We start from the raw sequence: 57671 nt of genomic DNA, 5'->3' as shown, positions 1-57671 counted from the left end.
AGGGCCGGCGAGTATACGCTGTTCGTAACCGATGCGTCCGGCAATTCCTGCAACCAGGACAGGCACACATTCGTACTTGCCGACCAGCTGGACGGGCTGCCCGCGCCAACAGTGCCCGACGTGACCGTATGCGCCCCCGGCAGAGTGCTCATCCACGTGCTTAACCCGGTGGCCGCCACCTATTACCTGTACAAAGAAGCTGGCGGCGTTCCCGTCGCGCAAAGCAATACCGGCGTATTTGAGGTGAATATTGCCGCCGACGGGTTCTATTACGTCGACTATGCGACCGGTCCCTGCAAAAGCGATCCTTCGGCGCTCGAGGTGCACGTTACCGACAAGGAGTTTAAGATCTCGGCCTCTTTTACGCCAAACGGCGATGGCATTAATGATACCTGGCAGATCTCCAATATCCAAAATTATACGAATGCCAACATCCGTGTGTTCAACCGGATGGGCGAACTGGTATTTCACTCCATCAATTACTCCCAGCCTTTTAATGGGAAAAGCCGTGGAACTGATCTCCCCCAGGGTACGTATTACTACCTGGTCGACCTGCAAAAAGGGTGCAAAACGTTTGCCGGAAGCCTGACCCTGGTCAGGTAAATAATAATCTTTTTCGCTGCGATTCGCCAAATCGGTTATATTTGAATAGGGTCTCACCATCCCTCGCTAACCTATGCCTATTAAAGCCCGCGGCTGCCTGCTGTTCCTGTATTTTGTGCTCTTTTTCCTGGTACAAGCAAGTTACGCACAACAGTCTATTAAGTTTAAGCATCTTTCTACGCGCAACGGGCTGTCGCAGAGCAATGTCACCAGCATCGTTAAGGACCGGCAGGGCTTTATGTGGTTCGCTACGCGCGATGGGCTGAACCGGTATGACGGCTACCAGTTTGTTGTTTACCAGTATGACCAGGCAGATAAAAACAGCCTCAGCAGCAGCTACATCAATAAATTATATGTAGACAGGCTGGGGAACCTTTGGGTAGGTACAGCCATCGGCCTCGATCGTTTTGACCGTGCGAAAAACAGCTTTGTACATTACCCGGGTTCGCGGTCCATGTATGTAAAGGCGATCTTCAGGGACTCCAAAGGTAACCTGTGGGTGGGCGCCAAGGACGGTTTGTACCTGCTGGATGAGCGCAGTAAAAAGTTCCGCGCATTTTTTAACAAGCCGGATGTATCGTCGAGCATCAGCAACAACGATGTGAATGTGATCGAAGAAGTGAATCCGGAGCAGCTGTGGATAGGAACCGCCCACGGCCTTAACGTCCTGACTACCGGTACCGACCATTTTAAACGTTACCTGCATGATAATGAGAATGTAAACTCCCCCGCCGGGGATGCGGTAAAGGGCATCGTGAAAGACCGGGAAGGCAACGTGTGGCTGGCGCAGGACGGCGCGGGTCTTTCGCGTATCGACCATGAAACAGGCTTGTTTACACACTACAGGCATAAAGCGGGCGATCCGGCATCGCCGGGAACAGACAACCTGATCGCCATGGAGATGGGCCCCGGCAACAAACTATGGATAGGTACCGAGGCAGGCGGGTTAATGATCTACGATTACCGCAACGATGCACTGCAATCGTACCGGAATGATGTTTTTGATAACACCACCATCAGTCACAACAATGTGCGCTGCATATACCACGATCCCGCGGGCATCACCTGGCTGGGCACCAACAGTGGCGGAGTTAGCTATGTAACCACCAACGAAGATAAGTTCGCGTTATACCGCACCATTGCTTATCGCTCCAATAGCCTGACCAGCAATAGCATAAAGGCGTTTGCCGAAGACGACAGGCGCCGCATTTGGGTTGGCACCGAAGATGGGATCGATATCCTCGACCCGAAGACCGGCGCTTTTACCCACCTGAAGGCCAGCGAAGGGAACAATAATTCCATCAGCAGCAACAATATTTACAGCCTGGCGCGCATCGGCAGGGATTCGATGGCCGTTGGTTCTTTTGATGGCGGTCTCGACATCGTAGAGGTCGCTTCCGGCCGCATCTCGCATTACCGTAAAACCGCGGCCGACAGCAGCTCCCTGAGCGACAACCGCATCAACCGGATCTATACCGATCGCCGCGGAAATAGCTGGATAGCCACCTGGAGCGGCGGGCTTAACCGTTTCGACCGGGGCGGGAAGCGTTTTGTGCGCTACGATATCCGGTCGGCGGGCAGGCAGGCGTCTCCGGCTAACCTTTTCACACTGGCGGATGACCCGGAGGGGAACCTGTGGATTGGTACTGATCAGGGATTGTTCTCGCTGAACACGGTTAATAATAAGGTCACGCAATATGTCCACCAGCCACAAGATCCCCGCAGTTTGGGCAACGACCTCGTTAATTGCCTGCTTGTAACGAAGGATGGCCGCCTGTGGATAGGGACCGGCGGCGGCGGCCTGAACCTGCTTGACCCTAAAACAGGCAGGTTTACCGCGGTAACCACCCGCCAGGGCCTCCCGAATAATTTTATCCATGCGATGGTGAGGGATGAAAAAGGCGTCATCTGGTTAAGTACCAACAACGGGTTGGCAAGCTATGACCCGGCGGCAAAGAAGATCAACACGTTTGGTGTGAACGATGGGTTACAAGGCAGCGAATTCCGGCGCGATGCCGCGATGATAGCGAGCGACGGTACCCTCTATTTTGGCGGCGTTAACGGGTTTAATTCTTTCAGGAATAACCGGATCATTTATAATAAGGTGCCGCCTCCGGTGGTATTTACGATGTTCAGTATCTCGAATAAACCAATCATACCGGGCGCCAAAGGGTCGCCGCTGCAAAACGATATCTCAGTTACGAATGATATCGTGCTCAATTATAAGCAGGCATCGTTTTCGGTTGAGTTTGCGGCGTTAAACTTTATCGCTCCCGAGGGAAACCGCTACGCTTACCAGCTTGCCGGCCAGGATACCGCCTGGATATACAGCGGCGCACAGCGGAAGGCTACATATACCAACCTGGCGCCGGGTGAGTATGTGTTTAAAGTAAAAGCCTCCAACAACGATGGCGTTTGGAACGGGCGGCCGGCCGCACTGAAAATCACCATCGTGCCGCCTTTCTGGATGACGTGGTGGTTCCGCACATTGGCCGTGCTCGCATTAGCCGGGCTGGCTTTTGGCCTCAACAGGTACAGCATCAATAAAGTAAAGCGGCAAAATGAAGAGCTGGAACGTATCGTAGAAGAACGCACGGCGGAAGTGATGCAGCAAGCCATAAAGCTGCAGGCCATGAATGGGGAGCTGCAAAGCCAGGCGGAAGAAGTGCAGGCCCAATCGGAGGAGCTGCAGAGCCAGGCAGAACATTTGCAGGGGCTGAACGAGGAACTGCGCGTACAAACCGCGCAGGAGGCTAGCGCACGCCACGAAGCCGAGCTTGCCAACCAGGCCAAGAGCGTGTTCCTGGCCACCATGAGCCACGAGATCCGCACCCCCATGAACGGTGTGCTGGGCATGGCGGCCTTGCTCTGCGATACCGAACTTGCCGCTGATCAGCGTGAATATGCTGAAACCATCCGCAGCAGCGGTGAAAACCTCCTCAGCGTGATTAACGATATCCTCGACTTTTCGAAGATCGAATCAGGCAAAATGGAACTTGATCCGCACGATTTCGACCTCCGCGAAAGCGTCGAAGATGTGATGGACCTCTTTGCCGGACGTGCGGCACAACAAGGTATCGATCTCATTTACCAGATCGACCCGGCGCTCGCCCCGCAACTGGTAGGCGATAGCCAGCGTCTTCGACAGATTCTCATCAACCTGTTGGGTAATGCCATGAAGTTTACCTCGCGGGGTGAGGTGTTCCTCGGCGCAACGCTGCTTTCCCGTAAAGACGATCAGCTGGAGATCGCTTTCGCGATCAGCGACACCGGCATCGGCATTCCGCCGGAGGCGATCCCGAGGCTGTTCAGGGCTTTTAGCCAGGTAGACTCGTCGACCACCCGCAAATATGGCGGAAGCGGCCTCGGCCTTGCCATTACGCAGCGATTGGTGGAGCTGATGGGCGGCACAATCAGCGTAAGCAGCAAACCGGGCCAGGGGACCACCTTCAGGTTCACGATAGTGTGCCACGCAAGCCCGGATATAAAGCGGAAATACATCAACTTCAGCCTCGAGGGAAATGAGCATAAGCGCGTGCTCATCGTAGACGATAATTTTACCAACCTGCGCATTCTTTACCTGCAGCTCGAACAGTGGAACCTCAAGTCGGTGCAGGCCTCATCCGGCGGGGAAGCGCTGCGGATCCTGGCCGGCCCGGGTGGTTTCGACCTGGTGGTTACCGATATGCAGATGCCGGAGATGGATGGCGTACAGTTAACCACCCTCATCAAAGAGCGTTACCCGGCGCTGCCGGTGATCCTGCTGAGCTCTATGGGCGACGAGACCAGGAAGAACTACCCGCACTTGTTTTCGGCTATCCTTACCAAGCCCGCCAAGCAGCAGCACCTGGGGCGCGTAATACAAACAGCACTTAAGCAGCATGCAGCCCAAACCCCGGGTTCAGCGGAGCAGCGGTTATCGCAATTTAACGAAAGCTTTGCCGCCACCCACCCGCTGAGTATCGTCATCGCGGAAGATAACGAGATCAACCAGCGAGTTATCGTGCGGGTACTCAGTAAGCTTGGTTATGAACCGGTACTCGCCGGGAACGGCGTTGAACTGCTGGAACTGCTCGCTGCAAAAACGTTCGATGCCATATTAATGGACGTGCACATGCCGGAAATGGACGGATTTGAAGCAACCAGGATCATTCGTAAGGGCGCAGGCAAACAACCGGTGGTCATTGCCATGACCGCTAATGCGATGAAGGAAGACCGGGATGATTGTCTGAACTGCGGAATGGACTATTACCTCTCCAAACCGATCAGGATCGAAGAGCTGCAATTGATCCTGGAGAAGGCAGCTGCGAAAAAAACAGGCGCAGCACCACTGGGCGTTTAAAGAATCCCCTTAAGCTTTGCAGCGACTTTCAGCTTGGCCTGGATCACTTTCGATGAAATGCTCGAAACCCCTTTCGTGATCCCGTCCAGCCGTTCCTGCTCCGTGTAAAGGAAGTCGCGGATATCCCTTAGCCAGGTGAGTTTTCGTTCCGTAAAGCTCGATTTTATGCCGCCAAACAGTTTCTCCGCGAGCGAGCCTTTGTCATCGGTCTCCCGTGCTCTCGCAGAATCAATCCGCGCAATGCGATGGTCGATGTCGAGTATCATTTCCCTGATGGAAGCGCGGAGCGCTTTTAATTTACGGACATCATCACTATCGGGAACGGTATCTTGTAAGGTGAGGTGGCCATGACGGGTGAGCAGGTCGATCTCCGCGCTTAACGCAATGATCCGGCTGCTTATTTTTGCGGTCGACTCTTCGTCGCTTTCACGTTCAGTTGCATACGTGTTCCCGGCGCCAAGCACCAGGATCATGAGCATGATCCACCGGTTTTTCATAAGCTTTTTGCAATTTCTGCACCGATCGCGTTCACTTCTTCGCTTTCATCAAAGGTTGGCAGGTCTGTTTCGTCGTCAAGTTTCAGCCAGTGCGTTTCGTCGCGCTGGATCTTTATATATTCTACACCTTCTTTAAAAATGGTGAACACCTCATCTTCTTCCGGGAATACAGAATAAGTAACGTTGCCAAGCGTAATGTCAAAAGGTTCCTGCATGCCGCAAAGGTAATTGTTTTATTCTTTTTTAATATCAGGGAGGCAAACCAGGCACCGGTCAATAACGTATAGTCAATTGATAAAATGTTGTAAATACGCTATTTTCAGATATTTAAACTATATTGTTGGTTTTATATAAATTTGTTTTTGAACAATCGCCGTGTTGTACTAATTCCTTTCTACCGTTAAAATGGACAATGTTTCTATTGACTCCGGCAGTCAAGTAATCTCCTTGTTAAATGAGGCCTATGCTACCCGCGTGAGCAACTTGCGGCATAGTATTGCGCTGGCCGAACGGGCGCTTTCCATCAGCAGGGAGATTGCCGATAAAGCGCTCATGGGTAAGAGCCTCAACCAGCTTTCGCTTTTCCACATGATCATGGGCGATTACAAGGTTTCCATCAGCATGGCCGAGGAGGCGACCGGTTATTTCGAAGAGCTGAATGACGAGCGCGGAATTGCGGACGCAACATACAGTATTGCCGGCGCTTATTATAAAACCGACAATTACCACCTGGGATTGATCTACCTGATCAACTGCCTGACCATTTACCGCAAGTTCGACGATTATCATAACCAGGCCCGCGTACAAAAATCGCTCGGAACCATTTATGAGTATTTTGGCGACCTGAAAAACGCTATCAAGTCATACGAGAGCGCCATCGAGGCTGCGCGGAAGGCCGGCGACAGCGACCTGGAAAGTAACGCATATAACCCGCTTTCCGGCATCTACCTGAAGCAGGGCAGGATAGAAAAAGCCAGGGACGTTATCGAGAAGTCGATAGCCATGAAGAAGCAAACGAACGACATCAGGGGACTGGCGTTCGCGATCTATGGCAAAGCGAAAGTTTTTACCAAACAGGGTCTGTATACGGAGGCCGAACAGGCGTTTAAGCGATCCATCGAGATCCATGTCGAAATGGGCGAGCGGCTCGGGCTTGCCATGGCTTATTACCGCATGGGTGCCATGTATTTCGAAATGGGCGACCTCAAACAGTCGAAAGCGATGCTCCGCCAGGCCATCGGGTTTGCCCGCACATACAACATTATCATTATCCAGTTTAAAGGTAATTACCTCCTTTATAAGATCTATAAGCAATTGAACGATCCCGTCAGGTCACTTTCGTACCTGGAACGGTATCTCACCCAGAAAGAGGCCGTGATCAATACCCAGACGCTCAAGATCATCGAGAATTACGAGCTGATCACCAAAATGGAATCGCTGGAAAAAGAAGCGAGGCTGCAAAAAGAGAAGGCCGAGATCATAGAGAAAAAGGAACGCGCAGAACAGGCGGCACAAGTGAAGCAGGATTTCCTGTCGACCATGAGCCACGAGATCCGCACGCCGCTCAATGCCGTGATCATGATCACCAGGCTGCTTCGCGAGAAATCGGAGGAGGACGAAACCGAACTGCTTAATTCACTGGCCTCGGCTTCGAACAGCCTGCTGCTGGTGATCAACGACATCCTCGATTTTACAAAGCTGGAGAATGGTAAAGTGAATATCGAGAACCGTTCCTGCAACTTCCACGGCCTTCTCGAAAGCATTAAGCGCACCTACGAAAGCCTGGCGGTGGAAAAAGGCCTCACACTATCCCTCGCTATCGCCCCGGAAGTGTGGGGGAATTACGGGATGGACGAGACTAAAGTTTCGCAGATCCTGGGGAACCTGGTAAGCAATGCCATTAAATATACCGAGCACGGTAAAGTAGACTTGTTGGTGGACCTGCAGAACAGCGATGGGTACGAAGACCAGCTTTGCTTTAAAATTGTTGATACCGGCATCGGCATCGATGCGCCTTACCTGGAAGATATTTTCGAAAGTTTCTACCAGCCGACGTCTATCACTACCCGCAAACAGGGCGGATCAGGCCTTGGCCTTGCCATCGTAAAGCGTTTGGTGGAACTGCACGGAAGCCGGATCTTTGTAGAAAGCACCATAGGAGTGGGGTCTGTTTTCTCCTTCTCGCTCAAACTGAAGCGGGCGGATATGCCTTCGCGGCCGGCCGTAAAACGATCCGAACAGCTGAAAGATAAGACCGTGCTGCTGGCGGAGGATAACATGATTAATGCCATGGTGGCCCGCAGGCTGCTGTCGAACTGGGGCATCACCACCGAACATGCGAAGAACGGCCTCGAAGCGGTCGAAAAATCAAAGCAGAAAGTGTTTGACTTTATCCTGATGGATATCCACATGCCCGAAATGAACGGGTTTCATGCCACCGAGAATATTCGCAAATACGAAAATCTTAATACCCGTACGCCCATTTTCGCCCTTACGGCAGACATCACCGCCGAACACCAGGAAGAATACATTTCCTATTTCGACGGGTTTCTCCGGAAACCGATCGAAATCGATAAACTGTTTGAAGCACTGAGCGGAGCGCTGGTGTATTAATGTACAGGAACAGGACCTGGCGATAATCACGTGGCGGCATTACATGTTCCAACAACTGTATTTTTTATGTTATCATTCCTTTGCGGCATGACAATCCCTTGACAAACTAATTTTTTGAATTACATTTATCATCTAAACTTTAAAGCCAGGTATGAAGAAATTTTACGTATTACTCATTATCGCTTCCACTATCCTGTTCCAGTTTTGCGCGACAAAAAAGGGCGGCAAGTCGAAAAAGGCGGCCAAGATCACCTATACAGCGAACATGGCGGGCATTATCACCAGCAATTGTGCTCCATGCCACATTCCGCCAAAGGGTAACAAAGAGCCTTTAAATACTTACGCGGCATTAAAAGCCAATATCGACGAGTCGATCATCCGCATCAACCGCAACCCGGGCGAAAAAGGATTTATGCCGCAGCGCCACCCCAAGCTTTCCGATTCGCTGATCCATGTGTTCGTACAATGGAAGGCCGACGGGTTACTGGAAAACTAAGCGCTTATAGGAGCAACGTTAACCTCGCAGCGCCGCGGCGGATAGCCCGCTTTCTCACATGATGGTGCAGGATACAAGCCCGCCTTACTTTATTTAGTTTAGCAGGGTAACTAACCCCTGCACCTCATGATCATTTCCTTTGTTAAAAGAGCCGTTGCGGCGCTCATTTTACTGGCAAGCAGCTCCGTGTTTTCCCAGAATGTTAAGAAACAGGTTCAATACCTTTCCGGAACCGATAATATCCACACCGTAACCTGGGACTTTTGGTGTACAGGCGGACGAAAGAGCGGCTATTGGACCACCATCCAGGTACCGTCGCACTGGGAGCAACAGGGATTTGGCGCCTATAACTACGGTCGCGATTATGTTACCTACGGCAAGAATTTTCGCTTCGAAGAAGAGAAAGGTATTTATAAGCACGCATTTACCGTTCCGGCAGCCTGGAAAGGGAAAGAGATCAGTATCGTTTTTGAAGGATCGATGACAGATACCGAGGTAAAGATTAACGGTAAACCGGCGGGAGCGGTACACCAGGGATCGTTTTACCGGTTCAAATATGATATTTCAGATAAGATCAGGTTCGGACAGCAGAACCGGCTGGAAGTGATGGTAAGCAAGATGTCGGCCGATGCCTCGGTAAACAACGCGGAGCGGCTGGCCGATTACTGGATCTTTGGGGGTATTTTTCGCCCGGTTTACCTCGAAGCGGTACCGAAACCGCATATCGAATGGACCGCTATCGACGCAAAAGCCGATGGAACGTTCGCTATGAATGTTTACCTGAAAAATGCGCAGCCGGGAATGGGTGTTGCGGCACAGATCATCGACGCAGCAGGGAAAACGGTGTCCGGTTTTGGGTCCGCTATTACAGGAAAGGACTCCTTGGTCCGGCTCCGCACTACCGTGAGATCGCCGTTACTATGGAACGCCGAAACGCCCAACCTCTACACCGTAAAGCTAAAGCTGAAGAGTGCGGCGGGCGCACCTGTTTATGAAACCGCAGATAAGTTCGGTTTTCGCACCATTGAGGTGAGGAAACAGGACGGGATTTACGTGAACGGCGTAAAGATCAAAATGAAAGGTGTTAACCGCCATGTTTGGTGGCCTGAAACGGGCCGGTGCATTAACCCGCGGATCGACCTGGAAGATGTAAAGCTGATAAAAGGCATGAACATGAATGCCGTACGCTGCTCACACTACCCGCCCGACCAGAGCTTCCTCCGCTATTGCGATTCGCTGGGTCTGTATGTGCTCGACGAGCTGGCGGGATGGCAAAAAGCATACAGCACGAAAGCCGGCGCCCCCCTGGTTAAGGAAATGGTAAAACGTGATGCGAACCATCCGTCCATCATTTTCTGGAGCAATGGCAACGAGGGAGGACATAATTTCGACCTGGACGACGACTACGGGCAATACGACCTTTCCAAAAGGACCGTGATCCATGCCCATCACCGTCCCGGGAATGCCATTAACGGCATCGATTGCAATCATTACGAAGATTACTACAGCACGCAAAAGATCCTGGCCGATACCAATATTTACATGGTGACCGAGTTTTTACATGCACAGGACGACGGTGGGGGAGCTGCCGCACTCGCAGATTTCTGGGATTTGCATTGGAATTCGAAAAAAGGAGCTGGCGGATTTATCTGGGCGCTGGTAGACGAGGGCATTGTGCGCACCGACCTGGACGGCCGGATCGACGTGAACGGCGTAAACGCACCCGACGGGTTGGTAGGCCCGCATCGCGAGAAGGAAGGGAGCTATAACGCTATCCGCGAGATCTATTCACCGGTAAAGATCACGATGAAAACGCTGCCGGAAGGATTTAACGGGGAAATTCCGGTAGAGAACAGGTTTCATTATACCAATCTCGATCAGTGTACCTATAAATGGGAACTGGTGAATTTTAATCGCCCGGGCGAACTTGCCACCGGTTATAAAGTGCAGCAGTCAGGAACAGCTGCGGCGCCTTTTATTGCGCCTGTAGATAAGGGGATACTTAAACTGGATCTCCCTCCCGGCTGGAAGAATTATGATGGTCTTACGCTTTCCGCGTTCGATCCGTTGAAGAATGAGCTCTATAAATGGGTATGGAAGGTGAACTCCAGCCGGCTTGTACCGGATAGCCTCGTGGTAAACAAAGTGACCTCAGAGGTTACCGCTTCCGATCGCGACAGCCTGTTAACCCTTAAAGCGAACGGGATCTCTGTTATTTTTAACAAGAATACCGGCAAGATCAATGGTCTTGCCAACGACTTCAGTGCGAAACTATCGTTCGGGAACGGCCCGGTCCTGGTTAGCGGAAACGCCATTTTTAGAGAAATAAAGCATTATAAAGAGGGGAACGATTACGTTGCGGAAGCGAGCTATTCAGGGGATATGAAAACTGTGAAATGGACGATGCACCCCACTGGCTGGCTCGAAATGTCGTACGAGTATACGTTGAATGGAAGTTATCCGTTCACCGGGATCTCTTTCAGCTATCCAGAGAATTTCGTGATCAGCGCCAAATGGCTGGGTAAAGGACCGTACAGGGTGTGGAAGAATCGGCTGCAGGGGGTAACTACCGGTGTATGGCAGAACATGAACAACAATACCAAAACCGGGATCTACCCATGGAACTACCCGGAATTTAAAGGTTATTACGCCGACGTCAGTTGGATAGAGATGAACACCGTAGAAGGGAAGTTCACAGTCGCCGCAAAAGAGAGCGATCTTTTTGTGCGGTTGTTTGATTTTTACGGGTTGTCTGGCGCCCGCCCGCATCCGGGTTTGCCGTCCGGCGATATTTCGTTCCTGGACGGGATCCCGCCGATCGGTACCAAGCTGGGATTGAACATTACCGCCAACGCTAACGGTTACGGCCCTTCGAGCGAGCAGAACAAGGTGAACGGCCCTGCGAAACGTACGCTGTATTTCTATTTTGGCAGCCCGAAACCGTCCACCGAAAACAAACAGTTTACCATGCCGAAGGTGAATGTGTTAACGGATAATTAGGCCTGGCAGATCCGGGAAGAATGTGTGAACAGCCGATAGGTAATTTTCCCTTATCGGCCTTCTTAAATTATCCTAATTTTGGGCTTTCAAACTATTTTCTTTTTTTATGAAAAAACTCTTACTCTTCCTCCTGTTTCCTGTGGGATTGCCTGGAGCGTATGCGCAGGTAGTTAATGCCGATCCCCAGGCAAAGTACCAATGGAAAGAAGTTACGGCCAGCGGGTATACCTACAGATATGTAACGAACGACCCTTCGCAAACACGCTTTTATACGTTAAAGAACGGGCTGAAAGTAATGCTTTCGGTCAATAAAAAGGAGCCGAAAGTACGCGCGCTGATTGGAGTACGCGCAGGCAGTAACCAGGACCCCGACAGTAACACCGGCCTGGCACATTACCTTGAGCACCTGCTGTTTAAAGGGACTGATAAGTTTGGCACGGCCGACTGGGCAAAGGAGAAACCGTACCTGAAAAGTATCGATTCGCTTTACGAAATTTATAACAAAGAAACAGACCAGCAGAAACGCAAAGCGATTTATGCGGAGATTGACAAAACATCGGGAATCGCCGCCAAATACGCAGTTGCCAACGAGTACGATAAGCTGATGGCAGGTATGGGTGGCCAGGGAACCAACGCACATACTTCCGTGGAGGAAACCGTATACGAAGAGTATGTTCCGTCCGGTTCGCTGGATAAGTTCCTGGCGCTGCAAAGCGAACGTTTCCGCAACCCGGTCTTCCGGATCTTCCATACGGAACTGGAAGCCGTTTACGAAGAGAAGAACCGCGGGCTCGACAACGATGCCGCAAAGGTGCAGGAGGCCATGTTCTCCACCATGTTCCCCACTCATAATTATGGGCAGCATACCACCATCGGCACCATCGAACATCTTAAGAACCCCTCGCTGAAAGAGATCCGGAAGTTTTACGATAATTATTATGTTCCCGGGAACATGGGAATTGTGCTTTCAGGCGATTTTAACCCCGACGAAGTCATAAAGAAGATCGACGGCGCTTTTTCGTACCTCGCCGCAAAACCATTTCCCACCTACAAGCCGCAGGCAGAAAAACCGATCACCGCGCCTGTCGTTAAAGACATTTACGGGCCGACGGCCGAACTGGTGCGGATCTGTTTCCGTTCTACCGCCGACAATACACGCGATGGAATGCTTGCCGACCTCGTTTCCAGTATCCTCTCTAACGGGAAAGCGGGTTTACTCGATCTCGACCTTAACAAGCAGCAAAAAGTGCTGGGCGCCGGCGCCGCTGTATGGCAGTTTAAAGATTACGGGATCTTTTTTATGATGGGCAACCCTAAGCAGGGGCAAACGCTGGAAGAAGTAAAAGACCTGTTGCTGGCAGAGATCGAAAAAGTGAAACGAGGCGAGTTTGACGCCTCGCTGATCAAGTCTATCGTTAACAACCAGAAGCTTAGTGAGCTGAACGCATTGCAGAACAACGTGGGCCGTGCCAATAACATCATGGGAAATTTCATTCGCCACCGTGGCGATAATTGGGATAAATCTGTAGCCTATCTCGACGTAATGAGCAGTATTACGAAAAAAGAGGTAGTGGATTTCGCCAACCGTTTTTTTAAGAACAACTATTCGGTGATCTACAAGCGTAAGGGCGAAGACAAATCTATCGCCAAGGTGGAGAAGCCGGTCATTACACCGGTCCCGGTAAATAAGGATGCCCAGAGTCCGTTCGCCGCCGGTATCCAGGCAATTCCGGCTATCAGGATCGCACCGCAATGGCTTGATTTTAAAAAGGACATGCAGGTGCTCACCCGTAACGGCCGCGAATTTTTGTATACCCCGAATAAACAGGACCAGATCTTTAAGCTCTATTATTATTACGATATGGGGGCATATAACGATAAGATGCTGACGTATGCGGCGCAATATCTCCAGTTTCTTGGCACCGATAAAAAAAGCTCCGAAGATATTAGCAAGGCGTTTTACGATATCGCCTGCTCGTTCAATATTTCGGTTGGTACCAAAACGATGACGGTGAGCATCAGCGGCTTAAATGAAAACTTTGACCGGGCCGTTGCACTGTTCGAAGATCTTGTACAGCACGCGGAGCCCAATGAGCAGGCATTGGCCGAGTTAAAGGGAAGGATCCTGAAATCGCGCAGCAATGCGAAAACCAACCGTGCAGGTATCCTGGCCGGGTTGGCATCCTATGCACAATATGGCCCGGAAAATCCCTTTAATTACGACCTTAGCAACAGGGAAGTAGAAACGTTAACCGCCGCACAGCTGGTAAACGAGATCCATCAATTGTTTAACCTCGAGCATAAAGTATTGTACTACGGCCCGCGGGCGGCGGAAATTGCGGCCGCCGGCGTTCAAAAGCTGCATCCTGCCAAAACGGATTATACTCCCTATCCTGCCCGGAAGGCATTTAATCAGTTGCCAACTGATAAGAAACAGGTGTTATTTACCGATTATGACATGGTACAGGCAGAAATGCGCTGGGTGCGCAACAGCGGTCCGTACGATCCTTATAATGCCGCGGTTATTAACGTGTTTAACAGCTATTTTGGGTCCACGTTGTTCCAGGTGATCCGTGAAAGTAAAGCGTTGGCTTATTCAACGTCGGGCTCTTATGTAACGAGCGGCGATAAAACGATCGATAATAGCATTACCGCCTACGTGGGCAGCCAGGCCGATAAGTTCAATGATGCCACTGCCGGGATGAACGAGCTGCTTACTACGCTGCCCGAGTCAGGAAAAGGGTTCGAAGCGGCAAAATCCAACGTCCTCAATTCCCTGGAGACACAAAGGATTTCACAGGAGGCGATCCTTACCGAGTACCTGCGCCTTCAAAAACTGGGCATTGCCGAAGATGTGCGTAAAACGACCTACGAAAAGCTGGCGCCGCTCACTTTTGGGGATATCAGGAAGTTCCATGCGCAAAACTTCTCCGGGCAACCGTACACGCTGGTGGTACTCGGTTCTGAAAAGAAGTTGGCCATGACAGATCTCGAGAAACTGGGACCTGTACAAAAGGTCTCGTTAGAAGAGTTGTTTGGTTACTAGACTTATTAGTTATAAAAGAGGTTGTATCAAAAATCAGGCTGCCAGGAATTTGCCATAATTTGTTGATAATAAATTACCTGTTCCCAAAAACCAGGCATACCGGTTTGCTCACTTCCGCTTTGATGCCGGTATCTGTGAGTAACCCGGTTTTTGCATTGCGTTTAAACACGATAACGGAGTTACTGTTCTGGTTGGCGGCCAGCAGGTACTTTCCGGTAGGGTCGATGGCGAAATTTCTCGGGGTTTTACCAAGTGTGGATTGGCGCCCTGCAAATGTGATCCTGCCGTTTTTATCGTTGATGGAGAAGATCGAGATATCATTCGCATCACCCCGGTTGGATACGTAGAGGAATTTTCCATCGGGCGAGACGTGGATGTCGGCTGCGCCTACAGCGCCTTTAAAACCGCCTGCCAGGAGCGATTCCGATTGTATGACGGCTAATTTTCCATCCTTATAGCTTAACGCGTTTACGGCGCCTTCCATTTCTAAAGCGAGGTAGGCGAATTTTTGGTTGGGATGAAACGTGATGTGCCGCGGTCCGGAAGCCGGTTTTACAGTTAAATAGGCGGGGTTGGAGGGTGTCAGCGGTGAAGACGGTTTGCTGAGGTCGACCTGGTGAATATAGGTCTTGTCGCTGCCCAGATCGTTTGCGAAGAGATACTTATTATCGGGAGACAGTACTACACAATGTAAATGTGCTTTTTCCTGCCGTGATTTATCGGGTCCGCCGCCCGTGTACGCGATTGCCTGGATTTCGGAGCCCAGCGACCCGTCGGCTTTTACCGGGATGGCCGCGATGCTTCCGCTTCCATAATTTGCCGCGAATACAAACTTGCCGGTGGCATCGACGGAGACATAGCAGGTGCCGTCGCCCCCTGCCGATTGCTTGTTCAGGAACTTTAATGTTCCTGACCCGGCGTCCCAATCAAAAGCTGCGATGCCGCCATTCACTTTATCCGCCTCACTCACGGCGTACACGTGTTTCTGGTCGCGCGCGATCGCGACAAAAGATGGATTGACCCCGGCCGCTTTGCTGCGATAGGTTAGCTTGCCTGTAGCGGCGTCGAACTCGTACACGTAGATGCCTTCACTTCCGCCCGGGGAGGTGTAAGTGCCTATCAGCAGGTTAAATTTTTGCGCGAAAGCGGCGCTTGTTCCAACGCAGGCAGTGAACAACACGATAAAAAAAGAGATCCTGGTACGCATGGCTAGTCGATTTGCCGGCTAATATGCGGAATAAATATGATCCGGGAGCGTGTGTAGTGGCGTTTTAGGGTCAACCCCTACAGCAAATGCTTCAGCTGGATCACTTCTTTTTCTTCCAGGAAGCGCCATCTTCCTCTCGGGAGGTCTTTTTTGGTAAGGTTAGCGTACACCACGCGATCAAGTTTAACTACTTCATAGCCAAGATGCTCGAAAATACGGCGTACGATGCGGTTCTTCCCGCTGTGGATCTGGATGCCGACTTCGCGTTTGGTGGCGCCTTGCACGTAGGTTACCGTATCGGGCTTAATAGGGCCATCTTCCAGCTCGAGGCCGAACATGATCTTATTCAGGTCGCCTTGCGTGAGGGCCTTATTCAGCTCTGCATGATAGATCTTGGTAACATTGTTTTTAGGGTGCGAAAGCTTGTCGGTTAGCTCGCCATCATTGGTCATGAGCAGCAGGCCGGTTGTGTTGCGGTCGAGCCTGCCGACGGGGTAGATGCGCTCATCAGATGCTTTGTCTACAAGGTGCATCACGGTGCGGCGTTCCTGCGGATCGTCGGTGGTGGTGATGTAATCTTTTGGCTTATTAAGCAGCACGTAAACCAGTTTTTCGCGTTTCAGTACTTCGCCGTTATACCTGATAATGTCTTTACGCGGATTGATCTTGGTGCCAAGTTCCGAAACAGCTTCGCCATTTACGGAGATCACGCCTGCTTCGATCAGTTCATCGGCTTTCCGGCGCGAACAGATACCGGCATTTGAAATATAACGATTAAGCCGGATCAGGCCGTCTTCGCCGGAGCTGGAGGAGGGCGAGGAAACGGATTTCTTCGGTCTTAACGTTGGTTTTCTCTCCGGGTCGCCGGCCGGTCTGCGTTTCCGGTCGCTATATTTTGAGTCACCGGCTTCGGGCTCGCGTTTTCTGAAAGGCTGGTCAGCTTTTTCACGTTTCTCTGTCGGGCGGGTTCCGTATGGGGCGGATTTTGATTTGTCGGGTCTTGTATCAGTTCTTTTTTCGAAAGCGCCGGCGGGTTTGCCGGATTTCTTAAAATCGTCGCGTTGTGCGAAGGGTTTACGCTCGCCATCACGCTTTGCGAACGGCGAGGAGCCATCGTCGCGCTTGGTAAAAGGCTTGCGGCCGTCCTCTCTTTTTCCGAACGGTTTGCGGTCGTCACCTGGCTTAAAGCTTGATTCCCCGGTCTTTCCGAACGGTTTTTTTGCGCCGTTTCCAAACATTTTTTTTGGTTCGATGTTCGAACCTTCAGGCCGCACTGTTTTGGGGCGGCTGGTTTTAGGTGATCCGCCGGCTGGACGTTTGGTTGTCCGCCTGGTTTCACTGGATTTGTCGTCGCGACTGTTCCTGCTATTATTTGGCATGGGCTGTTTTGATGCTTGTAAAAGGGGTGCAAAGATATAAAAATAACGGGATTTAAGGGGGAATGTTTGTCCGCCACGCCACGTTTAATTTTTAATTTGCACATTAAGAAAAAAGGTGTATATTTGCACGCTTTTTATTAATTTAAAAGAAAGGGTGATGATGGTTAAAAAGCACTTGATCGCTTGTTCTGTATTGTTATTAATTACAGCGGCAAGCACGGTTTTAATCAGGGACGTTACTTCTGTTCCTTTAATGCAATCAGGGTCTGTAGTATATGGACCGATCTTTACGCCGGGGAAGAATGCAGACCCGGTAAAACCAGCGGGAACTTTTAGTTTTGCCGACGAAAACATCCCGCAAGGCGATGCAAAAGTGGTATACCGGATGCAAAAGGCGTTAAATGCGCATGCTTACGGGAAACTGCAAACGAGAATACTGCACTATAAAGCGGCAAAATGGTTCCCGGTGATCGAGCCTATCCTGGAACGATACGGAATTCCCCAGGACTTTAAGTACATTGCACTGGTAGAGAGCGGATTACGTGAGGGAACTTCTCACCGGGGCGCATCCGGTTACTGGCAGTTTATGCCTGGTACCGCCAGGAGCTATGGGCTTAAGGTGAACCGCAGCATGGATGAACGGCAGGATATGGAGAAATCTACCGTGGCGGCTTGTAAGTATATTCGCGAGCTCTATGGCGAGTTGAGGTCGTGGACCTTAACGGCTGCCGCCTATAACCTCGGAGACAGTAAGCTGAAGGTCCAGATCAGCCGGCAAAACCAGAACAATTATTTTAAGATGAAACTGAACCGCGAAACGGCCGGCTACGTGTATAAGATCATTTCGATGAAAGAAATTATCGAAAATCCGGCACGTTACGGCTATACTTCCAACGTTGCGCTGTTAGCGGAAGAGAAGTCCAGGCGCCCGTTTTATTATTCCCTGGCAGATCGCAACACCGCCCAGGTGCTGCAGCTCGGCAGGAATTAACCCGACATCGGCAAAAAAGGATGAGGAGCGGCAAGAAGTATTTCGCTGCTCCTTTTTCATTCTCAGGATCCGTTGATCTTTGCTAATTAATTTCGCATCTTTGCATTTGCTTTCCAAAGGCATTTTTCAAATATGGATACAGCCGTTACCGATCTTGGCGAACAAAGTGCAGTTGAAGTTTTCGGAGCGAGGGTACACAACCTCAAAAACATCGATATTTCTTTTCCCCGCAATAAACTGGTGGTTATAACCGGTTTAAGCGGCAGCGGGAAATCGTCGCTGGCATTTGATACCATCTATGCCGAAGGGCAGCGGCGGTATATGGAAACCTTCAGCGCCTACTCGAGGCAATTTTTAGGTGGCATGGAACGCCCGGATGTCGATAAGATCTCCGGGTTAAGTCCCGTGATCGCCATCGAGCAGAAAACGACCTCTAAAAACCCGCGGTCTACCGTTGGTACCATTACCGAGATCTACGATTTTATGCGGCTCTTGTTTGCCCGCATCGGCGAAGCGTATTCGTACGCTACCGGCGCAAAGATGGAGCGTATGTCTGAGGACCAGATCCTTAAGACGGTCCTTGACCAATTCGAGGGGAAGCCGGTGAATATCCTGGCGCCGATCGTAAAGGGCAGGAAAGGGCACTATCGCGAGTTGTTCGAACAGATCAGTAAGCAAGGCTACGTGAAAGTTCGTATCGACGGACAGATCGAAGACCTAAAGCCTAAGATGCAGCTTGATCGCTATAAGATCCATGATATCGAGATGGTGATCGATCGGCTGATCGTTACCGGGAAGGATAAGAAGCGCCTGTATTCCTCTATCCAATCGGCTTTAAAGACGGCCAAGGGCATCATTAAGATCTCCGACCAGGAAAATAACGAGTTCTTTTTTAGTAAATACCTGATGGACCCGGTTTCGGGCATCTCTTATGATGAACCGCAGCCTAACACGTTCTCCTTCAATTCACCGTATGGAGCTTGTGAGCGCTGCGATGGATTGGGTTATATATTCGAGGTTGACGAAGCCTCTGTGATCCCAAACCCGAAACTGAGCATTATCCAGGGAGGGCTTGCACCCCTGGGCGAATACCGCGAAACGTGGATCTTCCAGGTGCTAAAAGCATTGTCTAAGAAATATGGCTTTTCGCTTTCCGCTCCTATCGAGAAACTACCGAAGGAGATCGTGGAACTGATCCTGAACGGCAGCCAGGAGATCCTTACGGTACCCGTGGAATACAACAAGTGGAATGTTCAGAATTACCAGATTAATTTCGACGGCGTGATTAAGATCCTGGAAGAGCAGACCGAGCGGCGGGGAGACGAGGCGGTGGCCGACATGGAAACTTATCGTACCCTAAAAACCTGTCCGCAATGCGAAGGAGCCAGGCTCAAAAAGGAGTCGCTGCATTTTAAGGTGGGGCAGAAGAACATCTCGGAGCTCTCGGTGATGGATATTTCTTCATTATCGGCATGGTTTACCAACATCGAGGACCAGTTGAACGAGCGGCAGAACACCATTGCACGCGAGATCCTGAAGGAAATTCGCGCCCGTATCGGTTTTTTGCTGGATGTGGGGTTAAATTACCTGACGCTCGACCGCACTTCGAGGACGCTTTCCGGCGGCGAGGCACAACGTATCAGGCTGGCAACGCAGATCGGGTCGCAACTGGTAAACGTACTTTATATATTAGATGAGCCCAGTATCGGGTTGCACCAGCGCGATAATGCGCGGTTGATCTCGGCATTGAAAAATCTCCGCGACATCGGGAACTCCGTGCTGGTGGTAGAACACGATAAGGACATGATCCTGGAAGCCGACCATGTGATCGATATGGGGCCGGCTGCCGGTGTACATGGCGGACAAGTGGTTGCACAGGGTACGCCTGAGCAGATCATGAAAGCCAATACGCTCACTACGGCGTACCTGAACGGGTCGCGGCAGATTGAAACGCCGGGCTCCCGCCGGAAAGGCAACGGGAAATCGCTCGTGCTAAAAAATGCTACGGGGAATAATCTCAAAAATGTGACGGCACAATTCCCGCTCGGAACTTTTATCTGCGTCACGGGTGTTTCGGGGAGCGGGAAATCGAGCCTTATCACCGAAACGCTGTACCCGATCCTGAATCACCATTTTTTCCGCGCCAAAAAGAAGCCGCTCGCCTATAAAAAGATCGAAGGCCTGGAGCATATCGATAAAGTGATCGAGATCGACCAGACGCCGATCGGGCGTACACCACGTTCCAATCCTTCCACTTATACCGGGGTGTTCTCTGACATTCGTAACCTCTACGTGCAATTGCCGGAAGCCAAGATCAGGGGATATAAACCCGGGAGGTTCTCTTTTAACGTAAAAGGCGGCCGTTGCGAAACTTGCCAGGGAGCAGGTATGAAGGTGATCGAGATGAATTTTCTTCCCGATGTACAGGTTCCCTGCGAGGAATGTAATGGCAGACGATATAACCGGGAAACGCTGGAGGTCCGTTATCACGGCAAATCCATCAGCGATGTACTCGATATGAGTATTGAAGATGCGGTGGCTTTTTTTGAGCCGATTCCTTCTATCTATCGTAAGATCAAGACTTTACATGATGTGGGATTGGGGTATATTAAGTTGGGGCAGTCGTCTACCACGCTTTCGGGCGGTGAAGCCCAGCGTGTAAAGCTTGCTACGGAACTTTCGAAAAAGGATACAGGGAAAACCTTTTATATTTTGGATGAGCCCACCACGGGGCTCCATTTCGAAGACATTAATGTGTTGCTTGGCGTGCTTACCCGTTTAGTGGACCATGGTAATACCATCCTGGTGATTGAACATAACCTTGATGTCGTAAAAACGGCCGATTGGGTGATCGATCTGGGCATAGAAGGCGGAGCAGGCGGAGGTGAGATCTTGTTTGAAGGAACACCCGAAGATCTCGTGAAAGTGAAGAGAAGCCATACCGGGAAATTCCTGGCCATCGAGATGAAAAGGTAACGCCCGGCAGGCAAAGCGCATAAAGTAAAAAGGACAACCCGCCGGGTTGTCCTTTTTACTTAGTTGCCGTCCTTTTCCTTCTTTTTAAAGAAGCCGCGCAACAAGAAATTATGTTGTAGTGCCTCCATGCTTTCATCGAGCTTTTTACTGCTTGACTCCAGGTTTGTCAGCGTTGTTTTAATGGTCGTCGCCGAAACCGGATCATTGAGCAATACGCCCAGCGCATTGTCGTTTGCATTTAACCGCTCGCTGGTTTTGCGAAGGTTCTCTGTGATTCCGGTCGCCGAAGATGTAGCTTCTTTGAGCTGTGCGGCGGCGATCTTTAAGTCGCGGAAGATCGTAGTATCGGTTAACAATTCGTTGGCCAATGCGCCTTTGGAGTTGATCTTGGAAGTGAGCTGAACGACCGCCGCCGAAACTTTGTTGGTATTTGCGGATGCCAGCTGCATGTTGGCTACGATCGATTTAAACTGCTCACCCATGAGCGAATCGGTTAAAAAGGCCCCGGCAGTACCTTTCCCTTTAACTATTTTAAGACTTAGCAGCTTAAAGTCGTTGGTGATATCCAGCAGGTTCTTGTTGTTTTCCTGCAGGGTGGCCATCATTTCGTCGGTGGTGAGGGCATGGTCCACGCCGAGACGTCCGCCTTCAGCTATTTGCGGGGCCGAAGGTGTTCCGTCGTAGATCACGATAATACGGTTTCCGATCAATCCCTCGGAACTGATTTTCGCCTTTGCATCCTTGCGGATATACGGGTGGGCCGCCTCTTCGATATTAAGCAATACCCTGACTTCCGAACCGCCAAAGAATTCGATGGATTTTACCGTGCCGATCTTTACCCCGGAAAACCACACATTGTTGCCTACTTTTAATCCTTGTACGTCATCGAAAATGGCTTCCACTTTTACGCTTTTAACAAAGCGCTTTTGCTGTCCGCCGAGCGTAAATACACCGGCAACAAGGATCAGCAAGCCCAATAAAAGGAAAATGCCGACAATAACTGCGCGTTTATTTTCTGACTTGTCCATTTAGTCTGTAAAGTTATAATTATAAAATGTCTTAACACGCTCGTCATCCGTATCGAACACCTGTTCGAAAGTTCCCTGCCGCTCAAACCGGCCGTCGAGCAGCATCATGATGCGGTCGCCGGTCATTTTCGCGCAGGTAAGATCATGCGTAATTATAATGGCCGATGTGTTATATTTTTCCTGTACCTCGTTAATGAGGTTGTTGATGTCGATACAAGTAATAGGATCGAGACCGGCAGTCGGCTCGTCGTATAGCATTATCTCGGGACGAAGGATCAATGTCCTGGCGATCCCGATGCGTTTACGCTGCCCGCCGGAGAGTTCCGATGGCATCTGGTTGATCGCCTGAGATAACCCAACGCCATCGAGCACATCTTCCACCGCCAGGTCGATCTCTTTGCGGGTAAGATTGCGGTAGTTGCGCACGAGCGGGAATTCCAGGTTCTCGCGTACGGTCATACTGTCATACAAGGCGCTGTTTTGAAAGGAGAAACCGACCTTCAGCCGAAGCTGGAGCAATTCCCTGTCTGATAATGAGCCGACGCTCAGCCCCAATACGTTCACTTCCCCGGAATCGGGATGTAACAGTCCTGAAATGATCTTTATCAAAACAGACTTTCCCGTGCCAGACCTTCCAAGTACCACGAGATTTTCACCCTGGTAAAGATTAAGGTCCACTCCGCGTAACACATGAAGGCTGCCAAAAGATTTTTTCAGGTCCCGGATGGAGATCACTGCGTTTTCTCTGTTGATCGGTGATGCTTTTTTTTCCATTAGCGTAGCGCGGCGACAACCTGTACAACCAGGATCTCTTCAATAAAAATGAGGAACATTGAGGTTACTACCGCAGCATTGGCTGCCTTGCCAACTCCTTCGGTACCTTTGGAAGAGTAATACCCTTTATAACAGCTTACCGCACCGATAGTGAAACCAAAAACCGTAGCCTTAAATACGGATGAAAAGATGTCGAGAAAGGTAATACTGGAGAATGCACCCACAAAAAATGTCGGCAGACTTGTCTGCTCCATCTGGTTAATATTGATGAAGGAGCCAAGCATCCCCACGAAGCCCGTATACATAGCGAGCACAGGGATCATGATCGTAGTTGCCAGGACGCGGGTAACCACCAGGAACTTAAACGGGTTCGTAGCAGACACCTCCATCGCGTCGATCTGTTCGGTTACATTCATGGAGCCGAGCTCGGCGCCAATATTTGAACCGACTTTCCCGGCGGCGATCAATGCGGTCACCAGTGGCGCCAATGCGCGGATAATAGCGATGGCGATCAGGTTTGGCAGCCACGAGGTAGCTCCGAATTCGGCCAGTGAAGGACGTGATTGTTTGGTGAAAACCAGCCCGGTAATAAAACCGGTCATCGAGATCAGCGGCAGGGATTTGTAACCTACCTCGTAACATTGTTTTACAATTTCCTTAAATTCGTAAGGCGGGAGCACCAGCTCCTTAAAGAATCGCCCCAGGAACCTGTTGATCTTATACAGGTCGAGAAACAGCGCGTCGAGCTTTCTGCCGACCACATATTTCCGCGAGCTATCGGCAGGAGTGTCACTTTTTTGAGCCATGAGTAATTTGCCTCAAAAATATAAAATAATCCATTCTGCAAAGTTATTTGCTGGTTAAACGGGGATTATGCTAAATAGTTTACATTATTGTGTGAATACAAACAGTTCAGAACCATTATTGCATTCGCACCTTTATCATGGTTCCGGGAGGCGGCGCATCATCTTTTAAGTTGTTTACCGATTTAAGGCTCTCTATGGTAGCGCCATTGAACTTTGCTGCGATGGATTGCAGGGAATCACCTGCCTGCACCGTGTACATAACGGTATAGAAAGGTTTCGCGGGTACCGCAGAGGCGATAACGGTGGGCGCCACGATGCGTTCCGGGGCGCCGACCAAACGGCAAATGGCATTATAAGTATATGTTGGCAACACAGGTACTACCAGCTTCTTGGGGGAAGATCCGCTGCCATTGATCATTTGCTTTTTATAAGAGGGGTTGAGGGTATATAAAATGTACGGGTTGAGCCCGCCGAGTTTGGCTATTTCGTCGATGCTTACTTTTTTGGTCGCCATGGCATGTTCCGTTTCCGTGATAAAATCCGGCTCCACGGGTACGATGCCATATTTGCGGTAATGGTTCATCATATAAACAGTAGCAATATACGCCGGCACGTAGTTACGTGTTTCTGCAGGCAGGTACTTGCGGATAGACCAGTAGTCTTTTTTTCCGGAATCTTCCATCGCCCATTTTATGCTGTTCCGTCCGCAATTATACGAGGCGATGGCCAGGAGCCAATCGTTACCGTAATAAGCGTAAGAATCGAGCAGGTAGCTGGCAGCTGCGTTGCAGGCCATTGAAGGATCGCGCCGCTCATCGATGGTATCGTTCACGGCAAGTCCGTACTTTTTACCCACCTCGTTGAGGAATTGCCAGGGGCCGGTCGCTTCCGCCTTCGAAACCGCATTGGGATCGAGCGACGACTCGATCACCGAAAGGTATTTCAGCTCGTCGGGCACCCCCCGTTCTTTGAAAACCTTCTCGTAGATCGGGAAATAGTACTTGGAAAGCCCCACCATTTGTGCAAAACGTTTCTTTTGTGCCGTCGTGTAAACGTCGACGAATTTGCGAACATCGCCGTTGTAGGTAAGCGGGACCTGGTTTTGCAGTGCTTCCAGGGCTTTTTTCAGGTCTTCATCTTTAATTTCACGGGCAGCCCCTGTGTGCAGCAGCAGGAAACAGGTAACGACAAGCAGAAACGTTTTCTTCATCAGGTGGCGGTATCGATCCATTGCTTAAACTCCGGTATCGAATAAAATATTTTATCCGGAGATAATTTTAACAACGCACCGGGCTCAGATGTTTCAGCCCAGGCTGCAGCAATGATCGGGATACCCGCCTCCCGGCATGCGATAATATCGCTCGGTGCATCGCCTACGTAGATCACCTCGTCTTTGGCGATATCGCCCCATCTTTCCAGGATAGAAGTGATGGCTTTTCCTTTTACTACGCCTTCGGGCGAGCCGGTTTCAACTACATCAAAGTGCTTTTCGAGGTCCATCTTTCCGAAGGTGATACGTAAGCTTCGCGCCCCTTTCCCGGTAACCATTCCTACCCGGATGCCCTTGTTCCGCAGGTCCTGGAGAATATCCCGCATTCCCGGGAAAATATCGGTGCATTGGGCGTGGAGCCGTTCATAATGATGCAGGTAGCTGTTAACACCTTCGTCGTAATGGTCGGGAACCAGCGCCCGGATGGTACCCTCTTCTGAAGGGCCGAAGGTAGCAATGATCTCCCGGTTGCTGATGGCCCTGCCTGCCAGGGGTTCGATCGAAAGCCGGAAAGCGTCTATACAAAGCGGAAGCGTATTGGCAAGGGTGCCATCGAAATCGAAAAGAATCGCCTTGATACTCATCTATACAGTTACTAAATGGAAAACAAGTTACGCGAAACAGACCGCTACTTAACCGGTTTGTTCGTCATGAAAAAAGTGAGCGTGCCTCCCCTGGTGATATCCTCGTGGGAGATCGAGCGTTTGTTAAAAGGCTGACCATTTAACAGGATCTTTTTAACATATACGTTGGCTTCGCCCTGGTCTTTCGCCTCAACCGTAAATTGTTTACCGTTTTCAAGGTTCAGGGTAGCGCTGGTTACTGCGGGACTGCCCAGGGAGTATTCGGCAGATCCAGGCGCTACGGGATAGAACCCGAGCGAGCTGAAGATGTACCAGGCGCTCATTTGCCCGCAATCGTCGTTACCACCCAGGCCGTCCTCTTTGGGAGCATACATTTTTTTCAGGATCATGCGTACGCGCGATTGTGTTTTCCAGGGTTCGTCTGTCCAGTTATAGAGGTAGGCGGCGTGGTGTGCAGGTTCATTGCCGTGAACATAGTTACCGATGATGCCGTCGCGGGTAATGTCTTCAGTTTCGGCAAAGAACTCATCGGGCAGGTGCATCGTGAACAGCGAGTCGAGGTGCGTGGAGAATTTCTTTTTTCCTCCCCTTGTCGCAACCAGCGCCGCAGGATCTTGTGGTACATACAGGCTAAAATTCCAGGCGTTGCCTTCAATAAACCCCTGGCCGTTAGTGGTCAGTACGTCGAATTCTTTCCGGAAACTGCCATCGCTGAGACGCGGCCGCATAAAGTTAGAAGCGGGGTCGTAAACGTTCTTCCAGTTCTGTGCACGTTTGCTAAATTCCTCGCAGATCGCATCGGCGCCAAGCTTCTTTGCCAACCGGGCGATGCACCAATCGTCGTATGCATATTCGAGGGTGGTAGAAACGGCGTTGCTGTTCTTATCGATCGGGATGTAACCTTTGTCGATATAATAGCCAAGTCCTTCGAAATCTCTTTTTCTGGCAGTGGTCACACAGGCTTCGAGGGCTTTGGCTGCATCGCCTTTGTAGGTGCCTTTCATAATCGCGTCTGCGATGACAGATACGCTATGATAACCGCTCATACACCAATTTTCATTGCCATAATGCGACCAGATTGGGAGCATTTTCATGGAGTTCTGTTCGTAATGTGCGAGCATCGACTGGATCATGTCCGAATTTCGTGAGGGTTGGATCACGTTAAACAAGGGGTGAAGGGCCCGGAATGTGTCCCATAAAGAAAATACAGTATAGTTTGTAAAGCCTTCCGCCTTATGCGCACCCTGGTCCAATCCTTTGTAAGACCCGTCAGTGTCCATATAGATAGTGGGGGTAATAAAGGCGTGGTACATCGCGGTATAGAAATTCACCAGGTCACCGGGAGAAGCTTTTACAACGATCTTGTTCAGTTCTTTATTCCAAAGCTGCTGACCGTCTGATTTTACCTTTTCGAAATTCCATCCCTGGGTTTCCGCCCGCATATTGGCAACGGCGTTTTCCTGGCTTACCGGTGAAAGCGCTACCTTGACACCTAATTTCTCGCCTTCATTCGTTTTGAAGTTAAAATATAAGCGAAGTTGCTTTCCGGCCATTTCGGGGAAATTCTCCGTTTGGTTCCATTTGCGCCAGAATCCGCGGTAAACCTGCTGTTTGTCGTAAGTGCGCTGCCCGTAGGAATTAAACCGTTTTGAAAAGGCCATGGCGAAATACACGGTACGGTTGCGGGCCCAGCCATTAGTCTGGCGGTACCCGGTAATGAGCGAATCGTTCACCACGCGTACATAGGTATACACATTTTTATCGTCGTAATTATAGATACCCGACATCATGTCAAGGATGATATGCGACTCATCCGATTTAGGGAAGGTGTACTGGTGATATCCTACCCGTGCCGTGGTGGTCATTTCTGCCGTGATATTGTGGTCTTCCAGCCTCACCTTATAATAATTGGCTTCAGCCACTTCCGTGCTATGCGAAAACACGGAGCGGTAACCTGTTTGCGGTGCGCTGGCGGTACCGGGATTTAGCTGGAGTTTCCCGGTGGTTGGCATTACCAGGAAATCGCCGAGGTCGGAATGCCCGGTGCCGCTGAAATGGGTATGACTAAAGCCTACGATCGTTTTGTCGCCGTACTGGTAGCCCGCGCAATACTTGTACACATCCGGGTTATATTTTCCGTTCATTTCGTAAGGAATGGTATCGGTATCCGGGCTTAGCTGTACCGCCCCGAACGGAACGGTCGCTCCCGGGTAAGTGTGCCCCATTTTGGCGGTGCCGATAATAGGTTTTACATATGGTACCAGGTTTTGAACGTTTTGCGGCCTGGCGGCAGATGCCGGCAGGAGAAAGGCGACCAGTAAGCAGTGGTAAAGTTTCATGTTAGTTTTTTTCGTCGGATAAGGAATAAGGGAACGCACTTTCTTTGGTTCCCCGTACTTTATTAGGAACAGGTACCATGTTAAAGTTCAGGACGGCGCCTTTAAAGAGCTCTTTGTGGCTAAGCCAGTTCATGCCGTAAGGCTTTCCGTTATACGTGAGCGTGCTTACATACTTGTTTGCGGGGCTGTTGGCTGCCGCGTTAATAACCACCTGTTTACCGTTTTCGAGTGTCATGGTGATCTTTTTAAATAAGGGCGCACCGAGTACGTATTGATCGGAAGCGGGGCACACCGGGTAGAAGCCCATCGCAGAGAATACGTACCAGGCCGAAGTCTGTCCGTTGTCTTCATCTCCGCAATAGCCGTCGGGTGTAGCTTTGTAAAGCTTGTTCATCGCCTCGCGCACCCAGTATTGTGTTTTCCACGGCTCTCCGCCATAGTTATACAGGTAGATGATGTGTTGAGCAGGTTGGTTCCCGTGCGCATATTGACCCATATCGGCGATCTGCATTTCACGGATCTCGTGGATCACGCTGCGGTAATAGCTTTCGTCGTAAATCGGCGGCAGCGAGAACAGCGAATCGAGTTTCGATACAAACTTCGCACGGCCGCCCATCAGCCCGATCAGTCCCTTGATATCGTGGAACACCGACCAGGAATAATGCCAGCTATTTCCTTCTGTGAAAGCGTCGCCCCATTTATAAGGATTAAAAGGCGACTGGAATTTCCCGTCGAGATTTTTTCCGCGCATCAGGCCGCTCGACGGATCGAACAGGTTGCGGTAGTTGAGGCTTCTTTTGCGGTACACCTCCACTTCAGCCGCAGGCTTATTGAGCGCCTGCCCAAGTTTGTAGATGGCAAAATCATCGTACGCATATTCAAGTGTCCTGGCAGCGTTTTCGTTGATCTTGACATCATAGGGCACATAACCCAGTTCGTTGTAGTATTTCACGCCAAATCGGCCCACGGCTTCCATGGGGCCTTCATTATTGGCGCCGTGCGTGAGTGCTTCGTATAAGGTGTTAATGTCATATCCCCTCAATCCTTTCAGGTAGGCTTCGGAAACCACGGATGCGGAGTTGTTGCCGATCATGATATTTGCGTAGCCCGGGCTCGACCATTCCGGCAGCCAGCCTCCTTCTTTGTAGTCATTTAACAATCCTTCCTGCATTTCTTTGGCAATGGAGGGATATACGAGGTTAAGGAAGGGGTATAAAGCCCTGAAAGTATCCCAGAAACCGGTTCCGGCGAACATATAACCCGGTTTTACGTCGCCGGTATAAGGGCTCCAGTGGATGGGTTTACCTGCTGCATCGATCTCGTACATCTTATGCGGAAACATGAGCGCCCGGTACATACATGAGTAAAAAGTAGCCGTTTGTTCGGAGGTTCCGCCTTCTGCTTTGATCCTGTTCAGTGCGTTGTTCCATGCTGTTTTCGCTTTCGCACGGGTTTCGTCGAATGTGTCGCCGGCAAGCTCTTTACGCAGGCTGAGCTCCGCTTGCTCAACGCTGATAAAGGACGACGCTACGCGCAGGGTTATTTTTTCGCCTTTCACGGTTTTGAAACCTACGATGGCCCCGGAGTGGTTGGCATTGATCTCGAGCGAATCTTTTTCAAGCTTGTTCGGGGTGGTCCAGTTTCCCTGGCGGTCCTGGGTTCCGCCTTTCCAGGTTTTGGCGATGGTAAAGGGTTTGCTGAAATAGATGACGAAGTAGTTTTTAAAGTTCTTTAACGGCCCGCGCGCATATTTGCTGGAATACCCGATGATCTTTTGTTCCGCCGGAAGTACCTTGATCCATGACCCGCGGTCGAGCGCATCCACTACTACCCAGGAACTATCGGACCTGGGATAAGTTAACCGAAATTGCGCCGCGCGCTCGGTCGGTGTGATCTCGGTGGTTACGTCGGCATCCGCGAGATATACGCTGTAGTAATGTGGTTTGGAGATCTCCGCTTTATGCGAGAACCAGCTTGCGCGGTCATCCTGGGTATAACGCAGTTTGCCGGTAACCGGCATGATGGCGAACTGGCCGTAGTCATTCATCCAGGGAGAAGGCTGGTGTGTTTGTTTGAAACCGCGGATCTTGTCGGCATCATAAGTGTATGCCCAGCCATTTCCCATGGTCCCTGTTTGCGCACTCCAGAAGTTCATACCCCAGGGAACGGCGATTGCCGGGTAAGTATTCCCGTTGGAGAGGCTTGGTTTAGAAGCGGTGCCCATCAGGGGATTGACCCATTCAACCGGGTCGGTTACTTTGTTAACGATTTGCGAATAGGCCGGCTTGAAACACATCAAAGCCAGGATAAAGAGAAGTTTGTTCATAAAAGGTGGTTTTTATGGTTAGTTATCAAACCCGTAAGCGTGATTTATTTTTCAATTCCCTCCAAGGCAAAGAGGAACGCATAGTTCAGGGCGATGTCTTTCAGGTAATCGAAACGACCGGAAGCACCACCGTGCCCGAATTCCATATTGGTGTGCAGGAGGAGCACATTTTTGTCGGTTTTATTTGCGCGAAGCTTGGCTACCCACTTGGCAGGTTCGAAGTATTGTACCTGGCTGTCATGTAATCCCGTGGTAACGAGCATATTCGGGTAGGCCTTTTTCTCCACATTTTCGTAAGGAGAATAGCTCTTCATGTAGAAATAGGCGTCCTTGTCCGTGGGATTTCCCCATTCGTCGAACTCGTTGGTAGTAAGCGGGATACTTTCGTCGAGCATGGTATTTACCACGTCTACAAACGGCACCTGTGCAATCACGCCATGCCATAGGTCTGGCGCCATGTTGGCGATGGCTCCCATCAATAAGCCGCCAGCGCTTCCGCCCTGTGCGTATAGATGTTCCTTGCTGGTATATTCTTCGGAAACCAGGTAGTTGGCGCAGTCGATAAAATCGGTGAAGGTGTTCTTTTTATGCATCATCTTTCCGTTATCGTACCATTCGCGGCCCATTTCCTGTCCGCCCCGGATATGGGCGATGGCATATACGAACCCGCGGTCGAGCAAACTGAGGCGGCTGCTATTGAAGGATGCATCTGTGCTGCTGCCGTACGAACCGTACGCATAGAGCAGCAAGGGCGCTTGCCCGTTCTTCCCGAACCCTTTTTTGTACACCAGTGAGATCGGGACCAGGGTTCCGTCGGCTGCTTTGGCGTATAGCCGCTCGGTTTCGTAATTCTTGGCATCGTAGCCGCCCACCACTTCCTGTTGCTTAATCAGCTTTTTGGAACGGGCAGACATGTCGTAGTCATAGATCGACGAAGGGGTAGTAAGCGACGTATAGTTATATCGTAACGTTTTGCTATTGTACTCCGGGTTTGACCCCACATAAGCGGTATAAGTCGGCTCACCGAAATTGAGGTAATGCTCTTCCCCCGTTTTGTTGTTGTGGATGCGAAGTTGTACCAATCCCTTGGTGCGTTCCGTTACCACCAGGAAGTCCCTGAACTCTTCCACTCCTTCCAGCAGTACGTCTTTGCGGTGTTCGATCACCTCTGTCCAGTTTTCGCTGCCGGTGGCGTTCAGGGGGCATTTCATTAACCTGAAATTCTTCGCATTCCAGTTGGTAAGCACCAGGAATTTGTCTTCCAGCGGGATGAGGTAGTATAAAACCTCTTTCATCCTGGGTTGAAATACCGTAAATGTGCCGTCGGGGGTGCCGGCATCAAGCATCCTAACTTCCGTCGATAAGGTTGCGCTCGAATAAATAAAGATGAACCGGCCGGATTTAGATTTTTCTAACCCTATATAGTTTGAATGATCTTTTTCTTCGTACACAACCTGGTCTTTTGCCGCCGCGGTTTTCAGTTTATGCCGTTTGATCTTTTCCGTAAGCAGGGTCGAAGGGTTATTCAGGGTGTAAAAAAGGGTCGCGTTATCATTTGCCCACACACAATTGCCGCTTGTTCCCTTAATCTCGTCGGCATATATTTCGCCGGTTTCCAGGTTTTTGATGTGGAGGGTGTACTGTCTTCTCGATACATTATCGACGCCGTACGCCAGCAGCTTGTTATCGGGACTTACGGTAAACCCGGCAGCTGAGTAGTAAGCATGTCCTTTTGCCATGTCGTCAACATCGAGCAATACCTCTTCTTTAGCATCGAGGCTTCCCTTTTTGCGGCAATATTTGAAATATTCTTTCCCATCCTCTGTGCGTGTATAATAGTAGTAGCCGTTTTTAAGAACTGGTACCGATTCGTCTTTTTCCTTGATCCGGCCCTTCATTTCTTTGAAAAGTTCGGTTTGCATCGATTTCGTTCCCGCCATCATGGTTTCCAGGTACGAATTTTCGGCCTTCAGGTAATTAACTACCTGCGTGCTGTCGGCGCCCTTTTTAAAGTAATCGATCATCCAGTAATAATTATCGGTCACTTTATCGCCGTGCAGGTCGCGCACAACGGGCTTGATCGCAGCAACGGGTGGCGTGGCATTCGGCCACTGGTAAGGTTTTCTGTCGGGTGCTGATTGTTTACAGGATGACATAATAAGTAGCAGGAAGACTGGTAAAAGGGTCTTTTTCATGTGGATTTGCTTAACATGATTTAGCATCGCCTAAAGTAGGAATTCAAAACGATATTAAACCTACAGCAGATGCAGCTTGTGTGCAACGAAAGTAAGGCTAACCGCTTTCCGGGATCGCCGGTTCCAGGAATTCCAGGATCATTCTCAGTTCGCCAAACGAGTAGTCGTCACCCATGGCGTTTTTTAGCCCGGATAACGAAACCGGAGAAAGCTCATTTTTTAACCGGATCTTTACCTGCTCTACTTTTTCGCGAGGTACGAGCTTAAAAATGTCCAGTTCGCCCGTTCTTACGTAGTATGACAGGTGGCGCTCAATGGTGCCCGGTGCCAGGTTCCGCGCCGCCGCGATCTCCGTGATCCCTTTCCCGGCGTTAAAAAGATCGAAAGAAGCTTTCCTGGTATCTGGCTTCACTTTTGGCTCTTTTACGGGGGTGATCACGGCCTGCGAAGGCGCCTGTTCGATCCTGTTCTCAATGCAATAGGAGATGATGATGGTCAGCAGCTCTTCCCCGTATTGCTCTAGTTTCTTTTTGCCGATACCTTTTACGGTTTCCAGCTGCGGCAGGCTTGACGGCAGCAATTGCACCAGTTCCATGATCGATTTTTGGGGAAGCACAATATATACCGGCACATTGGTTCCGCCTGCTACCCGGTCCCGCCATTCTTTGAGGGACTGGTAGAGGGCCGGGTGCGGGATGTTGGCGGCTAAGACAAGCTTCTTCTTAGGCGCCGCAGTTTTCTGCTGCTGGAAATCGATGGCTGCATTCGCTTTAATTTTAAGACAGGCGATCGTGTTAAAGCCGTTGATGCATTCTTTTACAGCGGCAAGTTTCACAAACACTTCCATGCGGAAGTTTTCCAGCGCATCTCCCACTGTTTTCTTTACGTCTTTGTTGTCAGACTCGACGGAGAGGTTTTCGGCAGGGGCCAGCATCTCCTGCGCGATCTTTTGGGCGAACCAGGATGCTGCCTTCTTAATTCTTTCCTGTGCCTGGTCATTTTCTTCGGGAAGCGTGTTAGTGTTCAGCAATTGGGCGAGTTGTTTCTGAAAATTGTCGGCGACTGTATAAATGTCCTTTTCTGCGAAAATTTTTACCTGGTTTAGTACATCGATGAACGGGCCCGCGATAGAATGATCATGATCCTGCGCTACTTTCTGCAGGTGAAAAAAACGCGTCCTGACCGCCGTGAAATCAAATATTTCGTACAGTAAATTTTGCTGGAATTTTATCCTCGATGCCTGGAGCTCGCTTTCTCCCGGTGCATTCTCTTCCGTGTATCTTGTGTAGGTAGCGATGGTGCCGTCCGTTTTCACACTGTTGAGGGATATGGGGGAGCGGAGCACGAGGCCTTCAAAGCTTTTACACCTGCTCAGCGCCACGTACACCTGGCCGTGAGCGAACGAGGCGCCTGCGTCGATGATCGCCTTTTCAAACGTGAGTCCCTGGCTTTTATGAATCGTTATCGCCCATGCGAGCTTCAAGGGGTATTGGGTGAAGGTACCCGCCACAGATTCTTCCACTTCCTTCGCCTCATTCAGCTTGTAGGTGATGTTTTTCCATTCCGCCGGCGTCACGGCGAGATGGCCGGGATCGCCGGGACATTTTACGAAGATGGTATCTCCTTCGAAATCAATGACCTGTCCGATCTTTCCATTGTAAAACAGTTTTTCGCGCGACGGATCATTTTTAACGAACATTACCTGCGCGCCTTTTTTAAGAACAAGCTTTTCTATGGTAGGATATGCGTATTCAGGAAAATCGCCTTTCAGCGAGGCGGTAAATAGGAGCGGTTCCGCCGGCAGCTCTTCCAGGCGGGTATGGTTAATCTCATGGGCTGTGTGGTTGTGGGTCGTCAGGGTAATGTAGCCGTCATCATCGGCAGGTTTAAACCCGGGAACGTAGCGCCCGTTCAGCATTTCAAGCACTTGCGGGGTGATCCGGTTTTCGCGGATGGTATTCAGCAGGTCGATAAATGCGGTATCCGATTGCCGGTAAATATGTTTGAGCTCGATATTGATCACAGGCGTTTTACCAAGCGCGAGGCTGCTGAAAAAGTAGAGGTTCGGGTAAAAATCGCGAAGGATCTTCCAGTCCTCTTCCTTTACCACCGGCGCCAGCTGGTGCAGATCGCCGATCATTAAGAGCTGCACACCCCCGAACGGTTTGTCGCGGTCTTTATAGCGGCGCAGTACATCGTCGATCCCGTCCAGCGTATCTGCGCGCACCATGCTGATTTCGTCGATCACCAGGAGGTCGAGACTGCGTATCAGGTTGACCTTTTCGCGGTTAAACTTCTGGTAACGCTGCTGCGGGTCCTGGCCGGATGCGCCACCCAGTTGCCGGGAAATATAGGGCCCGAAAGGGAGTTGAAAAAAAGAGTGGATCGTAACTCCTCCTGCATTGATCGCGGCTACGCCTGTTGGGGCAATAATCGCCATCCGCTTAACCGAACGGGTTTTAAGATTATGCAGGAACGTGGTTTTCCCGGTTCCTGCTTTCCCGGTAAGGAATATATTGCGGTCGGTATAACGGACAAAATTGTCTGCGAGCTCAAGCTGCGGATTGGATTGCATAATGCAATTTAAAGAAATTAATTTAACTAAATAGAAATACGTAAAAAGTATATATTTGTAGAAGGTTTAAGGCGATGGTAAGTTATCACAAATCCGCGGAACTAAAGACCGGCACCAAAGTGGAAAACTGCTAAATTTGTTTTCAGGAGAATAGTGTGTCATGAAAACCACCAACTACGTCAACACCTTTATCGGTATCGCCGGCGATTGCCCGGTCGATGCAGGGATCGTCCCTCCGTTAAAATCGGGCGCTCCCACGATTGCCAGGATGCAGTTCGATATGATATGGAACCATCCGTATCAATACACGTCAGACGATGTGATCTTTACAGTTCATGCCATAAAAAATCAGGTACCAAAAGAGGAGCTCGAAAATGAGCGTACAAAATTCTTCTTGAAAGGTCAACCCTGTTTACGCTCCTCTCCGCTTGGAAAACGGTACGGCTGGGGCGTACATAACGACGAAAACGGGAAGGTTGCGATCTATTCGGCAGGTTCTGCAGGGTATGAAACCCGGAAGAACGATCAAACGCTCGCGCATGTAAAAGCGATGCGGTCAAAAAGGAAATAAATCATTTACAAATAGCATTATGTCATTCCAGGGATACCTAAATGCCATCAAAGCCGTCACAAAATGGCTCAAGGACGATTTTGGTCTCGGACACGGGCATGCAATGGCCATCTTTGCCTTGCTGAAAGGGATAAAGGATGAAACCATTGTATAGGAACATAAAAAAGGTCCTTTGGATCTTGGTGCTCCTGTTCACGATCATGAATGTAGTTGCTGCATTTCATGCTTATAAGTTCACGCATTTTGAAGATGGCAAGGGAGTTAAGACGGGGCCGCCTAAAAAGCTGCCGGCCTTGGCAAGGATCAAAACACTGCTGTTTGGGATCAACAACCCGCGACCGGCTAACAGGCAGCACCCATCGCAAAAATATGAGGTGGTACGTCTTCGAAGTAATAAAGAGATAGAATGCTGGAGTATAAAAACTGCGGCGTCTAAAGGGACCGTTATTATTTTTCACGGGTATTCAGGCGCCAAATCCGGGATGCTCGCAAAGTCAGGTTGGTTCCTGAAACAGGGCTTCAACGTGTTGCTGGTGGATTTTATGGGCAGCGGCGGATCGGAGGGTAACCAAACTACCATCGGCTACAAAGAATCCGAAGAGGTGCGTTCGGCATTCAGTTATGTAGTTGAGCACGGTGAAAAACGGGTGATCTTATTCGGTACGTCGATGGGAGCGGTGGCGATCATGAAAGCCATTAATGACTACGCACTGGCCCCTGAACGGATCATTATCGAATGCCCGTTCGGGTCGCTTTATCAAACGACCTGCGCAAGATTTAAAAATATGCATGTGCCGGCTTTCCCGTTAGCGGGCTTCCTTGTTTTTTGGGGTGGCGTGGAAAACGGCTTCTGGGCGTTTAACCATGTACCGGCAGCATATGCCGGGAAGATCCGTTGCCCCACGATGCTGATCTATGGCGCAAAAGACGACCGGGTAAGCAGGGGCGAGACAGACGAAATATTTGCGAACCTGGACGGGCCTAAGGAGCTGAGGGTATTCCCGCTTGCCGGGCACGACAATTATTGGATAAAGCATAAGACAGAATGGCAAGCAGAGGTCGGGAAATTTATTTCCGCAAAAAATTAACCGGTTATCCGGTATTCCGGCCAGGAGGGGTGGCTTTTTATTGAAATTAAGGGGCTGTTGGTGGCTAAAGCGAAGAACCCGCCAGATTGCAAAAGAAAAGAAAGTGATTGAGCGGTATATTGAACTTTTGATTTAAATTGAGGGCCTATGCAACAAGAGGTCGCCCATTTCCCTCACCTGGCCATTTTTTCACTCAATGAACAGGTTGTTACCGTCGAGTTTGGGAATGCGATCAGCGATTCCTGTATGCAGGAGGTAGGCAGGCTGCACCGGTTGCTGCACCAAACGCCTTTTCCCGGCTTCCTGGATACCGTTCCCGCTTACGCGACACTAAGTGTTTTCTTTGACCCGGCCGCTGTGATCGCTTCAGGCGAGTTAAAAGGAAATAACTCATTTGAACGCGTGGCGTCGTTTGTGCGAAAACTGCACAGCTCCGGTCAACAACCTGCAACAGCGGAAACAACGGTGGTAAACATGCCCATATGTTACGGCGGTAAGTACGGGCCCGACCTGGAGGAACTGGCTCAATTGCACCAGTTGAGCCCTGACGAACTGGTCCGCTTGCATTGCAACGCCACTTACCGGGTTGCCATGATCGGCTTTGTGCCGGGTTTCGCCTACCTTGCGGGGATGGACGTGGCATTGGAGACGCCCAGGAAACAGGTACCCAGGCAAGTTGTACCGGCCGGCTCCGTGGGTATCGCGGGCAGGCAAACGGGGATCTACCCGCTGGAAACACCCGGGGGCTGGCAGCTGGTCGGGCGGACGCCGCTGGGTATGTTTAACGCAGCAAAACCCCAGCCTTCGTTATTAAAAATGGGCGATACCATTCGGTTTCAACCCATCTCATCCCTGGAATTTGAAAAGATCTATGCGGATAAAGATCATTAACCCCGGCATTCTCAGCACCATACAGGACCAGGGAAGGTTCGGGTACCTTTCGCAGGCAGTTCCTGTTTCGGGAGCAATGGATAAACTGGCTGCCCAGGTGGCAAACGCGGCCGTGGGCAACAACGCGGGCGACGCCGTTATCGAGTTCACGTATGCCGGCGCTTCATTTACGGCAGAAACGGATGTATTGATCGCCTATTCCGGATCCGGCGGCACGTTCATTTGCAACAACCGGCTGGTACCGGCCGGCCGACCCGTATTTATCCCCGCCGGACGAAGCGTGCAATTGATGAACGATCCGTCGTGCAGGCGTATTTTCCTCGCCATTACCGGCGGATGGAAAGTTCCCCCGGTATTGGGAAGCAGGAGCACTTATCTGCCGGCCGCATTGGGAGGCTACCAGGGCCGCAGGCTAAAAGCCGGTGATATACTCGAAAGCGAAGGTGAATGCACCGAAATATCCCGGAAGATCCTGAGAAGATTTTCCGGAACGCGGCTTAACTATCCCGGCTGGCATATCGCCCGGCAGCAATTCGTTAACGGAAGGGCGAACAGGATCCGGGTGATCGCCTCCCGGGAATATGATTGGTTTAAAGAAAGTTCATTAAGGACTTTTCTTTCGAAACCTTATGTGATCGGGTTGCGCAGCAACCGGATGGGATATTTTCTTGACGGGCCTGTGTTAGAAAAATTACAGCCGGGAGAGTTACTGTCTACCGCGGTAACCCCGGGAACGATCCAGGTAAGCAACGATGGTACGCCGGTGTTGTTAATGGCCGACTGCCAGACTACGGGCGGCTATCCGCGCATTGCGGCGGTGGCATCCATTGATCTGTCGTTTTGCGGACAACTTTACCCCGGCGATACGATTTATTTTACCCTGATCTCTCGCAGGGAAGCCGAAATCCTGTATCTTGAACGTCAAAAAAGCCTTGATCAATTAAGGGCTTCTGTCGAATATAAATTCTCATAGTTAACTGTTTTTGAACATGCCGCCGATCGACCTGAATTGCGATATGGGTGAAGCATTCGGGAATTACCCGATGCCAAACGACCTGGTGCTCCTGGAACATGTCACTTCTGTGAATATCGCCTGCGGCTTTCATGCCGGAGATCCCGGAGTGATGCAAGCTACCGTAAGGGCCGCTTTGGAGCGGGGCGTGGCCATCGGGGCACATCCCGGGCTGCCCGATCTCCAGGGTTTTGGTCGCCGCGAAATGCAGATCTCTATGCGCGAAGCCTACCAGGTTACACTTTACCAGTTGGGAGCATTGTACGGTTTTGTTCGCGCCGCCGGCGGAAGGCTGGCTCATGTAAAAGCTCATGGCGCGCTGTATAACATGGCTGCCAGGGATATCGAATTGGCGAAAGCAATCGTTGAAGCCGTTCGCGATTTTGACCCCGGCCTGTTGGTTTATGTGCTGGCGGGCAGCAAGATGGTGGACGCTGCGGCGCAGGCCGGCATGCAAAGCGTCTCCGAGGTATTCGCCGACCGCACTTACCAGGACGATGGCGCACTCACTCCCCGCACGCAGCCTAACGCCATGATCGGCAATGAGGAGCAAGCCATTAGCCACGCGTTACGCATGGCCACGCAGCACGAAGTGGTCTCAGTAAATAATAGAGTGATCAGTTTGAAAGCCGAAACGCTCTGCCTGCATGGCGATGGCGAACATGCCGTAGACTTTGCAAAAACCATCCGCGCCAGGCTGAAAAGTGAAGGAATAACCGTTCAGGCGCCGCTATCAAGATGAAAAAGAGTAACTGGAGCATTATTACAGGGGCAGCTTTCCTGATGGCGACTTCGGCCATAGGGCCAGGCTTTTTAACTCAAACTGCCGTGTTCACCTCCCAATTGGGCGCCAGTTTCGGGTTTGTTATCCTGGTTTCAGTGCTGCTTGACGCCATCGCCCAGTTAAATGTATGGCGCATCGTTGTCATATCGGGCAAGCCGGCACAGGAAATCGCCAACCAGTTGTTACCCGGACTTGGGTATGTCCTCTCGGCGCTGGTATTTGTGGGCGGAATGGCATTTAACATCGGTAACCTGGCAGGAGCGGGCCTGGGCCTTAACGTGCTCGCAGGCTGTAGTATTGAACGGGGCGCCGCCATCAGCGCCGCTATCGCCATCGGCATTTTTCTTATCAAAGAAGCCGGTAAAATGATGGATCACTTCGCCAGGGTCCTGGGGATACTTATGATCTTACTCACCCTCTATATAGCATGGATAAGTCATCCGCCGGTCGCCGAAACGCTTGCCCGGTCCGTGGCGCCGTCAACATTCAGCTTCACCGCGCTGCTCACAATTGTTGGCGGAACGGTTGGGGGGTACATCACTTTCGCGGGAGCGCACCGTTTATTAGATGCGGGTATGGGCGGGCGGCAGAGTCTCAGGGATGTAAACCGGGGTGCCGTAAGCGCCATCGGGCTGGCGTCGCTGATGCGCATCCTGCTGTTCCTGGCAGCGCTCGGGGTCATCAGCAGCGGCAAGGTCCTCGATCCGGCAAATCCGCCCGCTTCCGTTTTCAGGCTCGCGAGCGGGGAGCTCGGCTACAAGTTTTTCGGGCTGGTGATGTGGTCGGCGGCCATCACGTCGGTGGTGGGCGCCGCGTACACATCAGTTTCCTTCGTAAAAAGCTTTCACCAGGCTATCGGCAAGAACAGCCGTTCGATCATCATCGGTTTTATCACCGTTTCCTGCCTGCTGTTCCTCTCCATCGGCCAGCCCGTAAAAACGCTGCTGGTGGTGGGCGCCTTAAACGGGCTGATCCTGCCGGTGGCGTTGGCTACGATGCTGCTGGCCGCATACAGGTCACGTCTGGTGGGAAATTACAAACAGCCGCTGTGGTTGAGTATTGCCGGCGTGCTGGTGGTGGCGATTATGGCGTGGATGAGTTACGGGGTGCTTATACAACTGGCAGGTAAATAGCTAACAGGCATTCATCAGCAATATGAAACGCATTCTTCCCGCCATCATTCTCTCGCAGTTTTTTTGTACTTCGCTCTGGTTTGCCGGGAACTCTATCGTGCTGGATATTATCCGGGAGTTTAATCTCGATCCCGGTTTCCTTGCGCATTTAACCAGCGCTGTGCAGTTTGGCTTTATCGCGGGAACTTTCCTGTTTGCGGTATTCACCATTTCCGACAGGTTCTCGCCTTCCAAAGTTTTCTTCGTATGTTCGATACTGGCAGCCGTCGCAAACCTGGGTATCCTGGTTAATGGTTCCGGGCCTGCAGCGCTCTTGTGTTCCCGCTTTCTTACCGGGTTCTTCCTGGCTGGAATTTACCCGGTGGGGATGAAGATCGCCTCAGACCACGAACAGCGGGGGTTAGGCAGGTCGCTGGGATTCCTGGTGGGAGCGCTGGTGTTGGGCACTGCGTTTCCGCATTTACTGAAAACCATCGCCGCCGGCCTGCCCTGGAAATCGATCATTTATGCCACCTCGGCGCTGGCCGTAACAGGCGGCCTCATCATCTTGTTCCTCGTTCCGGACGGCCCCTACCGCAAACCTGCGCAAAAAATCAAGCTGGGTGCGTTCCTTTACGGCTTCCGCGATGCAGGTTTCCGGTCGGCTGCCTTAGGCTATTTTGGTCATATGTGGGAGTTGTATGCGTTTTGGGCATTCCTGCCGGTGATGCTTGCGGCGTTCAGGGACAACTATCGCCTGGCAGGCTTCAGCGTGCCGCTATGGTCTTTCGTCATCATCGCCTCCGGCGGATTAAGCTGCATGATCAGCGGCGTACTATCGCTCAGGCTGGGTGCTAAATGGCTGGCAGCAACCGCGTTATCCTTGTCGGGAATGTGCTGCCTGGTATCGCCCTGGTTGTTCACATCAGGTATGCCAGTGGCGCTCGTCGTTTTCCTGGTTTTTTGGGGCATGATGGTTACCGCCGATTCGCCGTTGTTCTCCACGTTGGTAGCGCAATCTGCTCCCCCGGACGCTCGCGGTACTTCACTCACCATCGTGAATTGTATCGGCTTCGCCATCACCATTGTAAGTATCCAGCTCCTCAATATCCTGGTAAGAAACCTGGATAATGAATATCTTTACCTGGTGCTGTCGCCCGGCCCCGCGGCGGGATTGGTGGCTTTGTTAACGGTAACGAGACCCGCACATGACAGCAAGTTATGAGAAGTTATGTTTTGACCTTAACTTTAGACAGTCAGTCACGATGAATCAACAGCCAAATAACCAATTAACCATATGATGGACATCGCTATTATTGTATTGAGCGTAATTGCCGGCCTGGCGGCGCTGGTACTGATCATTGCCGCATTCGTAAAAAAAGATTATGCCGTGTATCGCGAAATCGAGATAGTGCGACCGAAACCGGAGGTCTACGATTACATTAAGTTTTTAAAGAACCAGGATAACTTCAGCGTTTGGGCGACGATGGACCCGGCCATGCGCAAAACATATACCGGCACGGATGGAACTCCGGGGTTTGTGTCGGCATGGGCAAGCGATAACAAAAAGGTGGGCAAAGGCGAGCAAACGATCATTAGCCTGGTGGAAAACGAACGTGTAAACTACCAGCTCCACTTTATCGAACCCTGGGAAGGTAAAGCCGGTGCGAGCCTGTCTTTAACCGAAACTGTGCCAGGTATTACGAAAGTTACCTGGAGGCTCGATAGCCATATGAAGTACCCGATGAACATCATGTTGTTGTTTATGAATATGGACAGGCTATTGGGTAAAGACCTCCGGCTAGGGCTCGATAACCTGAAAGTTTTACTGGAGAAGAGGTAACCTTTCGCCGGTCCGGCAAAAGACGTTAACTTGCAGCGGATTAACTTATATAAACTGATCGTTAATGAAACATACACTTTGCAATTTTATACGGAAAGCTGCGGCCGTCTCGCTGGTTGCTATCCTGTTAACTTCACTGCACTCGTTCGGCCAGGCAACCGGGTACGCCGCCGGGCGAAAACTATTGCTGCGCGACGAAGGCCTCTCGCAATTGAGCTACGTAGATTTTGCCGACCCGGCTGCCAGTTGGTTTGTGAAAGTTCCGGCGGGGCGCGACCTGCAGCTGATCGGCAACGGTCTTTTTATGATCGGAACCGCCAATGGTTACGAACAATACGAGATTAAAACCGGCAAAAAGGTTAAGGAAGTAACCTCTTTCCCCAACAGCGTAATGGCACGCAAGCTTCGCAATGGCAACATCCTGATCGTCGGTTTAAATGCCATGGAGAAAAAGGGGATCGTGCTGGCGGAAGTAGATGATGCCGGGGCGACAAAAAAACTGCTGAACTTCCCGGACTACGATTACGTGCGCCTGGTGCGCGAAACGCCGGCAGGCACTTACCTGGTCACTGCCAACAAGGTGGTGTTTGAATCAGATGCATCCGGAAAGATCACCTGGAAAGCCGACATCACCGGCGGACCGGAGCACACCAATGCATGGCAGGCTTTGCGCATGACCAACGGCCGGACGGTAGTGAGCGGCGGGTATGCTGCCAGTTTCCAGGTTTTCGGCAAAGATGGCAGGCAGCTTAGCGTGATCACTGGTCCGGCCGATATACACCCTAACTTTTTCGCCGGGTTCCAGGTGCTTCCCAACGGGAATTACGTAGTGGCCAACTGGCAGGGACACGGGCCGAATTTCGGGGCAAGCGGTAACCAGGTGATCGAGTATTCGCCCGATGGAAAGCTCGTTTGGTCGTGGAAACAGGATGCCGCTAAATTTTCCTCCTTACAGGGCGTAATCGTACTGGATGGCCTGGATCCTGCCAAAGGATATACCGAAGGGAAAAACGGTGTGCTGGAGCCTATAAAAAAATAGCGGCCATCTCCGGATGAGGAGTAAACAGCTGCACAAGTAACAATCCAATGTCGAATATCAGTATCGTCATCGAAGAACGTCCCGCCGATATCGGGAACTTCCTGGTGGGCCGTCTGCTGCCGTTTCGCGGAAAGCGGATGGTAGGTCCTTTCATTTTTATCGATCATATGGGGCCTGCCGCGCTGAAAGACCACCAGAATATCGACATCGGCCCGCATCCGCACATCGGGCTTTCTACGCTTACATACCTTTTCGAGGGAAATATCCTGCACAAGGATACCCTCGGCATGGAAGTAGAGATCAAACCCGGGCAGGTGAACTGGATGACGGCCGGGAAAGGTATCGTGCATTCTGAACGTACCCCCGTACATCTGCGCCACACAGATAAACAGCTGCACGGGCTGCAGATCTGGGTGGCGCTCCCCAGACACCTGGAGGGAATGGAGCCGGCTTTTTATCATGCCGACGAGCCAGATCTTCCCGCCTGGGAGAAGGACGGCGTGGCCTATAAGCTGATCGCGGGATCCGCCTTTGGCCGCACATCACCGGTGCCGGTTTTCAGCGAGCTCTTCCTGCTGGAGATTAAAAGCGGCAGCCGGGTCGCCATCGAACTCGGGGACGACCTTTTCGGCGAAGCGGGAATGTATATCCTGGAAGGAAGCGTAGAAACCGAAGGCGTTGCCCATGAGCCCCGCCGCATCCTGGTGGCCAAGGACAGCAAGCTCTGCGGTTTTGTAATGGAAGCACATACTACGATTTATATTTTCGGCGGAGTTCCCTTCCCCGAGGAGAGATTTATTTATTGGAATTTTGTCGCTTCAGACGCAACGCTGATCGACGGGGCCAAAAAAAAATGGGAGAACGGTGAGTTCCCGGAAATACCCGGGGAAACCGACCTGGTACCGCTGCCGCCGGAAAATCCTGCGCTGAAGCATAGATACTGACGGTTGATAATTCATATGAAAAACAGGTTTCGCTTACCCGGGCTGTTCCTGGGTATTGCCGCGCTTTTTTGCATCGGGTGCGGCGCCGGTAAGCACCAGGGAGAACCGTGGGTAAAGTACGAGGATAAGCATTCCGGCCTGTATGGCTATAAGGACCTTTCGGGAGAGATTACGCTCAACCCGCAGTTTACCGGCCTAACCAACGCGGACACTTTCAGGTACATCATGGCGGTGCACCGGCCCACCCGTGCCGGATATGAAGCTTTTTACCTGCTGAAAAGCGGGCGGATCATCGGTCGCGACAGCGTATACCAATCTAAAGCTGCCTCATTTGATTGCGAAAGCGAAGGGAAAATCATTTTTGTTGATCCGGCCACCGCGAAGATAGGTTTCTTCGACCAGGATGGCCGTGTTGCCGTGCCGCCCGTGTATAATGTGGCTACCCGGTTTTATAACGGTGTATCGGTAGCGCTTCGCAACGCGAGGAAAAAATGCTGGGCCGGCGAAGACGAGAATTGCGAACACTGGAACTGGGTTGGCGGCGACACGATATTGATCGACGATAAGAACAAAGTGCTCATCAGTCACATGGGAAGAGGATGGGAACGTCTTAACTTCTACTCGATGAAGGTAAGCGACCGCCCGGCCGACACCGCTCTTTACAACAATTACCGGGGCGCCGGAAATAAGATCTACAGCTTTGTAAATTACGACAAGGAATTTACCCGGTGGTTTTACACTACCTGGCTTTCGTTATCCGATGCCGGCAAAGCGGCAGGAACGATGTTTGAAGAAGTAGATTACCTGGTAGATGAAACCGGTTCCAAACGAGCAAAGCAGGGAAGCCCGATCCTTAACAAATTATCGTCTTTGTTTGCAAAGCGTTTCAGGCAGGCAAAGAAGGAACAGCGTACTATAGAGCCGTATATGCAGACACGCTTATACGACCGGAAAGCATACCGGCGGTTTTTAGACGCCTGCGGGAGTTATAAATCCATGGAGCACCCGTTATACGAGGTAACGATCAGCTCCGCAGACCGAAATGACAAGATGCGGCAGGAATCCGTACTTTTTGTACGCATGGGCGATGGCTACCAGGTATTGACTATTTCTTTGGAAGGGGTTTGATCAGCCGGTCAGAAATCGTATTATATTGATGCATTCTTCCGCGAAAGCCTTACTATTGCAGTCTAAAAATATCATCATGAGCACCCCGTTGATAGTTACCAGCACCATTACCATCCACGCGCCGGCCGCCAATGTCTGGGACGCCCTCGTTAACCCGGAGCAGACCAGGAAGTACATGTTTGGCTGCGAAACGGTTTCAGCCTGGCAGCCTGGCAGCCCCCTCACCTGGGAGATGGAATGGGAGGGGAAGCCGTTCACTGCCGTTAAAGGCCACATTGTAAGTATCGAACCGGGGAAGTTCCTGGCTTATACCACCATCGACCCCAATAACCCGAACGTGCCGGATATCCCGGAAAATTACCTGACGGTAACCTACACCTTGTCGGAAGAAAATGGCGTAACCAGCCTGACCGTTACCCAGGGCGACTACTCAAAAGTGGCCGATGGTGAAAAACGTTACGAGGACGGCTATAACGGCGGCGAAGGATGGAACCCCGTCCTGGTGCAGATTAAGGCCCTGTTGGAGGAATAATTCTAGTTATTCTTTACAAAACGCACGTTAAAGCGGTACTCAGGTTTATTGCTGTCGCCGTAGAAAATAATCCTTAACGATTTATTCGCCGTTTCCTGGATGCTGAACGTGGTGCCGTCAGAAGTCCAGAACTCGCTGATGTCGCCGTCGGCAGGCGCCGAATTCATAAAAATGTAACCCGCCGGGTATGCGTTAAAGCCTGAAGCGTTGTTGCCGGGAACATTGAGCCAATTATTGATGGAGGTAATCTTCCTGATCGCTTCCTGGTTAACCGCCTGGTAATTGGTCACCACCACCCCCTGCGATTCGGCCATGGCCACATAATCTTCTTTTGTAGGGATCCGCCAGCCCTGTGGCAGGGTTACGGAAGTCGCTTCTGCGAAAGTGAAATATTTACCATATTCTTGTTTGTTTACAGATCCGGTATAACCGACGCCGCCGTTCCCGCTGTGATTCTCGACGGTCCACGTCAGGCTACCAAGTTTAATCGTCTTATAATTTTTCCCGGCGATGGTTACCGTGCCTTCCACAGGTTTTGGCGTCGGTTTAGGGTCCTTGCCGCAGGATTGAAGTAAAACGAAAGAACTGATGAGTATAAGATAAGAATATGTTTTCATGTTGTCATTTTTTTACACCCAAGACGCCTGCTTGCGCGGCGGCGTTACACCTTGCGGTTTTTATTTACCTTTACCCAGCTATATTTGAGGAAAAGCGCAAGACCTGTATACATTTCCGGTGGAGCTTCAAGCCGGGCTACAAGGAAATTAAAGCGTAGTTTTATCGACAAATTATCTTTCATGAACAACCTATCGCGAGCCGCTGCCGGTTTATTACTGGCAGTTTGTATTAACCCGGTTTTTGCACAACAGAAATTAACGCCGGAGCTGCTATGGAAACTAGGCCGGGTAACAGGCGAGACGATCACCCCCGACGGGAAATCATTGGTTTACGGCGTTACCAATTACGATATTTCTGCCAACAAGGGCGAAAGAAACCTGTATTCGGTGCCCCTTACGGGCGGTGCGCCACGGCAGCTCACCCGGTCTCCCGGCGGTGAAAGCGTGCTGCGCATAGATCCGGTTACAAAAAGGATCACGTACCTTTATAAATCGCAGGTTTGGGAATGCAATGCCGACGGCTCATTACCTAAACAGCTCACGCATGACGCGGAAGGGCTGTCGAACGTGAGGTTCTCACCCGATGGGAAGTTTATTCTTTTCTCGAAAGAGGTGTCGTTGCTGAAGCTAAGCGGCATCACGCGTTACCCCGGGCTCGCAAAATCGAACGCGAAAGTATACGACGACCTCAACTACCGGCATTGGGATACCTGGGAGGATGGCAAGTTCCAGCATATTTTTTATGCACCGTATAAAGCCGGGGTGCTCGGAAAGGCTGTCGACATTATGCCCAACGAGCCCTACGACTGCCCGCAGATGCCTTTCGGGGGAAGCGAAGACGCTACCTGGAACCCTGATAGCAAAAGTATTGTGTACGTAACCAAGAAAAAGTTCGGTAAAGCGTACGCCGTAAGCACCAATACCGATATCTATTTTTACAACATCGAAACCGGTCGCACCGGCAACTTTACCGAAGGGCTGCAGGGTTACGACACCAACCCGGCATTTAGCGCCGACGGATCTAAAATAGCCTGGCTCAGCATGGCCGAAGACGGCAACGAAGCGGCAAAAAATGAGCTGATGCTGTACGATTTTAAATCGGGAAAACGGTATAACCTCACTAAAGACTGGGACGAGACGGTGTCTTCTTTCACCTGGGCAAACCAGGGTAGTAAGCTGTTTTTTCTCGCAGCCACAGGTGGTGCCGAACAACTGTTTGAGCTTGACCCGGTTACCGATCCGTCCCTGTCGGCCGCCCGGAGTATCCGCCAGGTGACTAAAGGCCAGTATGACGTGAACGGGATCGTAGGGCAGTCGGGAAATTCGCTGGTGGTAAGCAGGGCCGACATGAACCATGCCGCCGAACTGTACCTCCTGGACCTTACCTCCGGAACATTCGCGCAGCTTACGTTCACCAATAAACCTATTTACGATAACCTGCAGCTGAGCAGGATCGACGAACGGCATACGCAAACCACCGATAATAAAGACCTGCTTTCGTGGGTGATCTACCCGCCCGATTTCGATCCTGCAAAGAAATACCCCACACTGCTGTATTGCCAGGGCGGGCCGCAATCAGCGCTCACCCAGTTTTATTCTTATCGCTGGAACATGCAGCTGATCGCGGCGCAGGGTTATATCGTGATCGCGCCAAACCGGCGGGGAATGCCCGGGCATGGCGTGAAATGGAATGCAGACATCAGCGGCGATTGGGGCGGTCAGCCGATCCGGGACTATTTGTCGGCCATAGACGACCTCGCGAAGGAGCCTTACGTAGATAAAACGCGGTTAGGCGCAGTAGGAGCCAGTTATGGCGGTTATTCAGTCTTCATGCTTGCCGGCGTTCACGAAAAACGGTTTAAAACCTTTATCGCACACGATGGCCTGTTTGACCTCAGGAGTTGGTACGGCACCACGGAAGAGCTCTGGTTCGCTAATAAAGATATGGGCGGATCGTATTGGGGAAGTAAGATCCCGCCAAGTTTCGAGAAATTCAATCCCATCACCTTTGGTGATAAGTGGAACACCCCGATCATGATCGTACAGGGCGGTATCGATTACCGGGTGCCCGTTGAACAGGGGCTGGAAGCTTTTCAGCTCGCGCAGCTGAAAGGCATTAAAAGCAGGCTGCTGTACCTGTCTGACGAAAATCACTGGGTATTGTCGCCGCAGAATGCACTGGTTTGGCAAAAGGAATTTTTTGGATGGCTGAAAGAAACACTCTAGCTACGAATACCAGGGAGAACCAAAAAAGGGTAACTTCGCGTCCTCACGGATCTGACGTTAACGTACTGTATTGAAAAAATCACTTCTTCCCCTCGCTCTCGGCGGGCTTGGCATCGGGACTACCGAATTTATGATGATGGGCCTCCTGCCCGATATAGCTGCCGATTTTAATGTAACTATCCCGCAAGCCGGCCATACCATTTCCGCGTATGCGTTGGGTGTGGTGATCGGGGCGCCGGTGCTGGTGGTAGCCACAAGCCGGATGGCGCCGAAAAAGATCCTGTTCCTGTTGATGTGCGTGTTCACCGTATTTAATACGCTCTCCGCGTTGGCGCCGGATAATACGGTGTTGTTCTTTGCGCGGTTTCTTTCCGGCCTGCCGCATGGTGCGTTTTTTGGCGTCGGCGCAGTGGTTGCCAGCCGTCTGGCGGATGACGGTAAACAAGCGCAGGCTATTTCTACCATGTTCGCCGGGTTAACGGTTGCAAATTTAATGACGGTTCCGCTCGAGACCTATATCGGCCATCACTATTCCTGGCGGTATGCGTTTGCGACGGTGGGGCTGATCGGGTTGGTTACGCTCGCGTCCGTGTATTGGATGCTCCCTAACCTGCCTGCTTCGCGGAGCGGTGATTTTCGTTCCGAACTGCGGGTGTTTCGTCGCGCGGAGCCATGGCTTATCGTGCTTATTACGGCCGTCGGGACGGGTGGCCTGTTTTGCTGGATCAGCTATATCGCCCCATTGATGACCGAAGTGTCACATTTTTCACCATCTGCCGTGCCGTATGTATTGATAATTGCAGGTCTGGGGATGGTGGTCGGAAATTTTATAGGCGGCAGGCTGGCAGATAAGCTGAAGCCGCTAACGGCCTGTATGGTACTCTTATTTGCTATGGCGGGTACGCTGGCAGCTATCTATTTCCTTTCCTGGCAGCCGGTTGCTTCCCTGATCTTAACTTTTATCGCCGGAAGCTGTGCGCTCGCGATCGCGTCCCCCGTCCAATTGTTAATGATACAATCCACGCGGGGAGCCGAAATGCTGGGCGCCTCGCTTACACAGGCGGCGTTTAATATAGGGAACGCGTTGGGCGCGTTTTTAGGAGGCCTGCCAATAGCCGCGGGTTACGGGTATACGTCGCCGGAGGTAATAGGGATCATGATGGCATTGGGAGGAGCGGTATTTTCATGGATGCTGGTTCGCGTTACCGGTAAAAAAGCGACCGGAGCTTTGTAATCCCAAATCTTCTTCCTACCTTTGCGCCTCAATTTATAGTAAACAAATTTTAAAAACAGAAAACTTAAATGCCTACTATTCAGCAATTAGTTAGGAAAGGTAGAGTAGCTCTGGTTGACAAGAGTAAGTCGCCAGCGTTGGACAGCTGTCCACAGCGAAGAGGCGTGTGCACCCGTGTGTACACCACTACCCCTAAGAAACCAAACTCAGCCATGCGTAAAGTTGCCCGCGTTCGTTTAACCAACGGCAAAGAGGTGAACGCATACATCCCAGGTGAAGGTCACAACTTACAGGAGCACTCGATCGTGTTGATCCGTGGTGGTCGTGTGAAGGATTTACCAGGGGTACGTTACCACATTATTCGTGGAGCACTGGATACTTCAGGTGTTGCTGGTCGTAACCAGCGCCGCTCAAAATATGGAACCAAACGCCCTAAACCAGGTCAGGCAGCAGCCCCGGCAGGAAAAGGCGCACCAGCTAAGAAAAAGAAATAATTGAACGGAGGAAAACACAATGAGAAAGTCGAAACCAAAAAAGAGAATTTTACTTCCTGATCCAAAGTTCAACGACATTATGGTGACCAGGTTCGTAAACAATATGATGTATGATGGCAAAAAGTCCACCGCTTACACCATCTTTTATGATGCGGTTGAGCTGGTGGAAAAGAAGCTGAACGAAAGCGGACTGGATGCATGGAAAAAAGCGTTGAACAACGTAATGCCTGCCGTAGAAGTTAAATCACGCCGTGTAGGCGGAGCTAATTTCCAGGTCCCTACCGAAGTACGCCCGGAGCGTAAAATCGCTTTAGGCATGAAATGGCTCATTAGCTATGCACGTCGTCGTGGCGAAAAAACCATGAAAGAGAAACTGGCAGGCGAAATTCTTTCTGCAGCCAAAGGCGAAGGTGCCGCGGTGAAGAAGAAAGAAGATACGCATAAGATGGCCGAAGCGAACAAAGCGTTCTCACATTTCAGGTTCTAAACAAAAAGATTGCACAGATTTAAAATTACGCCGGTTATCCACAATAATCGGTGTAATTCATTAAAGATCAGCGAAATCAAACAATAATGGCAAGAGATTTAAGATTTACAAGAAACATCGGTATCGCCGCTCACATTGATGCGGGTAAAACCACCACCACTGAGCGTATCCTTTATTATGCAGGTATCAACCACAAGATCGGTGAGGTACACGAAGGTGCGGCAACCATGGACTGGATGGCACAAGAGCAGGAGCGGGGTATTACCATCACTTCGGCTGCTACTACAGTAAACTGGAAATACCGCAACCAGAACTACCACATCAACATTATCGATACCCCGGGACACGTGGATTTCACCGTAGAAGTGAACCGTTCCCTGCGCGTACTTGATGGCCTGGTGTTCCTGTTTTCGGCCGTCGACGGCGTAGAGCCCCAGTCTGAAACCAACTGGCGCCTTGCTAATAACTATAACGTAGCCCGTATCGGTTTCGTGAATAAAATGGACCGCTCCGGTGCTGATTTCTTAAAAGTCGTTAAGCAGGTTAAAGATATGCTGGGCAGCAACGCGGTTCCCCTGCAGTTGCCGATCGGCGCCGAAGAAAGCTTCAAAGGCGTGATTGACCTGATCAACTTCCGGGGTATCGTTTGGAACGAGCATGATAAAGGAATGACCTTTACCGAAGTGCCGATCCCGGAGGATATGATGGAAGAAGCGACCGAATGGAGAGAAAAATTGCTTGAATCAGTTGCTGAGTATGATGAGTCGCTGATGGAGAAATTCTTCGATGCTCCTGAAACGATCACAGAACGCGAAGTGCTCGACGCCCTGCGTAAAGCGGTACTTGATGCCAAGATCGTTCCGATGGTATGTGGCTCATCTTTCAAAAACAAAGGTGTACAAACCATGCTCGATTACGTGATGGAATTGCTTCCTTCGCCGATGGACGTGGAAGGTATCGTAGGTACCAACCCCGACACAGGTGCAGAAGTATTGCGTAAACCGGATGTGAACGAGCCTTTCGCCGCATTGGCGTTTAAGATCGCAACCGATCCTTTCGTAGGCCGTTTGTGCTTTATCCGCGTATATTCGGGTAACCTGGAAGCCGGTTCTTATGTGTATAACATGAGGTCTGATAGCAAGGAGCGTATCTCGCGTATCTTCCAGATGCATGCCAACAAACAAAACCCGATCCCGAACGTAGGGGCGGGTGATATCGCTGCGGTGGTAGGTTTCAAGGACATCAAAACAGGTGATACCCTTTGCGAAGAAAAGAACCCGATCATCCTCGAATCGATGAACTTCCCTGACCCGGTTATCGGTTTGGCGATCGAGCCTAAAACACAGGCCGACGTTGATAAGTTGGGTATGGCGCTTGGTAAACTTGCCGAAGAGGATCCTACCTTCCACGTAAAAACTGACGAAGAAACCGGCCAGACCGTAATTTCCGGAATGGGCGAGCTTCACCTCGACATCCTGATGGATCGCCTGAAACGTGAGTTTAAAGTAGAAGTAAACCAGGGTGCTCCGCAGGTGGCATACAAAGAAGCAATTACCGGTTCTACCCAGCACCGCGAAACATACAAGAAACAAACAGGTGGTCGTGGTAAATTTGCCGATATCCAGGTGATCATTTCACCAAATGATGAAGGTAAAGCCGGCCTGCAGTTCGTAAACGAGATCTCCGGTGGTTCTATCCCGCGCGAGTTTATCCCGTCTGTGCAGAAAGGTTTCGAAGCAGCCATGGTGAACGGTGTACTGGCCGGATATCCTTTGCAGGATATGAAGGTTCGCTTGATCGACGGTTCGTTCCACGCAGTCGATTCGGACGCGCTGTCGTTCGAGATCTGCGCACGTTCTGCTTTCCGCGAAGCGTTACCGAAATGTAAACCGGTGCTGATGGAGCCTATCATGAAGGTAGAGATCCTCACCCCGGAAGAAAATATGGGTGACGTGATCGGTGATATGAACCGTCGTCGCGGCCAGCTGTTAGGTATGGATTCACGTGCCGGATCACAGGTAATCAAAGCAACGGTGCCGCTGTCTGAAATGTTCGGTTATGTGACCCAGTTACGTACCATCACTTCGGGCCGTGCCACTTCAACCATGGAGTTCGATCACTACGCTGAAGCGCCGCGTAACGTACAGGATGAAGTAATCGCCAAGGTTAAAGGTAAGAAGAACGGATAATGAATGGTTTAACGGTATACGGTCCGGCTAAGCGCCATTCAGGAGCGTATAACGTCAAACGGTCAGGCATCCAGCATAAAAGATAAACCCGCTGGCATAATTAATAGCTCTTATGCCAGCACAAATCAAACAAAATGAGCCAAAGAATCAGGATCAAGTTAAAGTCTTACGATTATAACCTGGTAGACAAATCTGCCGAAAAGATCGTAAAAACCGTTAAGCCTACGGGCGCGGTGGTAAGCGGACCAATTCCGTTGCCAACTGAGAAGAAAATTTTCACCGTATTGCGTTCACCGCACGTGAACAAGAAAGCGCGTGAGCAGTTCCAGTTATGTGCTTACAAGCGCCTGTTGGATATTTACAGCTCGAACTCGAAAACTGTAGATGCCCTGATGAAACTTGAATTGCCAAGCGGGGTTGAAGTTGAAATCAAGGTTTAACTGAAGCTTGTCAAAATTTAAATACAAATCCCTGCCGGTAAAATGGCGGGGATTTTTTAGTAGGTGGATTTCGGGCCGATATAACGCCCGCAATGATCGAACTCCTGTAATTTATCTCTTCAACAGGTCATCCAGCTTATTCCTTTCATCCTGTAGCTCCCTGGCCAGTTTCTTCTCCTTATCATTGGCCTTTATCTTGTGAGCCTGGTATTCGGCCGCCAGTTCCTCGTAAAGCTTTATGCGGTATTTCGCTTCCCGGCTGTTGCGGCCGGAACTGAATATTACAATCGCCAGCGAGGCGGCTAGTAGGAAGACCAATCCCCACATCACGAGGTTGTAGGTGCTCTTGCTCACCATTATGCCCAAAAGGCTTACCTGTTCAACCTCCGTCTTCGATTCCGCAAGGGTTTGTTCACTGTTGGTTAAACTTTCCTTTTGCTGGTTTATGGTGGCGGCTTGTTGCGTAACGGTCTGCTGCAACTCCCTGATCTTCCTTTTTCCGTAGTTTATGGTGTCTGAGGCGTTTTTCCACAAAGTAGATAGCCGGGACGGATTAACCAGCTTAAAGCCAAGTTGCGTTTTTGACCGGCGGAGCATTAATTGATACCGCCCGTCGAGGGTGGTAGAATCAACGGGCGGCTGCTGGTAGGTATTTGCCTTCGGCGCAGGTGTAACGGGTTTCGTTTGGGAAGGGGCCTGCGCATAGGCGTAGCCTGCCGTAAGTAATAAGAATGTTATCAGGACAAGATAGATGGGATTTTTCATGGCAGTTTATAATTAGAACACTAAATTCGTAAAGAGAGCAATTTTAGCAAAAAACTATTGCTTTTTCGATTTATGGAGCCGATTGATCACCAGCAGTTTTTGAATGCAGCTATCGCGGAAGCGAAAAAAGGACTGGGCGAGGGTGGGATCCCCATCGGTTCGGTGCTGGTACACCAGGGCAAAATTATCGGTAGCGGACATAATAAAAGGGTGCAAAACGGGAGCCCCGTCCTCCATGGAGAGATGGATGCATTGGAAAATGCAGGCCGGCAAACCGCTGCGGTTTATCGTGAATGTACGATCTATACTACCTTGTCGCCCTGTGCTATGTGCTCGGGCGCGATCCTGCTTTACGGCATCCCAATCGTGGTCGTCGGCGAAAATCGCACGTTCATGGGAGAGGAGGAGCTGCTTCGTTCGCGCGGAGTGCATGTCGAGCTGCTCGATAGCCCCGAATGTTACGAAATGATGCAGTCGTTTATCGGCGACAAGCCGCAGTTATGGAATGAAGATATCGGTGTGTGAACGCCGCACGATTACATTTAAACAAAAAGCTTTAACTTCACCTCCTTACGGGTTAACGTTATGGCGGGGCATGATACAGCCCGTTGCTTTAAAAAACAATTAGAAGAATGAAATTATTAGAAGGAAAAACCGCCTTGATCACCGGAGCTTCAAAGGGAATAGGGCGCAAGATCGCCGAGAAATTTGTTGAGCACGGTGCCAAAGTAGCCTTTACTTACCTGTCGTCGATAGAAAAGGGACAGGCGCTGGAGCAGGAACTGCTGGCCGGCGGAACGATCGTGAAGGGATACCGTTCAGATGCGTCGAAATTCGAGGAAGCCGAGAAACTGGTAAACGACGTAGTGGCCGACTTCGGCACGCTCGATATCGTGGTAAACAATGCGGGTATTACCAAAGACGGGTTGCTGATGCGGATGACCGAACAGAATTGGGACGACGTACTGGCCGCCAACCTGAAATCCATCTTTAATCTTACCAAAGCCGCTTCCAGGATCATGATGAAGAACCGCAAAGGGGTATTTATTAATATGAGCTCGGTAGTAGGCGTACAGGGAAACGCCGGCCAGGCAAATTATGCCGCCTCAAAAGCCGGCATCATCGGTTTTTCGAAGTCTATCGCCAGGGAGCTGGGTTCCCGGAATATCCGCACCAACGTAGTGGCCCCGGGCTTTATCCGCACGGAAATGACGGATGTGCTCGATCCTAAAGTGGTGGAAGGCTGGGCGGCGGGCATCCCGCTGAAACGTGCCGGCGAACCTGAGGACGTTGCCAACATGTGCGTATTCCTGGCTTCAGACATGAGTGCCTACGTAACCGGGCAAGTGATCGCAGTGGACGGCGGGATGCTCTAGTTTACGCATAATTTATACAGTGATCACTACGAACCGCTAATGCTCCAATTTACGACGAACTCTTTCCTTTGGTTACTGGCTTGCCTGGCCATTGGCGCGGGATATGCTTTTTTGCTGTACCAATCGTCATCGTACCTGCAGAAATCCTATAGGAATGTATTGTTTGCGCTAAGGAGCCTGGCGGTTGCTGTGCTGGCATTCCTGCTGTTTGCACCGCTGATCAGGATCACCAATAAGATGGTGGAGAAACCGCTGATCATCGTCGCCCAGGACAATTCCGCATCGATCGGGATCACCAGGCCGGCGGGTTTTAATAAGGCCGCTTACGAGGCAGATTTTAAAAAGCTCGTGAAGGAGTTGGAGTCGAATTACGAGGTTCGCACTTTCAACTTTGGCGGCGACATGCAGCCTGGCCTGGCCTTCCAATACGGGGCTAAGCTCACGAACATCTCGGCGGTTTTTAAAAACATTTCCGACCAGTTCTCTAACCGTAATATCGGCGCCGTCGTGCTGGCTACCGATGGGATCTACAATAAGGGCGGTAACCCGCAGTACGAGTCTGTAAATGTTAAATCGCCGGTGTACACGGTTGCCTTAGGCGATACCATTCCACGGCGCGATATCCTGGTGGCCAACGTGAACTACAATAACATTGTATACCTGGATAACCAGTTCCAGGTGGAGGTGAGCGTAGAGGCCTATCAATGTAAGGGAGTTAGCTCTACGCTAACCGTCTCCGACCAAACGGGTACGCTTTTTTCAAAACCGATAACCATCAACAGCGATGAGTTCAGGATAACGGTGCCGGTTACGCTGCTCGCAAAAAAGAAAGGTATCCAACGGTTTAACGTAAGGGTAACGCCGGTAGCAAAGGAGCTTTCGGCCCAGAATAACGTCCAGACTATTTTTATGGAGGTGCTCGATGGTAAGGAGAAAGTGCTGCTGGTTGCCAATGCGCCGCATCCGGATATTGCCGCCATCAGGCAATCTGTCGAAATAAATAAAAATTACGAGGTAAAAACGGTATTGGTTAACGACCTTAAGGCAGAAGACGTGGCCGAAGCCGGATTGTTGATCCTCCACCAGCTACCATCGGTCTCCGGCTCGCCTGAGATCCTTAGGGCTGCCGCATCCAAACCTGCCTGGTACATCATTGGGGCACAAACAAATGTTCCGGCGTTGAACGGGCTCCAGAATGCGTTAGGAATCGCTTCCTCCGGGTCGGTCCAGGAAGTTACGGCACGGGTAAAGACGGATTTTTATTCGTTTACCCTGACCGAAAGCACTAAGAACCGCTTGCAGAATTTCGCGCCGCTGCTCGCCCCGTTCGGGAATTATGGTCTTAAAGGCCCGGCATCGGTGCTGCTCACTCAACAGATCGGAAAAGTGGTAACCGACAACCCGCTGCTCCTATTTGCTGATGAGCCGCAGCGCAAGATCGGGATCCTGGCCGGGGAAGGTCTCTGGAGATGGCGGCTCGAGGATTTTGAAGAAAATGAGAACCATGAAGCGGTTGACGAGCTGATTAACAAAACCGTACAGTACCTTTCTACCAAGGAAGATAAACGCAAATTCCGTGTTTATCCTGCCCGCAGGTCGTTTGACGAAAATGAACGGGTAATATTGAACGGTGAATTATACAACGACAGCTACGAGCTGGTAAATACACCCGACGTAAATATCGTGCTGAAGAACGGGGAGGGAAACAGCTATAACTACGTTTTCTCGAAAACATCCAATGCGTATGAACTGGACGCTGGCGTACTGCCTGCCGGGGAATATGATTTCTCGGCCAGTACCAAGCTGGGTAAAGTGAACCATGCAGCTACCGGGCAGTTTATTATCACCCAGC

The 57671-nt window shown here is 50.8% G+C and carries 45 protein-coding genes (2 of these 45 cut by a window edge); 30 read left to right on the top strand and 15 right to left on the bottom strand.

Features of this window, described 5'->3' with window-relative positions; all coding sequences use genetic code 11:
* Together GS398_RS18680 and GS398_RS18675 are read left to right on the top strand one after the other, a co-directional pair.
* Positions 1-603, top strand: the end of a protein-coding gene (locus GS398_RS18680; protein ID WP_160908321.1) for a T9SS type B sorting domain-containing protein. It extends 2850 nt beyond the left edge of the window; only the last 603 of its 3453 coding nucleotides appear in the window; its start codon lies beyond the left edge, outside the window; it ends in the stop codon at positions 601-603.
* A gap of 73 nt (positions 604-676) precedes the next feature.
* Positions 677-4945, top strand: coding sequence for a hybrid sensor histidine kinase/response regulator (locus GS398_RS18675; protein WP_160908320.1), 4269 nt, complete (start codon positions 677-679; stop codon positions 4943-4945).
* Here GS398_RS18675 and GS398_RS18670 read toward each other — a convergent pair.
* Together GS398_RS18670 and GS398_RS18665 are read right to left on the bottom strand one after the other, a co-directional pair.
* Positions 4942-5442, bottom strand: a complete 501-nt coding sequence (locus tag GS398_RS18670; protein WP_160908319.1) for a hypothetical protein — start codon at positions 5440-5442, stop codon at positions 4942-4944. The two genes, GS398_RS18675 and GS398_RS18670, sit on opposite strands and share 4 nt — an antisense overlap.
* Positions 5439-5657: a hypothetical protein gene (locus GS398_RS18665; protein WP_160908318.1), complete on the bottom strand. Its 219-nt coding sequence runs from the start codon at positions 5655-5657 to the stop codon at positions 5439-5441. Before GS398_RS18665 ends, GS398_RS18670 begins: the two co-directional genes overlap by 4 nt.
* Before the next feature lie 190 nt (positions 5658-5847).
* On the opposite strand from GS398_RS18665, the gene GS398_RS18660 reads away from it, so the two are divergent.
* The 4 genes from GS398_RS18660 (at position 5848) to GS398_RS18645 (ending at position 14597) form a co-directional block, all read left to right on the top strand.
* Positions 5848-8055 carry a tetratricopeptide repeat protein gene (locus tag GS398_RS18660; RefSeq protein WP_160908317.1) on the top strand — a complete coding sequence of 736 codons (2208 nt, stop codon included), beginning with the start codon at positions 5848-5850 and terminating at the stop codon, positions 8053-8055.
* Between the two features lie 151 nt (positions 8056-8206).
* Positions 8207-8551: a hypothetical protein gene (locus GS398_RS18655; protein WP_160908316.1), complete on the top strand. Its 345-nt coding sequence runs from the start codon at positions 8207-8209 to the stop codon at positions 8549-8551.
* Positions 8552-8677: 126 nt separating this feature from the next.
* On the top strand, positions 8678-11551 hold the full coding sequence (locus GS398_RS18650) for a glycoside hydrolase family 2 protein (protein ID WP_160908315.1): 2874 nt from the start codon (positions 8678-8680) through the stop codon (positions 11549-11551).
* Positions 11552-11657: 106 nt separating this feature from the next.
* Positions 11658-14597, top strand: coding sequence for a M16 family metallopeptidase (locus GS398_RS18645; protein WP_160908314.1), 2940 nt, complete (start codon positions 11658-11660; stop codon positions 14595-14597).
* 73 nt (positions 14598-14670) lie between these two features.
* Here the strand turns inward: GS398_RS18645 and GS398_RS18640 are convergent, their stop codons facing one another.
* A complete protein-coding gene (locus tag GS398_RS18640) occupies positions 14671-15804 on the bottom strand; it encodes a lactonase family protein (RefSeq protein ID WP_160908313.1) in 1134 nt (377 codons plus the stop codon).
* 77 nt (positions 15805-15881) lie between these two features.
* The gene (locus GS398_RS18635; protein ID WP_160908312.1) at positions 15882-17183 is read right to left on the bottom strand and encodes a pseudouridine synthase; all 1302 of its coding nucleotides are present in this window, start codon (positions 17181-17183) and stop codon (positions 15882-15884) included.
* Positions 17184-17436: 253 nt separating this feature from the next.
* Here GS398_RS18635 and GS398_RS18630 point away from each other — a divergent pair, with 253 nt between their 5' ends.
* Together GS398_RS18630 and uvrA are read left to right on the top strand one after the other, a co-directional pair.
* Positions 17437-18174 carry a lytic transglycosylase domain-containing protein gene (locus GS398_RS18630; protein WP_237488246.1) on the top strand — a complete coding sequence of 246 codons (738 nt, stop codon included), beginning with the start codon at positions 17437-17439 and terminating at the stop codon, positions 18172-18174.
* A gap of 132 nt (positions 18175-18306) precedes the next feature.
* Positions 18307-21150: an excinuclease ABC subunit UvrA gene (uvrA, locus tag GS398_RS18625; protein WP_160908311.1), complete on the top strand. Its 2844-nt coding sequence runs from the start codon at positions 18307-18309 to the stop codon at positions 21148-21150.
* A gap of 59 nt (positions 21151-21209) precedes the next feature.
* Here uvrA and GS398_RS18620 read toward each other — a convergent pair whose 3' ends face one another.
* The 9 genes from GS398_RS18620 to GS398_RS22715 all read right to left on the bottom strand — a co-directional run bounded on the left by GS398_RS18620 (position 21210) and on the right by GS398_RS22715 (position 35047).
* Positions 21210-22178 carry an MlaD family protein gene (locus GS398_RS18620; protein ID WP_160908310.1) on the bottom strand — a complete coding sequence of 323 codons (969 nt, stop codon included), beginning with the start codon at positions 22176-22178 and terminating at the stop codon, positions 21210-21212.
* Positions 22179-22952, bottom strand: coding sequence for an ABC transporter ATP-binding protein (locus tag GS398_RS18615; protein WP_160908309.1), 774 nt, complete (start codon positions 22950-22952; stop codon positions 22179-22181).
* Positions 22952-23758 carry an MlaE family ABC transporter permease gene (locus GS398_RS18610; RefSeq protein ID WP_160908308.1) on the bottom strand — a complete coding sequence of 269 codons (807 nt, stop codon included), beginning with the start codon at positions 23756-23758 and terminating at the stop codon, positions 22952-22954. The genes GS398_RS18615 and GS398_RS18610 overlap by 1 nt, the downstream gene beginning before the upstream one ends.
* 115 nt (positions 23759-23873) lie before the next feature.
* Entirely contained in the window at positions 23874-24968 is a 1095-nt protein-coding gene (locus GS398_RS18605) for a lytic transglycosylase domain-containing protein (RefSeq protein ID WP_160908307.1), read from the bottom strand.
* Positions 24968-25612: an HAD family hydrolase gene (locus GS398_RS18600; protein WP_160908306.1), complete on the bottom strand. Its 645-nt coding sequence runs from the start codon at positions 25610-25612 to the stop codon at positions 24968-24970. The genes GS398_RS18605 and GS398_RS18600 overlap by 1 nt, the downstream gene beginning before the upstream one ends.
* A 44-nt stretch (positions 25613-25656) precedes the next feature.
* Positions 25657-27951 (bottom strand): GH92 family glycosyl hydrolase, encoded by a 2295-nt coding sequence (locus GS398_RS18595; RefSeq protein ID WP_160908305.1) that lies wholly within the window; start codon positions 27949-27951, stop codon positions 25657-25659.
* A gap of 1 nt (position 27952) precedes the next feature.
* Positions 27953-30277 (bottom strand): GH92 family glycosyl hydrolase, encoded by a 2325-nt coding sequence (locus tag GS398_RS18590; protein ID WP_160908304.1) that lies wholly within the window; start codon positions 30275-30277, stop codon positions 27953-27955.
* Positions 30278-30321: 44 nt separating this feature from the next.
* Complete coding sequence (locus GS398_RS18585) at positions 30322-32472, bottom strand: S9 family peptidase (protein WP_160908303.1); 2151 nt, start codon at positions 32470-32472, stop codon at positions 30322-30324.
* A 97-nt stretch (positions 32473-32569) separates the two neighbouring features.
* Positions 32570-35047 (bottom strand): HRDC domain-containing protein, encoded by a 2478-nt coding sequence (locus GS398_RS22715; protein ID WP_160908302.1) that lies wholly within the window; start codon positions 35045-35047, stop codon positions 32570-32572.
* A gap of 160 nt (positions 35048-35207) precedes the next feature.
* On the opposite strand from GS398_RS22715, the gene GS398_RS18575 reads away from it, so the two are divergent.
* The 13 genes from GS398_RS18575 to GS398_RS18515 all read left to right on the top strand — a co-directional run bounded on the left by GS398_RS18575 (position 35208) and on the right by GS398_RS18515 (position 45991).
* Positions 35208-35618 (top strand): DUF6157 family protein, encoded by a 411-nt coding sequence (locus tag GS398_RS18575; RefSeq protein ID WP_160908301.1) that lies wholly within the window; start codon positions 35208-35210, stop codon positions 35616-35618.
* 19 nt (positions 35619-35637) lie between these two features.
* Positions 35638-35772, top strand: a complete 135-nt coding sequence (locus GS398_RS18570) for a DUF4287 domain-containing protein (protein WP_160908300.1) — start codon at positions 35638-35640, stop codon at positions 35770-35772.
* Positions 35756-36706 carry an alpha/beta hydrolase gene (locus tag GS398_RS18565; RefSeq protein WP_160908299.1) on the top strand — a complete coding sequence of 317 codons (951 nt, stop codon included), beginning with the start codon at positions 35756-35758 and terminating at the stop codon, positions 36704-36706. The genes GS398_RS18570 and GS398_RS18565 overlap by 17 nt, the downstream gene beginning before the upstream one ends.
* 147 nt (positions 36707-36853) lie before the next feature.
* The gene (gene pxpB / locus GS398_RS18560) at positions 36854-37597 is read left to right on the top strand and encodes a 5-oxoprolinase subunit PxpB (protein WP_160908298.1); all 744 of its coding nucleotides are present in this window, start codon (positions 36854-36856) and stop codon (positions 37595-37597) included.
* A complete protein-coding gene (locus GS398_RS18555; protein ID WP_237488245.1) occupies positions 37566-38570 on the top strand; it encodes a 5-oxoprolinase subunit C family protein in 1005 nt (334 codons plus the stop codon). The genes pxpB and GS398_RS18555 overlap by 32 nt, the downstream gene beginning before the upstream one ends.
* Before the next feature lie 16 nt (positions 38571-38586).
* Positions 38587-39351 (top strand): LamB/YcsF family protein, encoded by a 765-nt coding sequence (locus GS398_RS18550; protein WP_160908297.1) that lies wholly within the window; start codon positions 38587-38589, stop codon positions 39349-39351.
* Positions 39348-40526, top strand: a complete 1179-nt coding sequence (locus GS398_RS18545) for an NRAMP family divalent metal transporter (RefSeq protein ID WP_160908296.1) — start codon at positions 39348-39350, stop codon at positions 40524-40526. Before GS398_RS18550 ends, GS398_RS18545 begins: the two co-directional genes overlap by 4 nt.
* 22 nt (positions 40527-40548) lie before the next feature.
* A complete protein-coding gene (locus GS398_RS18540) occupies positions 40549-41730 on the top strand; it encodes an MFS transporter (RefSeq protein WP_160908295.1) in 1182 nt (393 codons plus the stop codon).
* 72 nt (positions 41731-41802) lie between these two features.
* Positions 41803-42348: an SRPBCC family protein gene (locus tag GS398_RS18535; RefSeq protein WP_237488244.1), complete on the top strand. Its 546-nt coding sequence runs from the start codon at positions 41803-41805 to the stop codon at positions 42346-42348.
* 64 nt (positions 42349-42412) lie between these two features.
* Positions 42413-43387: an aryl-sulfate sulfotransferase gene (locus GS398_RS18530; protein WP_160908294.1), complete on the top strand. Its 975-nt coding sequence runs from the start codon at positions 42413-42415 to the stop codon at positions 43385-43387.
* A 47-nt stretch (positions 43388-43434) separates the two neighbouring features.
* Positions 43435-44331: a pirin family protein gene (locus tag GS398_RS18525; protein WP_160908293.1), complete on the top strand. Its 897-nt coding sequence runs from the start codon at positions 43435-43437 to the stop codon at positions 44329-44331.
* Between the two features lie 15 nt (positions 44332-44346).
* Complete coding sequence (locus GS398_RS18520) at positions 44347-45459, top strand: WG repeat-containing protein (protein WP_160908292.1); 1113 nt, start codon at positions 44347-44349, stop codon at positions 45457-45459.
* A 76-nt stretch (positions 45460-45535) separates the two neighbouring features.
* Positions 45536-45991 carry an SRPBCC domain-containing protein gene (locus tag GS398_RS18515; protein ID WP_160908291.1) on the top strand — a complete coding sequence of 152 codons (456 nt, stop codon included), beginning with the start codon at positions 45536-45538 and terminating at the stop codon, positions 45989-45991.
* 2 nt (positions 45992-45993) lie between these two features.
* Here the strand turns inward: GS398_RS18515 and GS398_RS18510 are convergent, their stop codons facing one another.
* Positions 45994-46608, bottom strand: coding sequence for an FISUMP domain-containing protein (locus GS398_RS18510; protein ID WP_160908290.1), 615 nt, complete (start codon positions 46606-46608; stop codon positions 45994-45996).
* Positions 46609-46788: 180 nt separating this feature from the next.
* On the opposite strand from GS398_RS18510, the gene GS398_RS18505 reads away from it, so the two are divergent.
* The 6 genes from GS398_RS18505 (at position 46789) to rpsJ (ending at position 53678) form a co-directional block, all read left to right on the top strand.
* Entirely contained in the window at positions 46789-48834 is a 2046-nt protein-coding gene (locus tag GS398_RS18505; protein WP_160908289.1) for a S9 family peptidase, read from the top strand.
* 70 nt (positions 48835-48904) lie between these two features.
* Positions 48905-50068 carry an MFS transporter gene (locus tag GS398_RS18500; protein ID WP_160908288.1) on the top strand — a complete coding sequence of 388 codons (1164 nt, stop codon included), beginning with the start codon at positions 48905-48907 and terminating at the stop codon, positions 50066-50068.
* 68 nt (positions 50069-50136) lie between these two features.
* The gene (rpsL, locus tag GS398_RS18495; protein WP_160908287.1) at positions 50137-50562 is read left to right on the top strand and encodes a 30S ribosomal protein S12; all 426 of its coding nucleotides are present in this window, start codon (positions 50137-50139) and stop codon (positions 50560-50562) included.
* 19 nt (positions 50563-50581) lie between these two features.
* Complete coding sequence (rpsG, locus tag GS398_RS18490) at positions 50582-51049, top strand: 30S ribosomal protein S7 (RefSeq protein WP_160908286.1); 468 nt, start codon at positions 50582-50584, stop codon at positions 51047-51049.
* Positions 51050-51135: 86 nt separating this feature from the next.
* On the top strand, positions 51136-53238 hold the full coding sequence (gene fusA / locus GS398_RS18485; RefSeq protein WP_160908285.1) for an elongation factor G: 2103 nt from the start codon (positions 51136-51138) through the stop codon (positions 53236-53238).
* Between the two features lie 134 nt (positions 53239-53372).
* Positions 53373-53678: a 30S ribosomal protein S10 gene (rpsJ, locus tag GS398_RS18480; RefSeq protein ID WP_008244591.1), complete on the top strand. Its 306-nt coding sequence runs from the start codon at positions 53373-53375 to the stop codon at positions 53676-53678.
* A gap of 111 nt (positions 53679-53789) precedes the next feature.
* Here the strand turns inward: rpsJ and GS398_RS18475 are convergent, their stop codons facing one another.
* Positions 53790-54443 (bottom strand): hypothetical protein, encoded by a 654-nt coding sequence (locus tag GS398_RS18475; RefSeq protein ID WP_160908284.1) that lies wholly within the window; start codon positions 54441-54443, stop codon positions 53790-53792.
* A gap of 72 nt (positions 54444-54515) precedes the next feature.
* Between GS398_RS18475 and GS398_RS18470 the strand changes: the two genes are divergently transcribed.
* From GS398_RS18470 to GS398_RS18460, 3 genes are all read left to right on the top strand, one after another.
* A complete protein-coding gene (locus tag GS398_RS18470) occupies positions 54516-54968 on the top strand; it encodes a nucleoside deaminase (RefSeq protein WP_160908283.1) in 453 nt (150 codons plus the stop codon).
* Between the two features lie 107 nt (positions 54969-55075).
* Entirely contained in the window at positions 55076-55819 is a 744-nt protein-coding gene (fabG, locus tag GS398_RS18465; RefSeq protein WP_160908282.1) for a 3-oxoacyl-[acyl-carrier-protein] reductase, read from the top strand.
* 39 nt (positions 55820-55858) lie between these two features.
* Positions 55859-57671, top strand: the 5' portion of a protein-coding gene (locus GS398_RS18460; RefSeq protein WP_160908281.1) for a hypothetical protein. Its footprint extends 257 nt past the window's final position; 1813 of the gene's 2070 nt are visible here — the first part of the coding sequence; it begins with the start codon at positions 55859-55861; its stop codon lies off the right edge, out of view.

This window comes from Hufsiella ginkgonis, assembly GCF_009834915.1.
GTDB lineage: Bacteria > Bacteroidota > Bacteroidia > Sphingobacteriales > Sphingobacteriaceae > Hufsiella > Hufsiella ginkgonis.
This window is presented reverse-complemented; position numbering and strand designations above follow the sequence as displayed.

Excerpts from the sequence above, each read along its gene's own strand:
- GS398_RS18675 (WP_160908320.1), top strand. The coding sequence starts at position 677 with ATGCCTATTAAAGCCCGCGGCTGCCTGCTGTTCCTGTATTTTGTGCTC.
- GS398_RS18670 (WP_160908319.1), bottom strand. The coding sequence starts at position 5,442 with ATGAAAAACCGGTGGATCATGCTCATGATCCTGGTGCTTGGCGCCGGG.
- GS398_RS18665 (WP_160908318.1), bottom strand. The coding sequence starts at position 5,657 with ATGCAGGAACCTTTTGACATTACGCTTGGCAACGTTACTTATTCTGTA.
- GS398_RS18660 (WP_160908317.1), top strand. The coding sequence starts at position 5,848 with ATGGACAATGTTTCTATTGACTCCGGCAGTCAAGTAATCTCCTTGTTA.
- GS398_RS18655 (WP_160908316.1), top strand. The coding sequence starts at position 8,207 with ATGAAGAAATTTTACGTATTACTCATTATCGCTTCCACTATCCTGTTC.
- GS398_RS18650 (WP_160908315.1), top strand. The coding sequence starts at position 8,678 with ATGATCATTTCCTTTGTTAAAAGAGCCGTTGCGGCGCTCATTTTACTG.
- GS398_RS18645 (WP_160908314.1), top strand. The coding sequence starts at position 11,658 with ATGAAAAAACTCTTACTCTTCCTCCTGTTTCCTGTGGGATTGCCTGGA.
- GS398_RS18640 (WP_160908313.1), bottom strand. The coding sequence starts at position 15,804 with ATGCGTACCAGGATCTCTTTTTTTATCGTGTTGTTCACTGCCTGCGTT.
- GS398_RS18635 (WP_160908312.1), bottom strand. The coding sequence starts at position 17,183 with ATGCCAAATAATAGCAGGAACAGTCGCGACGACAAATCCAGTGAAACC.
- GS398_RS18630 (WP_237488246.1), top strand. The coding sequence starts at position 17,437 with ATGCAATCAGGGTCTGTAGTATATGGACCGATCTTTACGCCGGGGAAG.
- uvrA (WP_160908311.1), top strand. The coding sequence starts at position 18,307 with ATGGATACAGCCGTTACCGATCTTGGCGAACAAAGTGCAGTTGAAGTT.
- GS398_RS18620 (WP_160908310.1), bottom strand. The coding sequence starts at position 22,178 with ATGGACAAGTCAGAAAATAAACGCGCAGTTATTGTCGGCATTTTCCTT.
- GS398_RS18615 (WP_160908309.1), bottom strand. The coding sequence starts at position 22,952 with ATGGAAAAAAAAGCATCACCGATCAACAGAGAAAACGCAGTGATCTCC.
- GS398_RS18610 (WP_160908308.1), bottom strand. The coding sequence starts at position 23,758 with ATGGCTCAAAAAAGTGACACTCCTGCCGATAGCTCGCGGAAATATGTG.
- GS398_RS18605 (WP_160908307.1), bottom strand. The coding sequence starts at position 24,968 with ATGAAGAAAACGTTTCTGCTTGTCGTTACCTGTTTCCTGCTGCTGCAC.
- GS398_RS18600 (WP_160908306.1), bottom strand. The coding sequence starts at position 25,612 with ATGAGTATCAAGGCGATTCTTTTCGATTTCGATGGCACCCTTGCCAAT.
- GS398_RS18595 (WP_160908305.1), bottom strand. The coding sequence starts at position 27,951 with ATGAAACTTTACCACTGCTTACTGGTCGCCTTTCTCCTGCCGGCATCT.
- GS398_RS18590 (WP_160908304.1), bottom strand. The coding sequence starts at position 30,277 with ATGAACAAACTTCTCTTTATCCTGGCTTTGATGTGTTTCAAGCCGGCC.
- GS398_RS18585 (WP_160908303.1), bottom strand. The coding sequence starts at position 32,472 with ATGAAAAAGACCCTTTTACCAGTCTTCCTGCTACTTATTATGTCATCC.
- GS398_RS22715 (WP_160908302.1), bottom strand. The coding sequence starts at position 35,047 with ATGCAATCCAATCCGCAGCTTGAGCTCGCAGACAATTTTGTCCGTTAT.
- GS398_RS18575 (WP_160908301.1), top strand. The coding sequence starts at position 35,208 with ATGAAAACCACCAACTACGTCAACACCTTTATCGGTATCGCCGGCGAT.
- GS398_RS18570 (WP_160908300.1), top strand. The coding sequence starts at position 35,638 with ATGTCATTCCAGGGATACCTAAATGCCATCAAAGCCGTCACAAAATGG.
- GS398_RS18565 (WP_160908299.1), top strand. The coding sequence starts at position 35,756 with ATGAAACCATTGTATAGGAACATAAAAAAGGTCCTTTGGATCTTGGTG.
- pxpB (WP_160908298.1), top strand. The coding sequence starts at position 36,854 with ATGCAACAAGAGGTCGCCCATTTCCCTCACCTGGCCATTTTTTCACTC.
- GS398_RS18550 (WP_160908297.1), top strand. The coding sequence starts at position 38,587 with ATGCCGCCGATCGACCTGAATTGCGATATGGGTGAAGCATTCGGGAAT.
- GS398_RS18545 (WP_160908296.1), top strand. The coding sequence starts at position 39,348 with ATGAAAAAGAGTAACTGGAGCATTATTACAGGGGCAGCTTTCCTGATG.
- GS398_RS18540 (WP_160908295.1), top strand. The coding sequence starts at position 40,549 with ATGAAACGCATTCTTCCCGCCATCATTCTCTCGCAGTTTTTTTGTACT.
- GS398_RS18535 (WP_237488244.1), top strand. The coding sequence starts at position 41,803 with ATGATGGACATCGCTATTATTGTATTGAGCGTAATTGCCGGCCTGGCG.
- GS398_RS18530 (WP_160908294.1), top strand. The coding sequence starts at position 42,413 with ATGAAACATACACTTTGCAATTTTATACGGAAAGCTGCGGCCGTCTCG.
- GS398_RS18525 (WP_160908293.1), top strand. The coding sequence starts at position 43,435 with ATGTCGAATATCAGTATCGTCATCGAAGAACGTCCCGCCGATATCGGG.
- GS398_RS18520 (WP_160908292.1), top strand. The coding sequence starts at position 44,347 with ATGAAAAACAGGTTTCGCTTACCCGGGCTGTTCCTGGGTATTGCCGCG.
- GS398_RS18515 (WP_160908291.1), top strand. The coding sequence starts at position 45,536 with ATGAGCACCCCGTTGATAGTTACCAGCACCATTACCATCCACGCGCCG.
- GS398_RS18510 (WP_160908290.1), bottom strand. The coding sequence starts at position 46,608 with ATGAAAACATATTCTTATCTTATACTCATCAGTTCTTTCGTTTTACTT.
- GS398_RS18505 (WP_160908289.1), top strand. The coding sequence starts at position 46,789 with ATGAACAACCTATCGCGAGCCGCTGCCGGTTTATTACTGGCAGTTTGT.
- rpsL (WP_160908287.1), top strand. The coding sequence starts at position 50,137 with ATGCCTACTATTCAGCAATTAGTTAGGAAAGGTAGAGTAGCTCTGGTT.
- rpsG (WP_160908286.1), top strand. The coding sequence starts at position 50,582 with ATGAGAAAGTCGAAACCAAAAAAGAGAATTTTACTTCCTGATCCAAAG.
- fusA (WP_160908285.1), top strand. The coding sequence starts at position 51,136 with ATGGCAAGAGATTTAAGATTTACAAGAAACATCGGTATCGCCGCTCAC.
- rpsJ (WP_008244591.1), top strand. The coding sequence starts at position 53,373 with ATGAGCCAAAGAATCAGGATCAAGTTAAAGTCTTACGATTATAACCTG.
- GS398_RS18475 (WP_160908284.1), bottom strand. The coding sequence starts at position 54,443 with ATGAAAAATCCCATCTATCTTGTCCTGATAACATTCTTATTACTTACG.
- GS398_RS18470 (WP_160908283.1), top strand. The coding sequence starts at position 54,516 with ATGGAGCCGATTGATCACCAGCAGTTTTTGAATGCAGCTATCGCGGAA.
- fabG (WP_160908282.1), top strand. The coding sequence starts at position 55,076 with ATGAAATTATTAGAAGGAAAAACCGCCTTGATCACCGGAGCTTCAAAG.